General features: G+C 55.8%; 59 protein-coding genes and 1 pseudogene. 36 read left to right on the top strand and 24 right to left on the bottom strand.

Annotated features, from left to right (window positions below):
- Positions 1-66: 66 nt before the first annotated feature.
- Positions 67-1302: an MFS transporter gene (locus ACR0IY_RS12280; RefSeq protein WP_480673652.1), complete on the top strand. Its 1236-nt coding sequence runs from the start codon at positions 67-69 to the stop codon at positions 1300-1302.
- Between the two features lie 45 nt (positions 1303-1347).
- Here ACR0IY_RS12280 and ACR0IY_RS12275 read toward each other — a convergent pair whose 3' ends face one another.
- From ACR0IY_RS12275 to ACR0IY_RS12250, 6 genes are all read right to left on the bottom strand, one after another.
- Entirely contained in the window at positions 1348-3384 is a 2037-nt protein-coding gene (locus ACR0IY_RS12275) for a bifunctional aldolase/short-chain dehydrogenase (RefSeq protein WP_480673650.1), read from the bottom strand.
- A gap of 78 nt (positions 3385-3462) precedes the next feature.
- Positions 3463-4557, bottom strand: a complete 1095-nt coding sequence (gene mtnA / locus ACR0IY_RS12270; RefSeq protein ID WP_480673648.1) for an S-methyl-5-thioribose-1-phosphate isomerase — start codon at positions 4555-4557, stop codon at positions 3463-3465.
- Between the two features lie 122 nt (positions 4558-4679).
- The gene (locus ACR0IY_RS12265; protein ID WP_480673646.1) at positions 4680-5135 is read right to left on the bottom strand and encodes a YaiI/YqxD family protein; all 456 of its coding nucleotides are present in this window, start codon (positions 5133-5135) and stop codon (positions 4680-4682) included.
- Positions 5132-6589: a Si-specific NAD(P)(+) transhydrogenase gene (sthA, locus tag ACR0IY_RS12260; protein WP_480673645.1), complete on the bottom strand. Its 1458-nt coding sequence runs from the start codon at positions 6587-6589 to the stop codon at positions 5132-5134. Before sthA ends, ACR0IY_RS12265 begins: the two co-directional genes overlap by 4 nt.
- A gap of 3 nt (positions 6590-6592) precedes the next feature.
- Positions 6593-7426 carry an S-formylglutathione hydrolase gene (fghA, locus tag ACR0IY_RS12255; protein WP_480673643.1) on the bottom strand — a complete coding sequence of 278 codons (834 nt, stop codon included), beginning with the start codon at positions 7424-7426 and terminating at the stop codon, positions 6593-6595.
- 102 nt (positions 7427-7528) lie between these two features.
- Positions 7529-8458 carry an AEC family transporter gene (locus ACR0IY_RS12250; RefSeq protein ID WP_480673641.1) on the bottom strand — a complete coding sequence of 310 codons (930 nt, stop codon included), beginning with the start codon at positions 8456-8458 and terminating at the stop codon, positions 7529-7531.
- 183 nt (positions 8459-8641) lie between these two features.
- Here ACR0IY_RS12250 and ACR0IY_RS12245 point away from each other — a divergent pair, with 183 nt between their 5' ends.
- The 7 genes from ACR0IY_RS12245 (at position 8642) to ACR0IY_RS12215 (ending at position 16178) form a co-directional block, all read left to right on the top strand.
- Entirely contained in the window at positions 8642-9259 is a 618-nt protein-coding gene (locus ACR0IY_RS12245) for a TetR/AcrR family transcriptional regulator (RefSeq protein WP_480673639.1), read from the top strand.
- A gap of 328 nt (positions 9260-9587) precedes the next feature.
- Positions 9588-11171: an ABC transporter substrate-binding protein gene (locus tag ACR0IY_RS12240; RefSeq protein ID WP_480673637.1), complete on the top strand. Its 1584-nt coding sequence runs from the start codon at positions 9588-9590 to the stop codon at positions 11169-11171.
- A 68-nt stretch (positions 11172-11239) separates the two neighbouring features.
- Positions 11240-12334, top strand: coding sequence for a M24 family metallopeptidase (locus ACR0IY_RS12235; RefSeq protein ID WP_480673635.1), 1095 nt, complete (start codon positions 11240-11242; stop codon positions 12332-12334).
- On the top strand, positions 12334-13341 hold the full coding sequence (locus ACR0IY_RS12230) for an ABC transporter permease subunit (protein ID WP_480673633.1): 1008 nt from the start codon (positions 12334-12336) through the stop codon (positions 13339-13341). The genes ACR0IY_RS12235 and ACR0IY_RS12230 overlap by 1 nt, the downstream gene beginning before the upstream one ends.
- Positions 13341-14243 (top strand): ABC transporter permease subunit, encoded by a 903-nt coding sequence (locus tag ACR0IY_RS12225; protein ID WP_480673631.1) that lies wholly within the window; start codon positions 13341-13343, stop codon positions 14241-14243. The genes ACR0IY_RS12230 and ACR0IY_RS12225 overlap by 1 nt, the downstream gene beginning before the upstream one ends.
- A gap of 4 nt (positions 14244-14247) precedes the next feature.
- A complete protein-coding gene (locus ACR0IY_RS12220; RefSeq protein WP_480673629.1) occupies positions 14248-15225 on the top strand; it encodes an ABC transporter ATP-binding protein in 978 nt (325 codons plus the stop codon).
- Entirely contained in the window at positions 15222-16178 is a 957-nt protein-coding gene (locus tag ACR0IY_RS12215) for an ABC transporter ATP-binding protein (RefSeq protein ID WP_480673627.1), read from the top strand. Before ACR0IY_RS12220 ends, ACR0IY_RS12215 begins: the two co-directional genes overlap by 4 nt.
- A gap of 6 nt (positions 16179-16184) precedes the next feature.
- Here the strand turns inward: ACR0IY_RS12215 and ACR0IY_RS12210 are convergent, their stop codons facing one another.
- A complete protein-coding gene (locus ACR0IY_RS12210; RefSeq protein WP_480673625.1) occupies positions 16185-16859 on the bottom strand; it encodes a GntR family transcriptional regulator in 675 nt (224 codons plus the stop codon).
- Positions 16860-17237: 378 nt separating this feature from the next.
- Here ACR0IY_RS12210 and ACR0IY_RS12205 point away from each other — a divergent pair, with 378 nt between their 5' ends.
- From ACR0IY_RS12205 to ACR0IY_RS12170, 8 genes are all read left to right on the top strand, one after another.
- Complete coding sequence (locus ACR0IY_RS12205) at positions 17238-17630, top strand: iron-containing alcohol dehydrogenase (RefSeq protein WP_480674041.1); 393 nt, start codon at positions 17238-17240, stop codon at positions 17628-17630.
- Positions 17631-17800: 170 nt separating this feature from the next.
- The gene (locus tag ACR0IY_RS12200) at positions 17801-17968 is read left to right on the top strand and encodes a hypothetical protein (RefSeq protein ID WP_480673623.1); all 168 of its coding nucleotides are present in this window, start codon (positions 17801-17803) and stop codon (positions 17966-17968) included.
- A gap of 305 nt (positions 17969-18273) precedes the next feature.
- On the top strand, positions 18274-18516 hold the full coding sequence (locus ACR0IY_RS12195; RefSeq protein WP_480673621.1) for an alkaline phosphatase family protein: 243 nt from the start codon (positions 18274-18276) through the stop codon (positions 18514-18516).
- Positions 18517-18537: 21 nt separating this feature from the next.
- A complete protein-coding gene (locus tag ACR0IY_RS12190) occupies positions 18538-18969 on the top strand; it encodes an alkaline phosphatase family protein (protein WP_480673619.1) in 432 nt (143 codons plus the stop codon).
- A gap of 6 nt (positions 18970-18975) precedes the next feature.
- Complete coding sequence (locus ACR0IY_RS12185) at positions 18976-19443, top strand: hypothetical protein (RefSeq protein WP_480673617.1); 468 nt, start codon at positions 18976-18978, stop codon at positions 19441-19443.
- A complete protein-coding gene (locus ACR0IY_RS12180; protein ID WP_480673615.1) occupies positions 19430-19708 on the top strand; it encodes an aldehyde dehydrogenase family protein in 279 nt (92 codons plus the stop codon). The genes ACR0IY_RS12185 and ACR0IY_RS12180 overlap by 14 nt, the downstream gene beginning before the upstream one ends.
- Before the next feature lie 649 nt (positions 19709-20357).
- Positions 20358-21002: a GNAT family N-acetyltransferase gene (locus ACR0IY_RS12175; protein WP_480673613.1), complete on the top strand. Its 645-nt coding sequence runs from the start codon at positions 20358-20360 to the stop codon at positions 21000-21002.
- A 90-nt stretch (positions 21003-21092) separates the two neighbouring features.
- Positions 21093-22862, top strand: a complete 1770-nt coding sequence (locus ACR0IY_RS12170; protein ID WP_480673611.1) for a tetratricopeptide repeat protein — start codon at positions 21093-21095, stop codon at positions 22860-22862.
- A 60-nt stretch (positions 22863-22922) separates the two neighbouring features.
- Here ACR0IY_RS12170 and ACR0IY_RS12165 read toward each other — a convergent pair whose 3' ends face one another.
- The 4 genes from ACR0IY_RS12165 to ACR0IY_RS12150 form a co-directional block, all read right to left on the bottom strand.
- On the bottom strand, positions 22923-23495 hold the full coding sequence (locus ACR0IY_RS12165; RefSeq protein ID WP_480673609.1) for a hypothetical protein: 573 nt from the start codon (positions 23493-23495) through the stop codon (positions 22923-22925).
- Positions 23496-23640: 145 nt separating this feature from the next.
- Complete coding sequence (locus tag ACR0IY_RS12160) at positions 23641-24936, bottom strand: gluzincin family metallopeptidase (protein ID WP_480673607.1); 1296 nt, start codon at positions 24934-24936, stop codon at positions 23641-23643.
- Positions 24937-24975: 39 nt separating this feature from the next.
- Positions 24976-26289, bottom strand: a complete 1314-nt coding sequence (locus ACR0IY_RS12155) for a TfuA-like protein (RefSeq protein WP_480673605.1) — start codon at positions 26287-26289, stop codon at positions 24976-24978.
- Positions 26286-27491, bottom strand: a complete 1206-nt coding sequence (locus ACR0IY_RS12150; protein WP_480673603.1) for a YcaO-like family protein — start codon at positions 27489-27491, stop codon at positions 26286-26288. The genes ACR0IY_RS12155 and ACR0IY_RS12150 overlap by 4 nt, the downstream gene beginning before the upstream one ends.
- Before the next feature lie 193 nt (positions 27492-27684).
- Here ACR0IY_RS12150 and ACR0IY_RS12145 point away from each other — a divergent pair, with 193 nt between their 5' ends.
- The 5 genes from ACR0IY_RS12145 to ACR0IY_RS12125 all read left to right on the top strand — a co-directional run bounded on the left by ACR0IY_RS12145 (position 27685) and on the right by ACR0IY_RS12125 (position 31536).
- Complete coding sequence (locus tag ACR0IY_RS12145; protein ID WP_480673601.1) at positions 27685-28299, top strand: DUF4178 domain-containing protein; 615 nt, start codon at positions 27685-27687, stop codon at positions 28297-28299.
- Positions 28296-28610 carry a hypothetical protein gene (locus ACR0IY_RS12140; protein WP_480673599.1) on the top strand — a complete coding sequence of 105 codons (315 nt, stop codon included), beginning with the start codon at positions 28296-28298 and terminating at the stop codon, positions 28608-28610. Before ACR0IY_RS12145 ends, ACR0IY_RS12140 begins: the two co-directional genes overlap by 4 nt.
- Positions 28611-28835: 225 nt before the next feature.
- Complete coding sequence (locus tag ACR0IY_RS12135) at positions 28836-29597, top strand: hypothetical protein (protein WP_480673597.1); 762 nt, start codon at positions 28836-28838, stop codon at positions 29595-29597.
- A 176-nt stretch (positions 29598-29773) separates the two neighbouring features.
- Positions 29774-29998: a DUF350 domain-containing protein gene (locus tag ACR0IY_RS12130; RefSeq protein ID WP_480673595.1), complete on the top strand. Its 225-nt coding sequence runs from the start codon at positions 29774-29776 to the stop codon at positions 29996-29998.
- A complete protein-coding gene (locus ACR0IY_RS12125) occupies positions 29995-31536 on the top strand; it encodes a polyamine aminopropyltransferase (protein ID WP_480673593.1) in 1542 nt (513 codons plus the stop codon). Before ACR0IY_RS12130 ends, ACR0IY_RS12125 begins: the two co-directional genes overlap by 4 nt.
- Here the strand turns inward: ACR0IY_RS12125 and speD are convergent.
- The gene (speD, locus tag ACR0IY_RS12120) at positions 31507-31884 is read right to left on the bottom strand and encodes an adenosylmethionine decarboxylase (protein ID WP_480673591.1); all 378 of its coding nucleotides are present in this window, start codon (positions 31882-31884) and stop codon (positions 31507-31509) included. The two genes, ACR0IY_RS12125 and speD, sit on opposite strands and share 30 nt — an antisense overlap.
- 177 nt (positions 31885-32061) lie before the next feature.
- Here speD and ACR0IY_RS12115 point away from each other — a divergent pair, with 177 nt between their 5' ends.
- A complete protein-coding gene (locus tag ACR0IY_RS12115; protein ID WP_480673589.1) occupies positions 32062-34851 on the top strand; it encodes a bifunctional aconitate hydratase 2/2-methylisocitrate dehydratase in 2790 nt (929 codons plus the stop codon).
- 75 nt (positions 34852-34926) lie between these two features.
- Here ACR0IY_RS12115 and ACR0IY_RS12110 read toward each other — a convergent pair whose 3' ends face one another.
- The 5 genes from ACR0IY_RS12110 to ACR0IY_RS12090 all read right to left on the bottom strand — a co-directional run bounded on the left by ACR0IY_RS12110 (position 34927) and on the right by ACR0IY_RS12090 (position 39038).
- Positions 34927-36312: an aldehyde dehydrogenase family protein gene (locus ACR0IY_RS12110; protein WP_480673587.1), complete on the bottom strand. Its 1386-nt coding sequence runs from the start codon at positions 36310-36312 to the stop codon at positions 34927-34929.
- Positions 36309-37982, bottom strand: coding sequence for an acetolactate synthase large subunit (locus ACR0IY_RS12105; RefSeq protein ID WP_480673585.1), 1674 nt, complete (start codon positions 37980-37982; stop codon positions 36309-36311). Before ACR0IY_RS12105 ends, ACR0IY_RS12110 begins: the two co-directional genes overlap by 4 nt.
- Positions 37983-38152: 170 nt before the next feature.
- On the bottom strand, positions 38153-38302 hold the full coding sequence (locus ACR0IY_RS12100) for a hypothetical protein (RefSeq protein WP_480673584.1): 150 nt from the start codon (positions 38300-38302) through the stop codon (positions 38153-38155).
- Between the two features lie 49 nt (positions 38303-38351).
- Positions 38352-38813, bottom strand: a complete 462-nt coding sequence (locus ACR0IY_RS12095) for a hypothetical protein (protein WP_480673582.1) — start codon at positions 38811-38813, stop codon at positions 38352-38354.
- A gap of 15 nt (positions 38814-38828) precedes the next feature.
- On the bottom strand, positions 38829-39038 hold the full coding sequence (locus tag ACR0IY_RS12090; protein ID WP_480673580.1) for a Rieske (2Fe-2S) protein: 210 nt from the start codon (positions 39036-39038) through the stop codon (positions 38829-38831).
- Positions 39039-39479: 441 nt separating this feature from the next.
- On the opposite strand from ACR0IY_RS12090, the gene ACR0IY_RS12085 reads away from it, so the two are divergent.
- The 3 genes from ACR0IY_RS12085 to ACR0IY_RS12075 all read left to right on the top strand — a co-directional run bounded on the left by ACR0IY_RS12085 (position 39480) and on the right by ACR0IY_RS12075 (position 40178).
- Positions 39480-39740, top strand: a complete 261-nt coding sequence (locus ACR0IY_RS12085; protein WP_480674039.1) for an RNA polymerase sigma factor — start codon at positions 39480-39482, stop codon at positions 39738-39740.
- A gap of 62 nt (positions 39741-39802) precedes the next feature.
- A complete protein-coding gene (locus ACR0IY_RS12080; RefSeq protein WP_480674038.1) occupies positions 39803-39961 on the top strand; it encodes a sigma factor-like helix-turn-helix DNA-binding protein in 159 nt (52 codons plus the stop codon).
- A gap of 25 nt (positions 39962-39986) precedes the next feature.
- Positions 39987-40178 carry an anti-sigma factor family protein gene (locus ACR0IY_RS12075; protein ID WP_480673578.1) on the top strand — a complete coding sequence of 64 codons (192 nt, stop codon included), beginning with the start codon at positions 39987-39989 and terminating at the stop codon, positions 40176-40178.
- A 303-nt stretch (positions 40179-40481) separates the two neighbouring features.
- Here the strand turns inward: ACR0IY_RS12075 and ACR0IY_RS12070 are convergent, their stop codons facing one another.
- Positions 40482-42551 (bottom strand): oxidoreductase, encoded by a 2070-nt coding sequence (locus tag ACR0IY_RS12070; RefSeq protein WP_480673576.1) that lies wholly within the window; start codon positions 42549-42551, stop codon positions 40482-40484.
- A 164-nt stretch (positions 42552-42715) separates the two neighbouring features.
- Here ACR0IY_RS12070 and ACR0IY_RS12065 point away from each other — a divergent pair, with 164 nt between their 5' ends.
- From ACR0IY_RS12065 to ACR0IY_RS12030, 8 genes are all read left to right on the top strand, one after another.
- Entirely contained in the window at positions 42716-43510 is a 795-nt protein-coding gene (locus tag ACR0IY_RS12065) for a helix-turn-helix domain-containing protein (RefSeq protein ID WP_480673574.1), read from the top strand.
- 230 nt (positions 43511-43740) lie between these two features.
- Positions 43741-45018, top strand: a complete 1278-nt coding sequence (locus tag ACR0IY_RS12060; RefSeq protein WP_480673572.1) for a flavin-containing monooxygenase — start codon at positions 43741-43743, stop codon at positions 45016-45018.
- A gap of 24 nt (positions 45019-45042) precedes the next feature.
- Positions 45043-45459: a RidA family protein gene (locus ACR0IY_RS12055; protein ID WP_480673570.1), complete on the top strand. Its 417-nt coding sequence runs from the start codon at positions 45043-45045 to the stop codon at positions 45457-45459.
- Between the two features lie 93 nt (positions 45460-45552).
- Positions 45553-46227, top strand: coding sequence for a DUF1028 domain-containing protein (locus ACR0IY_RS12050; protein WP_480673568.1), 675 nt, complete (start codon positions 45553-45555; stop codon positions 46225-46227).
- A gap of 15 nt (positions 46228-46242) precedes the next feature.
- Positions 46243-47739 (top strand): aldehyde dehydrogenase, encoded by a 1497-nt coding sequence (locus ACR0IY_RS12045; protein WP_480673566.1) that lies wholly within the window; start codon positions 46243-46245, stop codon positions 47737-47739.
- Between the two features lie 25 nt (positions 47740-47764).
- Positions 47765-48703: a LysR family transcriptional regulator gene (locus tag ACR0IY_RS12040; protein ID WP_480673564.1), complete on the top strand. Its 939-nt coding sequence runs from the start codon at positions 47765-47767 to the stop codon at positions 48701-48703.
- Positions 48704-48890: 187 nt separating this feature from the next.
- On the top strand, positions 48891-50039 hold the full coding sequence (gene argE, locus ACR0IY_RS12035) for an acetylornithine deacetylase (protein WP_480673562.1): 1149 nt from the start codon (positions 48891-48893) through the stop codon (positions 50037-50039).
- 28 nt (positions 50040-50067) lie between these two features.
- Positions 50068-50295, top strand: coding sequence for a CBU_0592 family membrane protein (locus ACR0IY_RS12030; RefSeq protein WP_480673560.1), 228 nt, complete (start codon positions 50068-50070; stop codon positions 50293-50295).
- A 16-nt stretch (positions 50296-50311) separates the two neighbouring features.
- On the opposite strand, the gene ACR0IY_RS12025 is transcribed toward ACR0IY_RS12030, so the two are convergent.
- From ACR0IY_RS12025 to ACR0IY_RS12000, 6 genes are all read right to left on the bottom strand, one after another.
- On the bottom strand, positions 50312-50674 hold the full coding sequence (locus tag ACR0IY_RS12025) for a cupin domain-containing protein (RefSeq protein WP_480673558.1): 363 nt from the start codon (positions 50672-50674) through the stop codon (positions 50312-50314).
- 45 nt (positions 50675-50719) lie between these two features.
- The gene (locus ACR0IY_RS12020) at positions 50720-50932 is read right to left on the bottom strand and encodes a hypothetical protein (protein ID WP_480673556.1); all 213 of its coding nucleotides are present in this window, start codon (positions 50930-50932) and stop codon (positions 50720-50722) included.
- A 122-nt stretch (positions 50933-51054) separates the two neighbouring features.
- On the bottom strand, positions 51055-52092 hold the full coding sequence (locus ACR0IY_RS12015; RefSeq protein ID WP_480673554.1) for an extracellular solute-binding protein: 1038 nt from the start codon (positions 52090-52092) through the stop codon (positions 51055-51057).
- Positions 52093-52111: 19 nt separating this feature from the next.
- On the bottom strand, positions 52112-52927 hold the full coding sequence (locus ACR0IY_RS12010; RefSeq protein ID WP_480673552.1) for an ABC transporter permease: 816 nt from the start codon (positions 52925-52927) through the stop codon (positions 52112-52114).
- Positions 52928-53857: an ABC transporter permease gene (locus ACR0IY_RS12005; protein WP_480673550.1), complete on the bottom strand. Its 930-nt coding sequence runs from the start codon at positions 53855-53857 to the stop codon at positions 52928-52930.
- Complete coding sequence (locus ACR0IY_RS12000) at positions 53857-54948, bottom strand: ABC transporter ATP-binding protein (RefSeq protein WP_480673548.1); 1092 nt, start codon at positions 54946-54948, stop codon at positions 53857-53859. The genes ACR0IY_RS12005 and ACR0IY_RS12000 overlap by 1 nt, the downstream gene beginning before the upstream one ends.
- 309 nt (positions 54949-55257) lie before the next feature.
- On the opposite strand from ACR0IY_RS12000, the gene ACR0IY_RS11995 reads away from it, so the two are divergent.
- The 3 genes and pseudogenes from ACR0IY_RS11995 to ACR0IY_RS11985 form a co-directional block, all read left to right on the top strand.
- Positions 55258-56661: an aspartate ammonia-lyase gene (locus ACR0IY_RS11995; RefSeq protein WP_480673546.1), complete on the top strand. Its 1404-nt coding sequence runs from the start codon at positions 55258-55260 to the stop codon at positions 56659-56661.
- Positions 56658-57269 (top strand): glutathione S-transferase family protein, encoded by a 612-nt coding sequence (locus tag ACR0IY_RS11990; RefSeq protein ID WP_480673544.1) that lies wholly within the window; start codon positions 56658-56660, stop codon positions 57267-57269. Before ACR0IY_RS11995 ends, ACR0IY_RS11990 begins: the two co-directional genes overlap by 4 nt.
- 15 nt (positions 57270-57284) lie before the next feature.
- Positions 57285-57375: pseudogene (locus tag ACR0IY_RS11985) on the top strand (electron transfer flavoprotein subunit beta/FixA family protein); the annotation flags it as partial.

The following is a 57375-nucleotide window of genomic DNA, read 5'->3' as shown; positions in this document are numbered from 1 at the left end:
AATCTGCTGATTTGACGCGGGATGCAGATTCGCTACCGTCCACCGAAATAAAACCCCGAGGTTTCCATGTCGCAATCGGCCCGCCTGCTGAATCCGATCCTGATCGTGGGATGTATCGTCATCACGGTCAGCTTTGCCGTGCGTGCGTCGTTCGGTGTGTTTCAAATCCCGATTGCGGACGAGTTCGGCTGGCTGCGCACCGATTTCTCGATGGCGATTGCGATACAAAACCTGGCGTGGGGTGTTGGTCAGCCGATCTTTGGAGCGATTGCTGAAAAGATCGGCGATCGGAAGGCGATCATCCTTGGGGCACTGACCTATGCGGCTGGTATGGTGTTGTCGGCCTGGTCCGTCACGCCATTCGAACATCAGATGTATGCCTGGCTGGTTGGTTTTGGCATCGCCGGAACCGGGTTTGGCGTGGTTCTTGCCGTCGTTGGACGCGCCTCTTCGGATGAAAACCGCTCAATGTCACTGGCTGTGGTGACCGCCGCAGGCAGTTTCGGGCAGATTCTTGGCGCTCCCACTGCCGAATGGCTGCTGACGTTCATGCCCTGGCAGCAGGTTTTTATCATCTTTGCTCTGGCAATACTTGCACTGATCCTGACATTGCCATTCATGCGCGCGCCGCAACCGGCTAGTAAGGCCGTGCTGGAAGAAAGCATGAGCCACATTCTTGGCAAAGCCTTCCGTGATCCATCTTATGCGCTGATCTTCCTTGGGTTTTTTAGCTGCGGTTACCAGCTGGGTTTCATCACCGCCCATTTCCCGGCCTTCGTGACCGAGATGTGCGGCCCGATCCAGCCGGGCGGCGTGTTGCACTCGATCGGCATTCAGACGACCTCTGCGCTTGGTGCGGTGTCTATCTCTCTGATCGGTTTGGCCAATATAGGGGGAACGCTTCTGGCTGGATGGGCGGGGAACCACTTTCCCAAGAAATATCTGCTGGCGACTGTCTACACCGGACGTACTCTGGCGGCCGCAGCGTTTATCATGTTTCCGATCACTCCGGTGTCTGTGATAGTATTCTCGCTCGTAATGGGGTCGCTGTGGCTGGCCACAATACCATTGACGTCGGGGCTGGTCGCACATCTTTACGGCCTACGTTACATGGGCACGCTCTACGGCATCATCTTCTTCAGTCACCAGGTCGGCAGTTTTCTCGGCGTTTGGCTAGGTGGACGCATGTATGACCAATTTGGGGACTACACAATGGTATGGTGGATCGGAGTTGGCATCGGAGCCTTCAGTGCTATCGTCCACCTGCCCATTCGCGAGAACAGGTCAGCAGTCCCAGCCTAAGGCATGAAAAAACGCCTCATTCATAGCGTAATCCGGTAAAGATGATTACCGCAGTTCGGCTTCGGTATTGCCACCATCCACTGTCACGACATGCCCGGTTGTGCGCTCCATCAAAGCCAGCGCAACAAACGCATTTGCGACGTGTTCGGCTTCGACTTCGCGACCCAATAAGTTGCCCGCCATATAGGTCTCCTCGGAAACCCCACGCGCGGCGGCCCTTTCCTGAATGAAATCGTCGGTCAGCAAACCAGATCGAATGCGGTCTGCGTTCACCCCATTCACACGGATGCCATGCTCGGCCAGTTCAAGCGTGAGTTGGCGTAACAGGAACAAAGTGGCGGCTTTGGGAGTGCCATAAGCACCCATATTTCGCCCAGGGTTGATAGCCTGCTTTGAGATGTTGAACAGAATTTGTCCGCCTCGGCCTTGAGTTTGCATCACCTGCGCGGCACGGGTTGCAAAAGCCTTGTGCGCGAAGAAATTCAACTCGAAAGCAGACCGGAATTCGTCCTCTCCAAGCTCCAGCAATGCGCCAGAGGTGGCTGATCCGGCATTGGACACCAGAATATCCAGACCGCCAAACCGATGTATAGCTGCGGCAACCGCAGCATCTGCGGCACCATCCTCGGTCACATCGCACGCAAATGTCGAATGCCACGCCCCAAGGGTCGACTTGGCCTCGACCAAGGCCGCCTCATCCCTGTCCACCAGCATGATGTTTGCCCCGGCATCTGCAAATGCCTTGGCGGTTGCGAGACCAATCGCGCCCGCACCTCCGGTAACCATCGCAATTTTCCCCTGAAGTGGCGGAGGAGAGCTTTTGCCGAGTTTCGCCTGCTCGAGTGACCAGTACTCGCAATCGAAACGATCTTTTTCGCTGGTTGGAAAGAAACCGCCCGCATCTTCGCCAACCGAGCGAACCCGCAGGTTTTGCTCGGCCAGGTCCGCCGCAATTGAGGCCGCTTTGGCATTCGGTCCGATACCGATGATCCCGACACCTTCGATCCAGGCGTGTTTGGGGTCTGGCGGTAACTGTTTCTTGGGCTCATCAGCTTGCGGTGCTTGCCGATCAAAATAGGCGCGATAGGCATCGGCGAATTCCTCGACTTTGGCCCTTAGCTGAGCTCTGCCACCCGAAAGATCCGATGCACGCAGGACAAGCGGGCATCCCTTTGTCCGCAGAACGTGGTCAGGCGAAGCCATGCCACGCTGGGCCAGGGCATCAACGTCTGATCGGTCAAAGAACCGCATGACCTCAGGCCCGTTTCTAAGATCGAAGACTGGCATCGGATCGTCTTGCCCGGCTGCAACGTCGGCGATGGCTCCGCGCAGGATTGGCAATACGTCGAGATTTTCCGCAGGATCACGACGCCCGATCGTCGTGAGGTCTTTCAATCCAAAATAGGCTGCGACCTCGTTAGTATGCGACACGATCCGGTCATAACTTTCCTGCGCCGTCGCGCCGAATGTAAAGTGCCCGTGCTGCAATAGCAGAAGCCCTTCGACATTCGGGTTTTCGTCGAACACCTCGGCCGCCTTTTTGGCCAGCCCGAAGCCTGGCATGATATAGGGCACAATACCCAACCGGTCTCCGAATATCTCGCGGCAGACATCTGCGGCGTTGGGCAGATTGGCCAATACCAGAAAAGGGGTCGCATGCGTGTGATCAACATATTTGTGTGGCAGAAACGCATGCAGGAGCGTTTCAACAGAAGGGTTAGGTGAGCCTGAATCCAACAAGTTGGCGCGCTGCACATTGACCATCTGAAAGTCCGACAATTGTTCCAAAGCGCGCAGTTTCATCAAAGGGTCCAGCCATACGCCCGGTAGGCCCGGCGCCTCGATACTGTCCAGATCCCATCCCGACCCTTTGACATGAAGAACACGCTGTGGATTGCCAAAAAGGTCAGGGCGTTCAAGTTTGACTGACGTGTTGCCGCCCCCATGCATCAAAAGATCGGGGTTCTGACCGATCAGGCGCGACGTATAAACACGTTCACCCAGTTCCTGATCTGCCGGATTAGCTCCGGCATGATCGCGCCATTGCTGCGCTTCATCAGGTTTATACCAGTTTTCAATCATCGTTCATACTCAGCAAGTTAAGCGCGTCCAAGCCCCGCAAGGTCAGTCGCACAATCGTGGAGGGTGTTAAACAAAGTTTTAACCAGCCCGGTCCGGAAACAGTTGGGCCAGGCCTTCGGCAGAGGCTTCGCAAACGCCGCGCTCGGTGATTAATCCCGATACCAGCCGGTTTGGTGTGACATCAAAGGCTGGATTGCCGCCTTCGGTACCATGTGGCGTCACGCGAACCTCTGAGATCTCGTCCTGATCATCGACACCCATGACATGGGTAACCTCTTTTGTATCGCGTTCTTCGATCGGGATTTCCGCCACGCCATCGCGAACCGTCCAGTCGATCGTAGGCGAGGGCAGGGCGACATAAAACGGGACACCGTTATCTTGGGCGGCCAAAGCCTTTAGGTAAGTGCCGATTTTGTTGCAGACGTCACCGTGCGCCGTGGTTCGGTCCGTTCCGGTTATTACCGCGTCAACCAACCCGTGTTGCATGAGGTGCCCCCCCGCATTGTCCACGATGTAACGATGGGGAATACCCTGTTCACCCAACTCCCACGATGTCAGCGCGCCCTGGTTCCGTGGTCTGGTTTCATCCACCCAAATATGGAGAGGAATGCCCGCATCATGCGCGTGATACATGGGGCTTGTTGCAGTGCCCCAATCCACCGTCGCCAACCAGCCTGCATTGCAGTGGGTCAACAGGCGAACCGGCTCGCCCGTTGGCTTTTGTTCGGCTATTTTCCTGATCAGTTCCAGCCCATGGCGGCCAATCGAGGCGTTGATCTCGACATCTTCATCCGCGATCTCTTGCGCAAGCGCCCAAGCACGGTCCGCGCGATCTCTGGCGGCTAGCGGCATCAGTGCCTCACGGCATCTGTCCAATGCCCATCGCAGGTTAATTGCGGTGGGCCGGGTCGCGTGTAAAACCTCATATGCGGCGTCAAACGAGGCTTCGGTGCTGTCACGTGACATCTGTTCGGCAATTCCAAACGCCGCAGTCGCGCCAATCAGGGGCGCTCCTCTGACCCACATGTCCCGTATCGCAGCGGCAAACTCATCCAGCGTTTTCAGTGTCACCACCCGAAAGTCATGTGGCAACCATCGTTGATCGATAATCCGAACCTCACCTGCCGATTTGTCCCACCAGATAGACCTGTAATGAGTGCCTTGTACTTTCATGGTGCAGTCTCCGCTTTCGAAAAGCCTTACTGGATTTCAAACACAGGGTGCGTTCTTACGAGAGACTTGTAAACGGGCGTTTCCGATTTCGCGTCAGTATTTTAGTCCGGCATTGCGTGCGGCTATTCCCGGCTTGCTGCTCGAATTTCCCGTTCCAGAGCGTCCAAAAATCTAGAGCGATCTGCTTTACTGAAAGGACGACCACCACCGCCAGCCCCAAGTGGGTTGGCGGAGCGCAGATCGGCCATCAGGTCGCGCATTGCCAGTTGTTGGCCGATATTGGCGGCCGTGAACGCCTCGCCGTTGGGGCGCAAAACCCGCGCCCCGGCTTCAACGCATTTCGCTGCAAGGGGGATGTCAGAGGTCACCACCACATCCCCTCTGCCACATCGTTCAGCGATCCACTTGTCTGCCTCATCCGCACCTTCCGCGACAATCACGACTTGCACCAATGGGTTCGCCGAGGGCCGCAGCCCACCATTCGAGACCAACGCCATCGGCACTTTGTGCCGTGTCGCCACCCGCTCGGCCTCGGCCTTCACGGGGCAGGCGTCGCCATCTATATAGAGCGTGGTCACGCCTTTTTGGCCGGTTTTTTAGCAGATTCCGCGGGCGATTTGCGAACCTTGAACTCTTCAGGGATCGGCATGCGGTTGAACGCGTCCAGACCGGCGATCTTGTAGGCTTCGGCCAAGGTCGGATAGTTGAACGTATTCTGCACGAAATAATCCACGGTGCCTTTCAGGTTCAGAACCGCCTGCGCGATGTGGATCAACTCGGTCGCGCCTTCGCCTACGATCTGTACGCCCAGCACCCGGCGAGTTTTAAGCGAGAACAGCATCTTCAGCATGCCGTGTTCCAGCCCCATGATGTGCCCGCGTGAGGTTTCGCGGAACCGCGCCACGCCGACCTCGTACGGAATGCCGCGCTCCTGCAATTCCTCTTCGGACATGCCACAAGTAGAAATCTCGGGTACAGAATAGATGCCATAAGGATACCACGGGCTTTCCGCCAGCGTATGCGTATCTAACGCGTGACAGGCAGCGACCCGACCCTGTTGCAACGAGGTCGAAGCCAGCGACGGATGCCCAATCACGTCGCCGGTCGCGTAGATATGCGGCACGGCGGTCTGATAAGATTTGCGATCCACACTAATCCGGTTGCGATGGTCCGTTTTCAGCCCTACCGCATCCAGATTCAATGCCGAAGTGGCCCCCATGCGGCCAGCGGCAAACAGCAGCATCTCGGCCCGGACGTGACGCCCGTTTTCAAGAGTAATTTCGACATGACCGCCCGCGTCTTCGATCTTTTCGACGGCTGACCCCAACCGCAGATCTACGCCGTTTTCGCGGATCTGATGGGTAAAATCATGGATCAGGCGGCTGTCGATGAAGTCCAAAAACGTGTCGCGGGGCTCGATCAGTGTGACCCGCACATCCAGTGCTGAAAACATAGTAGCGTATTCGACACCGATGACGCCCGCGCCGATAACGCAGAGCGATCGGGGAATCTCAGCCATCTCCAGAAACTCATCTCCATCGACGATGGTCTTGCCGTTGAACGGCACGTAATCCGGGCGATAGGTCTTGGTTCCGGTGGCGATCAGGAACTTGGCCGCGGTAAGGCGCGTCTTTTCACCGGCATCGGTGGCCACTTCTACCTCGTGGGGGCCAATGAACTTGGCCAACCCGTTCAGTGTTTCCACGTGGTTGCGGTTGAACTGGTGTTCCAGCACATCGACCTCGTGATCAAGGGTCATGTGTAGACGCGCCTTGAGGTCCTCGGCCCGGATCTGATCCTTGACCCGGTATGAGCGCCCGTAAAAGCTGCGCTCGCGCCAGCCCGACAGGTTCAGTACGGTTTCGCGCAGAGTCTTGGAGGGAATGGTTCCCGTGTGAACAGACACTCCCCCCAGCCGATCCTTGCGGTCGATCACCAGAACCCGACGCTTCAGTTTCCCCGCCTGAATCGCTGCGGCCCGGCCCGAAGGACCAGAGCCGATGATGATCAGGTCATAATCATATTTGCTCATCCCTCAGTCTCCGTACAACGCCTCGGCGTGGAAGGTAATGTGGTCTTCCATGAAGGTGGACACGAAGAAGTAGGAATGATCATAGCCCGGTTGCAGCCGATATGTTGCCTGTTGGCGGCGTTCGGCAATGGCTGTTGCCAGCGCTTCGGGGCGCAGCAGGTCGATGAATTGGTCATTCGCGCCGGTGTCGATCAGAATAGGGCCGTCAAATCCGGTTTTCTTCATCATCAACGATGCGTCGTGTTTGGCCCAGGCGCTTTCTTCATCGCCAAGATAGGCGCTCAGCTGCTTGCGACCCCAATCGGCTCCGGTTGGGTTCGAGATCGGAGCGAAGGCCGAGACCGAGCGGTACCGCCCCGGCAAGTTCATCGCCAGCGTCAGCGCTCCGTGGCCGCCCATCGAATGGCCGGTGATCGCCTGACGGTCCATGTCGATGGCAAAATTTTCGGCCAGCAGGGCGGGCAGTTCTTCGGCCACGTAATCCCACATGTTGAAATGTGGTTCCCAAGGGGTCTGCGTTGCGTTCACATAAAATCCGGCCCCCTGACCCAGATCGTAATCCTCGTGATCAGCCACACCCTCGCCCCGTGGCGAGGTGTCAGGAAACACAACGGCGATGCCTTGTTCAGCAGCCCAGGCTTGCGCGCCAGCCTTTGTCATTGCGTTTTCGTGGGTGCAGGTGAGGCCGGACAGATACCAGAGAATTGGAACCGGGCCGTCCTTGGCTTCGGCGGGCAGAAACAGACCAAAGGTCATATCGCATTGGCAGGCTGAAGAGGCATGGCGGTATACGCCCTGCACGCCACCGAAACAGGCGTTTTCGGAAAGGGTTTCCATCTGGCAGTGTCCTTAACATTAGGTCGCGATATGGCTAACGATCCAAAGACACAACGTAAAGCCCGAGCGCCTGAGGCAAGTGTACTTTTTAGAAGATGAGGCTTAGGGCGTGGCGAGCCAGGCAACCACTAAGGGCAAGGTCAGAATGCTGGCCGCCGTGGACAACAGGATCGCGGCTGATGCGCGATGCGGGGCCACGCCGAAATGAGCCGCAAGCATATAGACGTTGCCGGCAACCGGCAGCGCCGCAGCTGCAATGGCAACCGACGCTGGAAACTCCGCAATTGGGATCACCCACAACAGCGCTATGGCAACGCAGAATGGGTGGATGATCAGCTTGCAAAAAGTCAGCCAAGCGGCGATCTGAACGCGTTCAGCTGATTTCGAGGCTAGCGATGCTCCGATCGCGAACAAAGCGCACGGTGTTGCCGCGCCACCCAAAATGGTCAGAAAGTCATTTAAAACGTCAGGAACCGGCACCTGTAATGCCGACCACACCAACCCCGCTATTATCGAAACAATCATCGGATTTTTCGCGAGCCCCAGCGCGATAAGCCGCAAAGTTCCCGGCGTCAGTTGTCCATCGCGCCCCGCGTGGATCAATATTACGATAAGCGATGAAAACACCACCAGATCGACGGTCAGAACCAGCATCACCGGACCGATGGCCGCCTCTGAGAACAGTAAGGCCAGCATCGGCAGGCCCAGAAATCCGACATTGCCTATGGCAGCGCATTGAGCTTCGACCGCGGCCGTCGGAATGTCGAGCCCGCGCAGCCTCGCCACGAGAGTCGCCAGTAAATAGACCGCCATGGTGCCCAGCAGGTAGCCGATGACCAACCGTCCGTTGAAAATCTCGGCAAAGGGCAGGGTGGCGGCAAAGCGGAACAACATTGCCGACAATGCAAAATAGAACACAAATTTGGTCAGATAGGCCGTCGCTGCTGCGGTGAAAAACCTGCTGCGCCCGGCCCAATACCCAAGGCCGATGATCGCGAAAAAAGGAAGCGTGCGCAGAAAGATATCGACCATGGCCAGAGTGTTAGCATTGTTTGGCCAACCAGCAAGCCCCGAGCGGCCGCGAACGTAAGCAGCGGGTCTCTGACAGATAAAAGAGCGAAGTTCACGTTCTGCTACGCAAGGGAGTTTCGCGAATCGTTGTATCTGAACTAAACGGTTTATAGTTTCAGGGGATCAGCTAACCAAGGAGAGCCCATGACCGAGACAGCCGCCATCCTGCGTACGGGCCGCAAATTCGATCAGGTATTAAGCGGTGCCCGAGAGGTGTTCATGGCGGATGGGTTCGAAGGCGCAAGCGTTGACGACATCGCGCGGGCTGCGGGGGTATCTAAAGCGACGCTCTACAGTTATTTTCCTGACAAACGGCTGTTGTTCATGGAAGTTGCGCAGACCGAATGCAAACGCATGGCGGAAAGCGTCCTGGCGATGATCGACGATTCCAAGCCAGTGCGCGAGGTTCTGACAATCACGGCAACTCAGCTTACCGCCTTTCTGGTTTCGGAGTTTGCGCAACAGGTTTTTCGGATTTGCGTGGCTGAACGGGATAGATTCCCCGAGCTTGGCAAGGCGTTTTATGAAGCCGGTCCAAAAAACGGCAAGCAGCAGATGGCCGAATATCTGGAAAAGGCTGTCCAAAAAGGTGAATTGGCTATCGAAGATGTTCTGATCGCAGCGGAACAGTTTTCCGAGCTGTGCAAAGTCCGTATCTGGACCCGCGCAGCTTTTGGAATTCAAACCAGCTTCACCAAGTCCGAGATTGATGAAATCGCGCTACAGGCCGTTGATATGTTCATGGCCCGGTACGGGGTTTGATCGCGCCAATGCGCTGCGCGTTGTTTTATGCACACCATAACCAAGGGTCGGCGATAACAGGCTGATCTTTGCAGGCAATGGACCTTTTTTCCCAGTCTAACTGATCATAGCCATCACACCCTTGCCGAAACGCCTCAAAAGGGTGAACGTATCGGTGTGTCCAAGCCGTCTGCTGGTTGTCGGGTATAGGCCGTGTAAGCCAGTTGACAATGGATTTTGTATTTTGGATACATTGGGCCGAGATGTCGCGGTGATACGAGTCGCCTATCAAAGCTCTGGCCATAAAGAGCAATGCGAATGTCTGAAAACACATTTCTGGGAGAAACACATGAAACTGAAATTAATGGCCGCAACTGCCGCCATCGCGTTGTCCGGTGCAGCGGCACAGGCAAATACTCTGGTCTATTGTTCCGAAGGCTCGCCCGAAGGGTTCGACCCGGCGCTGTTCACAGCCGGCACGACCTTTGATGCCTCGTCTCACCCGATTTACAACCGCCTGCTCGAGTTCGAAACCGGCACAACCAATGTAGTTCCCGGACTGGCGGAAAGCGTCGAAGCCAGCGATGACGGTCTGGAATACACTTTCAAGCTGCGTCAGGGCGTCAAATTCCACTCGAACGACGAATTTACTCCGACCCGCGATTTCAATGCGGATGATGTGATCTTTTCGTTCATGCGTCAGAAGGACGAAAACCACCCGTACAATCAGGTATCCGGCGGCACCTGGGAATACTTCCAGGGCATGGGCATGCCTGATCTGGTCGAATCCATCGAAAAGATCGACGACTACACAGTCAAATTCACTCTGACTAAGCCCGAAGCACCGTTTGTTGCCAACATGGCGATGGATTTCGCATCAATCCTGTCGGCTGAATACGCGGACGCGATGATGGAAGCGGGTACGCCTGAAAAGCTGAACACTGCGCCGATCGGCACCGGTCCGTTCTCTTTCGTAAACTACCAAAAGGACGCCGTGATCCGTTACGCCCAGAACGGCGACTATTGGAAGGCGCCGGCAGACGTGGAAAACCTGATCTTTGCGATCACCCCGGATGCATCGGTTCGCTATCAGAAACTTAAGGCTGGCGAGTGCCACATCATGCCTTATCCGAACCCCGCCGACATTCAGGCGATGAAGGATGACGCGGACATCAACATGATGGAGCAGGAAGGCCTGAACGTTGGTTATCTGGCCTATAACACCACCATGGAACCCTTCGACAATCCGAAGGTCCGCAAGGCGCTGAACATGGCGATCGACAAGAACGCCATCATTGATGTGGTGTTCCAGGGCTCGGGCCAGGTTGCCAAGAACCCGATCCCACCAACCATGTGGGGCTACAACGACGCCATTACCGACGACGCATATGATCCCGAAGCGGCCAAGGCGATGCTGGAAGAGGCGGGCGTGTCCGACCTGTCGATGAAAATCTGGGCAATGCCGGTGCAGCGTCCATACAACCCGAATGCCCGTCGTATGGCCGAACTGATCCAAGCGGATTTCGCCAAGGTTGGTGTGGACGTCGAGATCGTCTCGTACGAATGGGGCGAGTATCTGTCGCGGTCGAAAGAACTGAACCGTGACGGCGCGGTGCTGCTGGGTTGGACCGGTGACAATGGTGATCCGGACAACTTCCTGGCGGTTCTGCTGGGTTGTGACGGCCGCGAAGCATCGAACCGCGCCCAGTGGTGCAACGATGAGTTCGAAGCGCTGATCCAGAAGGCCAAACAGACCACCGATCAAGCCGAGCGCGCGAAGTTGTATGAAGAGGCACAGGCCGTCTTCAAAGATCAGGCGCCTTGGGCAACGATTGCACATTCGGTTGTTTACATGCCGATGCGCAATGAGGTGCAGGGGTACAAAGTACACCCGCTGGGTGGCCACATCTTCTACGGTGTAGGCGTCGAATAAAACACCACTTACGAACCGGAGCCACCCCAGCGGTGGCTCCGGTTTCTTTTTTCTGGAGGTCGGCAAGAATGCCGGATTTGTCCGAGTACCGCCAACTGGCAAAGGACATGTCAGTGGATGCCGTGGCGCTGGTGCCCGGCCCAAATTTCACCCGCGCATTGGGTAAACCCTTCATGAGCCACGAGCGGCCCTTTGTGGTCGTAATCCCGGCGACAGGGACCCCGGCCGCGATTGTTCCGAACTTGGAACTGGGCTCTTGGGCGCTGGTCGGGTTTGAAGGCGCCGTGTTCGATTGGCGAGATCAGACAGGCTATGATGATGCCTTTGCTGCGCTTGCCACGCACATGCCATTACAGTCGCTGGCTGTCGAAGGGCAGGTGATGCGGGTTTTTGTGTCCAAGGCCCTTTCCCGGGCAATGCCTGACCTACAGATTGTGGACGGCGAACGGGAAATCTCGGGCTTGCGTGCCGTCAAAACCGAAGAAGACATTGCCGCGCTGCAAGCGGCAATTGATATCTCGGAACGCGCGCTAGAGCGGGTCATCGAAGACGTGCGTGTCGGACAGACCGAAGTGCAAATTGAACAGGCCCTGATACAAGCGCTGTTCGCCGAAGGCGCGGCTTCACTGGCTTTTGCGCCCATTGTCGCGGCTGGCGAAAACTCGGCGCAACCGCATGGCAAGGCGCGGGCGGATTATCGGATCAAATCAGGTGACGCGCTTTTGTTTGACTTTGGGGCCCGCAAACATGGGTTTGCCGCTGATATCACCCGAACCTTCTTTGTTCAGGACGTTTCGGACGAGGGCAGGGCGGTCTATGATACTGTTTTGCGCGCCAATCAGGCGGGATTTGACGCCTGCCGCCCCGGTGTAACTGCGCATGACATCGACGATGCGGTGATCAGCGTGCTTGAGGCGTCGCCCTATGCCGACCGAATACGTACCAAAACCGGTCACGGTCTGGGCCGTGACGTGCACGAGGCTCCGTATATCATGCGCGGAAACGACCAGAAAATTCTGGCAGGTATGGTCTGGACCAACGAACCGGGCCTTTATCAACTGGACAATTTCGGCGTTCGCATCGAAGATGACGTACTGGTGACCGAAAACGGCTGCCGGTCACTGACCAGCTTTCCCAAAGATCTCACAATCATAGGTCGCTGATGTTTGGCTATTTTTTGACCCGCCTTGGCATGTTCATCCCGACCTTTTTGGGTGTGACGCTAATTTCCTTCATGTTCATCCGGGTTCTGCCCGGCGATCCGATCATCGTCATGGCTGGCGAGCGCGGCATGACCGAAGAACGCTATCAGGAGATGGTGGAAAAACTGGGTTTCGACAAACCGGTGCTTCAACAGTATTGGGATTACCTTGTCGGCGTTTTGCATGGTGATCTGGGCGAGAGCTTTGTCACCAAAAAGCCAGTCTGGGATGAGTTTTTTGCCCTTTTCCCAGCGACGTTGGAATTGTCCCTCTGCGCCATGTTCTTTGCTGTGGCGTTGGGTCTGCCTGCGGGTGTGATTGCAGCCGTGAACAGGGGCAAGTTCTTTGACCGCGCGCTGATGTCATCGGCGTTGGTCGGATATTCGATGCCAATCTTCTGGTGGGCGCTGCTGCTGATCATCGTGTTTTCCGGCAATCTGGGCTGGACGCCGGTCTCAGGCCGGATCGATCTGCTCTATTACTTCCCCAGTGTCACGGGTTTTATGTTGATCGACAGTCTGTTGTCAGGACAGGCGGGCGCGTTCCAGTCCGCAGTGCGGCACCTGATCCTGCCGACAATTGTTCTGGGCACCATCCCGCTGGCGGTTATCGCCCGCCAAACACGTTCGGCCATGCTTGAGGTTTTAGGTGAGGATTACATTCGCACTGCACGCGCCAAGGGCCTGGCTCCGACGCGGATCAACGGCCTGCATGCGTTGCGAAACGCGCTGATCCCGGTGATCACGGTGATCGGCCTTTCGGTTGGCACGCTTTTGGCCGGTGCCATTCTGACCGAGACGATTTTTAGCTGGCCGGGTATCGGCAAGTGGATGGTCGACAGCATCTTTCGCCGTGACTATCCGGTGGTGCAGGGCGGCCTGCTGATGATCGCTGTGATCGTGATGTTGGTGAACCTTCTGGTCGATGTCCTCTACGGCATCATCAACCCCAAAATCCGGAGGCGGTGATGGCTGAACTATCCGCAATCCCTACAAAAACTGAAGACCGCCCCAGCGCTTTGCGCGAATTCTGGTACTATTTTAGTGAAAACCGCGGTGCGGTTATGGGCCTTTGGGTTTTTGCCGCTTTCGTTTTGTGCGCAGCCTTTGCACCTTTGTTGGCGCCGTATGATCCGACCGAGCAATTCCGCAATCACATTCTGCAACCCCCCGCGTGGCAAGAGGGCGGCAGTTGGGCGTTTCCGCTGGGCACCGATCCGCTGGGCCGGGATATGCTGTCCCGGCTGATCATGGGGTCGCGGTATTCCTTCTTTGTCGGCATCGTCGTGGTCTGTGTTGCTGTAACGGGCGGCGTGATCATCGGGTTGCTATCCGGGTTTGCACCCAAATGGGTTGATACGCTGATCATGCGGGTTATGGATATTATCCTGTCCTTCCCGTCGCTTCTATTGGCGCTGGTTCTGGTGGCCATCCTTGGCCCGTCATTGACCAACGCAATGATCGCCATCGCCATCGTGTTCCAGCCACATTACGTGCGCCTGACCCGTGCTTCGGTGCTGTCTGAGCGTCAGAAAGACTATGTGACCTCGGCTCGTGTGGCCGGGGCTGGAAAAGCCCGGTTGATGTTCAAGACCGTTCTGCCCAATTGTCTGGCTCCGATCATCGTGCAGGCGGCGCTATCGTTTTCGACCGCAATTCTGGACGCCGCCGCGCTTGGCTTTCTGGGCATGGGGGCGCAGCCGCCCACACCAGAATGGGGCACCATGCTGGCCGAAGCGCGTGAGTTTATCCTGCGCGCCTGGTGGGTCGTGACATTCCCCGGCCTCGCCATCCTCATTACGGTACTCGCCATCAACCTGATGGGCGACGGTCTGCGCGATGCGCTGGATCCGAAACTGAAGCGGAGCTGACGACATGAGCCTGTTGGACATCCGAAACCTCACCGTCGAATTCGCTACTGCCTCGGGGCAGTTCCGCGCCGTGGATGGCGTCGATCTTTCCGTCGACAAGGGCGAGCTTATGGCCATTGTGGGTGAAAGTGGCTCGGGCAAGTCCGTGTCGATGCTGGCGCTGATGGGGCTGTTGCCGTGGACAGCCACGATCACCGCGGATCAGCTGAGTTTCGAGGGCATTGACCTGACCAAAATCTCGGCCCGCGACCGCCGCAAGATCATCGGCAAGGACATCGCCATGATCTTTCAGGAGCCGATGTCGTCACTGAACCCCTGTTTCACTGTTGGTTTCCAGATCAAGGAAGCACTGCGAATCCACCTGGGCCTGAACCGCAAGGAGCGCCACCAACGGGCGATAGAGTTGTTCGATCAGGTTGGCATCCCGGCGCCGGAAAGTCGTCTGAACACCTTTCCGCACCAGATGTCGGGCGGGATGAACCAGCGCGTCATGATCGCGATGGCCATTGCCTGCACCCCCAAGTTACTGATTGCGGATGAGCCGACAACCGCCTTGGATGTGACCATTCAGGCGCAGATTTTGGACCTGCTGGTGCGGCTGCGTGACGAACAGGGGATGGGTCTTGTCCTAATCACCCACGACATGGGTGTGGTTGCGGAAACTGCGGAACGGGTGCAAGTTCAATATGCAGGCCAAAAGGTCGAGGAACAGCCGGTCAAAGACCTGTTCCGAACTCCACGCCACCCGTACACGTCCGCGTTGCTCAGCGCGCTTCCGGAACGGGCGACATCCAAAATGTTGCCCACTATTCCCGGTGTCGTACCAGGGCAGTTCGATCGGCCCAAAGGCTGCCTGTTCAGCCCCAGATGTCAATATGCGGACGACCTTTGCCGTTCTCTGCCACCAACGCCGCATAGCGCCGATTTTGGCAAAGCCCGCTGCCACTACGTTGAAAAGATAACCGCCGGAGAACTGGCATGACCGCCCCAATCGTTCAGGCCAACGCGCTGGCCAGATTCTATTCTGTCAAAGGCGGGTTGCTGTCGAAGCCGGCGACGGTCAAAGCTCTGTCCGGTGTGGATTTTGATCTGCAACCCGGCAAGACCTTGGCCATCGTTGGTGAGTCCGGCTGCGGAAAGTCGACGCTGGCCCGCGTCGTGACCATGATCGAGGAACCGACCTCGGGCAGCCTGACCATTGACGGGGTAGACATCACCCCGTCGAAATGGGCGCAAATGCGCGAGACGGTTCAGATCGTTTTTCAGGACCCTTACGGCTCGCTCAATCCACGCCAGCGGATCGGGCAGATTCTGCAAGAGCCGCTGATCATCAACCGCCCCAAGATGTCGGCAGCTGATCGCGAAGCCCGCGCACGTGAAATGATCGACCTTGTCGGCCTGCGTCCCGAACATTACGACCGCTATCCGCATATGTTTTCGGGGGGGCAACGTCAGCGGATCGCTATCGCCCGCGCGCTGATGTTGAACCCTAAGGTTCTTGTGCTGGACGAGCCGGTCTCGGCGCTGGATGTTTCGATCCAGTCGCAGATTCTAAACCTGCTTGTCGAGCTGCAGGAACGTCTGAACCTGGCCTACCTGTTCATTTCCCACGATTTGTCCGTGGTGAAGCACTTTGCCGATGACGTGATCGTTATGTATCTGGGCCGGGCAGTTGAAAAAGCGCCCAAGGAATTGCTGTTCGACGCACCCAGGCATCCCTATTCCAAAGCACTGTTGTCCACGACACCCCGCGCCGATCCAGAAGCCCGGAAAGAGCGGATCAAGCTGGAAGGCGAATTGCCATCACCGATGAACATTCCCAAAGGCTGCGCCTTTGCACAACGGTGCTGGCTGGCGACCGAGGAGTGCCGGGCCGCGCCTCCGGAATTGACTGGCGACCCCCATCAGGTTGCCTGTCTGCACCCGCTGGATTAACCTGGCCTAGTCCACTTTTCGGGTGGAGATGATCATCTCCAACAGCTGCTGCTTGGTGCGCTGGATATGCTTGGTCAGCAGGTCGCAGGCGTCCTTGGCGCGACCCGCGCGGGCCAGGGACAACAGTTCTCGGTGATCCTTCTTGGCGGGGTCGCGTTGCTCCATCACGCTTAGATGCATGCGGACATAGCGGTCGGATTGCACATTGACGCGCTGTAGAATTTCATTGGTCAATCCGCGGCCAGCCGCGGCGTACAGCGCCATGTGATATGCATTGTTCAGACTGCCCCAACGACCCACATCATAGGCGTCATAGGACTTTTCCATCTCGACCAGAATGCGTTCACATTCGGTATAGTTGGTTGTTGTCATCTGTGGGATCGCACGTTGAAACAGGTCCACTTCCAACAGAACACGTAAGTCAAAAATCTCGCCGATCTCGGACAGGGAATGCGTGGTGACGGCGGCGCCGCGATTGTTGGTCAGTTGCACTAACCCTTCTGCATCCAACCGTTTTAACGCTTCGCGGATCGGCATGCGTGACACGTCATAATCCTCGGCCAAGGCCTCCTGACGGATGGTCTCGCCTTCGGCCATTTCACCACTCAGAATCCGCTCGCGTAGATCGTTGGTGATAACATCCGGCAGGCTTTGTCGGGGGATCGCGCGGGTTCTGGGCATTCAGATGGTCTCGGGTGCTGGAAACTTGTATCCAAAATACAAAATGAGTGGCGGATTTCCAAGCCCTTTACCAGCAATGTTGTCATGAAGATTTTGATCAAGGGCCGTGAATTTACTTCGACCACACTATTGGTTACTTCAATAGTTTTTATGCAATCAATCTATTGGACCGATGAATAAATATTCGGCGGATTGCAGGCAATCATGTGCCTCTGCCACTCTAGTAAGACTACTTATGTGGGCATATTCCAATCCGGTCAGCACTCTACTTGGATCCGGGACCGTTCGCGAATTGCCACGGTTGATCGCTGACCGATCCTATACATTGGTGACCTACCGCTATGCGCGGTCTGAGGCGCTAACAGACAAGCTGGCTGAATAGCCGGACCTGCCTCGCTGATCATCGGTGATGTCGCGCCCAACCCGGATGTACATGCCGCCGCTGGAGGGGGTGTCGATAAAGTAGCTCTGTTTCTTGAGACCAAGTCAGGTGCCGAAACGCTATCATCCATTCCTATAATTGCTTTCCCTACAACGGCGGGTATAGGCAGCGAAGTGACCTGTTGGGCGACGGTCTGGCATGAGGAAAAGGGGCGGAAATACTCTCTGGCACGCCCCAGCCTCTACCCGGAAGCGGCGGTTTTTGATCCCGAGCTCATGGTGAACAAACCCTATGGGCTGACGCTGGCCACAGGGCTCGATACGCTTTCGCATGCACTGGAGAGTATCCGGAACATTAATGCCAATCCGATTTCGCCTGGCACGCAGTAGCTACCGCCAAACAGGTTTTGTACACGCTTCCCGTATTGCTCGGCGATCCGGGTAATCTGGATCTGCGCACCCGGATAGCAGAAGCGGCGCTAAGCGCGGGTTTGGCGTGTTCCAACAAATAGACCGCGATAGCGCATAACCTGTCCTACCCCATCACGCTGAAATGGGGTGTGCAGCACGGTATCGCGTGCCTATTCTCCCTGCCGGTCATCCTGCGGACTGTGGTCGGAATCGGCGGGTTTCGACAGAACGCGCTGCAAGACATATTTGGGCCGGAACTAATGGTGGGCTCGGAAGGTCTGGACAAGTTCCTAACCGACCTACGGGTCGCCACCTGATTTTCCGATTATGGGATATTTGACAGCTAGCGCCTAGACATCATCAATGAGGCCTTCGTCGGAGAGCGAGGCCAGAACTTTGCGGGAACGAAAGAGGCATTTCTGACCACTTTGGATAACACGCGAGCCTCATCTCCGAAAGTGGCTTGAATTCAACCCAACCTGACCTTTGGCACAGACATCATAACCAAGGGCCAAAAGATGACATTGCACGCCCCAATCACTGCAAATGAACGGGTTTACCTGCAACCCAAGGTTCTGCCATTGCGATTTATCTGGACGGGTGTGAGCCGGAGTATCTGGACGTGGCCATCGCCAAGAGGCTGATGCCGAGGTTTAAGCGAATACGGGAAACCGGAACCGACCGTCTGGCCTACTCGGTCATCCCGTCCTTTACCAACCCCAACAACTTGTCGATTGCGACCGATCACCCACCGATTGTGCGCGGAATTTGCGGCAACTACCTGATCGACCCGGACAGTGGTGAAGAAGGGATAGTGATTGACGTTCGCTTCCTGCGCGCGCCAACTTTTTTCTCTCAGTTTTAGGATGCAGGGTACCGCGTTGCCGTGGTCACGGCGAAAGACAAGCTGCGGGCCTTGCTGGGTGCGGGCCTGAAGTTTGACGAAGATCGCGCGGTTGCGTTTTCGTCTGAGCGGTCCGGTGAAACAACCAAAGCCGTACATGGCATCGACAACGCCAGCGAGTGGCTGGGCATGCCGGTCCCCGAGGTTTATTCGGCAGACCTTTCCGAGTTTGTATTCGCCGCCGGTGTCAAACTGCCGAGAGAATTCAAGCCGGATATCATGTATCTGTCGATCACCGACTACATCCAGCACACCTTCGCCCCTGATCAGCAGGGTGCGCTAGACTTTTATGCTATGTTCGAACGGAATCTTGCGCAACTGGATGAAATGGGCGCGGCCATTTTTGTCACGGCAGATCACGGTATGAAACCTAAACACCGTGCCGATGGATCGCCGAACGTGATCTATGTCTAGAATCTAGTGGATGACTGGCTGGGCAAAGGCGCTGCCCGCGTGATCCCGCCGATCACCGACCCCTGCGTGGTACATCACGGGGCGGTCGGTTCGTTTGCCACGGCTTGCCTGCCCGAAGGCGCGAACAAGGCTGACATCATGGCCAAATTGGATGCAATCGGCGACATGATACTTGTGGTCGACATGGAAGGGGCGATCCGGCGCTTTGAGTTGCCCGCCGACCGGATCGGGGACATCGCCATGATCTCGGGTGAGAACATGACCATCGGCACTTCGGCGGACCGGCATGATCTGGTGGCGCTGATAGAACCCCTGCGCAGCCATGGCGGCCTTACCGAACACAGGAAGTGCCCTTTTTCGTCAACCGCGTCGTCGACCTGGGCAATACGTCCGATCTGCGTAACTTTGCCTCCTTTTTCTATGCCACCACAGCGGCGGTGCAGTAACAATGGACGGGATCATGAGCACAACTGAAATTCGCAACGAAGGCATGCGCATTGGGGGCAGGTGGTTTCCACTGAAAAAGCTGTGCCCGTGCATTACCCCTATACCAATGAGGTCGTCGGAACGGTTCCCGCTGACGGCGCTGACGCTGGCAGATATTCTCTACGAAGCCTGGCTGCCGCCCGAGATGTTTCAGGTCGTCACCGGCTGGCGGCATGACATCGGCGATGAGATGATTTCGAACGAAAACATAGACATCATTGCCTTCACCGGCGGTGTTCCTGTGGGTAACTGATGGCCTCGAAGGCCGGGTAAAAGCGTCAAGCGCTGGAATTGGGTGGCAATGACCCCCTGATCATTTTGAATGAACTAAGCGATGACGATCTGGACAAGGCCGCTTCATTGATATCAGTGGCGATAACCCGAGCACCAAACTGGACCTCATCGGCGCTTTTAGAGCAAATGAAGGTTCCGCTATAGGTGTGGTGAAAGGGGTGCAGAATTTGGATGCAAATGGTCTGGTTATCGTCGATGACGACAGCGGAAATACACAGAAAGACGCAATCAACAACGGGTTGAGGGCAGGGCACCATCCAAGATTCTGTCGATATCGGTTATGAAACGGTCAAAGCGACTTTCGTCGCAATGAAAGACGAGGATGCCCCGGCACTGACCGACACCGGGGTCTACAATTTTGACACCGCAAACATAGATGACCCGAAAACCTTCGGCGACCCTTTACGGCTAAAGCACAATCCACTTACGGTTGTCTGGATGGACCAATTCCGGTGGGTCAGTCGCTGTTCCCGGTAGCTGTTTCTCCACCCGGCATGGGTGGTAGAATCGCCCTGCAAAGTCCGGTATTCCCGTTTCGTAATTTTGATGAATTTATGTTATCGTCCGAAAAGCATAATTTTTACCATTGATTGAAGGTAGTTTTTCCATTGCCAGACAAACCTCCCATCGTATTCAAGCTGCGACCCCTGGAAAAAGCGGATATTGAGGTTGTAACGCCTTGGTTTCAGGACATTGACGATCTGGCCCGCTTTGACCGAACGTCCCGGATGCCGTTTAATCTGGCCCAGACAGAAGACGTCTGGCGAGATGCTTTTGAGGCCAATGACAACAAGTGCAAGCACTGGTTCGTCGTCGAATCCGAAGACGGGCAAATTCTAGGGCTATCTGGCCTGGAGGCGATTTCACCGATAAACAGAGACGCGATTATCGCGATGTTCGTTGAGAAGTCAGCCCGACGCCTTGGTCTTGCCATTAGGGCGACCGCTTTGGTTGTCGATTTCGCCTTTCGCCAGCTGGGCCTGAACCGGCTGACATCCTATTACCGTGCCGACAACAACATCAGCCGCGACCTTGTGGCCCGGTTGGGATGTAAGGTCGAAGGAAACATGCGACAGGCCTGGTTCGCTGACGGTGCGTTTTACGACATGGTCGTCGTAGGTGTTCTCAAACAGGACTGGATGGAACTACGACAGGATCTAGCGAACGAGCTCGACCCCGGAACTATTGTTACATTTGGGCCGAATAGTTCCCCTGGCTGGTCTTGGCCACCGCAGGTTGATAAGTGTGACTAATGGGGATGGTTTTGCTTCCTAACTGCAAAAGCAAATTTTGCTGTAAGGTGACATCGGGTTCTTAGATAACCCGCTAGACGAGTAACGAATGTGAGCACCACGAGTTCAAATCTTTCGATAACGCAGAGGCTGGGCGCGGTTTTGTTTGCCGACGTCGTGGGCTATTCGCGTTTGATGAGCGAGAATGAGCTCGACACGTATAACGCACTGAAATCATTGCTATCTCAGCTTGAAGAAACGTGTGCCCGCTTCAATGGTCGGGTTGTCGAGGTTCGGGGTGACGGTATTCTGGCGCTGTTTGAAACCGCCACCAGCGCGGTGGAGTTTGGGGTGGAACTGCACCGTATCGCCAGCCAGCACAATCAGACGCGCAGTGACAACCAGCGAATCAACTTTCGCGCCGGCGTCCATCTGGGTGAAATTCTGATCGACGATCGCGGCATTCACGGCGACAACGTCAATATCGCAGCCCGGCTTCAGGAAATCGCTGAACCTGAAAGGGTTTACGTCAGCTCGGCCGTTTACGACCAGGTCTGCAACCGTCTGAGGTATGGCTATGAGTTTCTTGGGCCAAAGCACCTCAAGAACATTCTTTCCCCCGTGTCGATCTATTGTGTGCGCAGCGAGGTTGCGGGCGCTACTATGGCAGGGACAATGCGCCCGGACTTGCCCGGAGATATATTAGAGCGCCCGGACACACCTTCGGTGGCAGTTCTTCCTTTTAGCAGCCACGGAGGTGACGAGTCGGACAGCTGGATTGCCGAAGGCATGACAGACGACATCATCATGAACCTGTCCAAGTTCCGCAATCTGTTCGTTATCGCCCGGAACTCGTCCTTTTTCTTCAAGACGCAGACTATGCCTCCGAAAGAGGCCGCTCAAAAGCTGAACGTGCGCTATGTTGCTCGCGGCAGTGTGCGCCGGTCGGCAAGCCGTATTCGGATTACGGCGGAACTGATTGATGCAACCACAGAACGCACCATTTGGGGCGAACGGTTTGATCGCAAAATTGATGACATATTCGACATTCTGGACGAAGTGACGGAATGCATTGTGGCCGCAACTGCGGTGATGATCGAGTCACATGAAAAACAACGCATGATTCAAGCCATTCCGGCCGACCTTGAGGCGTATGGCTCGGTTCTTCAGGGCCAGTATCATATCTTCAAATACACACGGAACGATAATCGCAAAGCGCAGAACTTCTACCAAACTGCGCTAGAGCGAGACGAGCGCTATGCCCGTGCGGCGGCGGCGCTGTCGCGCACGTTGAATATCGATTGGCGCTATTCGTGGTCGGAAAACCCCACCGATGCGCTGGATCGGGCCTTGTCCTTTGCGCAACGCGCTATCGATCTGGATCCGACGGATGCGCGTGGATTCGGCGAATTGGGCTATGTGCATTTGTATCGCAAAGAACATGATGCAGCCTTGCAATCCTATAAGCGCGCGCTGGCGTTGAACCCAAATGATGCAGACATGCATTCGGATTTCGCTGACGCGTTGGCCCATTCCGGCGATAACGAAACGGCAATTACGCACCTTCAGCAAGCGATGCGCCTGAACCCCTATTTCCCGGATCAGTATTTGTGGCATCTGGGCGGGGCGTATTTCAATCTCAGGCGCTATGAGGACTCAATTGAGGCCGTCAACAAGATGAACAACCCGACGGAGGGGCAACGTTTGTTGGCGGCAAGCTATGCGCAGCTTGGCCAAACAGACCTTGCCCGTCAAATAGCGGACAAGCATCGGGTCGCACACCCGAACTTTTCTCTGGCACGTTGGGAAACTGTTCAACCGGACAAGCTGGAAGAAGACACACAGCATTTTGTTGAAGGTTTGAAAAAGGCAGGGTTCTGAAAGAAGCAGGCCCTGCTGAGACAGGGCCTGTTGCGAACTTATCCTGGTATAAATCCAGCGTCAGTCTTCTGAGCCCCGCGCACGAGCACCGCTGACTCTGGCTCCGCTGACACGGGCACCACTCACGCGGGCCCCGCTGACGCGGGCACCACTTACGCGTGCGCCACTGACACGGGCACCGCTTACGCCCGGGCCATCGCCCAGACAGACATCCAACAACACTTGTTCGAACTGGCCGGTCATAACGTCCATACGCATGGTTTGATCGGCTTTGTCATACCGCCAGACCCTGATATCGTCGGCCATTTGATAGTCCGCGGCGGCCACACCGCCCAAGCTGGGCTCTTGCGGTGCTCTGGATGCATGGTTGGGTGGTTCATTTGTTTTGGCAACTTCTTCACCTTTGCCATGCACCATAAAAATCACTGGCTCAGGAAGGTCATAGTAGGCGCCCTCAAAGGCGAAGCCGTAAATCTTTGCGAACACCGGTTTTTCGTTACCCGGAACCGCAAATTGTTTGTCCAAATGTTTGTTGTCACCCTTACCGCCTTTTGGAACGCGGGTGTAACTCAAATCCGATAATTCACGTCCGTAAATCAGCACTTCAGAAAAACTGAGCAATGTCTCTGCCATAAACTCATCTCCCAACTGCGGGTCCAGCAGCCTGGCAACCGAACCCCCCTCAATACAACCCGGTTGAATGCCGGGTCAGGAAATCCAAAAAATCATCCCGTTTCTAGATGCCATAAAACCACTTCAAAATAAAGGATTTTACACGTTACCCGGGCACCTGTGTCCGAACTGAATGCGAATGGCTGTCCCCTTCGGGATCGGGCAGGCGCGGCCCTGCGGTCGTTAGGCCAATGTCCCGCATGCGAAAGTTGCCCTCGATTATATTGATAAATGCGCCACCGGTGATTTCCTGGTCCACCGCAAGCAGGGCCTTTTCCACCCCGAAATAGCTCAGCATGTCGGCGTCCAGCATTTCCCACGCATCGGCCAGATAGGTGCCCAGAAAATCACGCGCCTCAAGCAGTGCGATGCGGAAACCTTCGGGGTTTTCAGCATATCGATTGTCGAATATGCGCTGCATCACCTCGCTGTACTCCGGCGAGTCTTCCAGTTTGTCCGACAGGTCCTCTTCCTCTGGTGAGATAAGCCCGTGCACCAGAAGGCGCTCGTGATAGATATCGATAAAAATGTCGAACATAGCACCAGTCAATGGTTCCGACAGGGCGTGTTCACTGGACCATCCAGCAGCGAATTCTGATAGGGTTCGATTGTTTGTCGCAATCCGGATCTGCGCATTTTCCGACAATTCGGCAAACCGGCTGAGGCGGTTGAACGTGTAAAGATTACCGCGAGTGTTCTCGAGCAGATCCTCAACAACCGATCCGAAATGTAACGAGGCAAGCAAGGCCACCAGATCAGCGGCCGATTCATGAAACCCGTAGTATTCGCCCGACGCATCCCCATCCGAGGGTATGCCGATCACGCTGTAGATTATGGCATGTCCGATCTCATGCGCGACCACGTCGAAGTTCAGGCTGTAGGGGCGATATTCATTGCCGTGTTCATGTGTGCCGCCGGTTTCCAGGAACCCCCAGCCGATATGCGCGTTATCAAGGCTGGGCAGCAAGGACAGCTCCAGCCGGTCAAAATCACGAGCAAAATGCCAGGGGATCGGGCGGTCGAAATAGCCCTGCCAGACGTCCATAGTGAAGTGGGCCGAGCCAAACAGATGGGCCGCTTCAAATGCGGGATCGGTCGGGTCGATATGGATGAAATTACCAAACTCGTCCGGAACGGCGGGTGGCTGAACGTAACCGTCCCATGGGGGTAGGTACATTCCCGGCCCGTCTGGCCCCGGCACAATGGCCCCGTACGGGGTGGTTTTTCCGACCGGATTGACGGTGTACATGCGCGGCCCGGATGGACCCGGTCCGATGCTACCTTGTGGTGCAGAAACCTCGACCAATTCAAGTTGTGCATTAGGTTCGAGAAACGGAGATTGCGGATACAGCAGGAAACGGGTGCCCGGTTCCTCTTCTTCGATCTGTTCGGATACATTCATAAAACGCCCTCCCGTACCGCGCCCGAAGAACCTTTCCAGCTAGCTGGAGGGGTCTTCCGGGTCGGCGCCCCTATGGCAAAATAAAAACTCGGCTTCTATCAGTTCATTAAACGCGTCCCGCCCGGTCAGACCAAGCGACACTGCGTAAGAGTCAAGATCATCAGGCACCCCCTGGTCAAGGCGAGTTTCAAAATACCACAACAGCGCCCTAAGACGATCAACTCCGGTCGTGAACTTGGGCATCGCGTGTTTTGCCTTGCTGGATGCTCGGCTTCGCAAGTCCGCGTACAGGTCCAAACGACGCAATTCCGACACCAATTGTGCCTCCAGTCGATCCGCGCGGGCCGTGACGGCCGCATCAACATGAGCGGCGTCCGTTAGCATTGCCTCATAGGTTTCTGCAGTTAGGTCATTCGCGTCGATCCATTCCATCAGTTCCGACCGCAGCGTCAAACCAGAATTGGTCCGGTGATCCTCCATCTGCCTGACCAGTTCGGCTCGCTCAGGGGTTCGCCCCTGCCTCATGGCGTCTTCCTGCGACAACAGGGCGAGAGCGGCGCGATCTCGTATTTCGCTGAACAACGTCGGGTTCAAACGCAATTCATCAACAACGGCGCGATCTGCGGCGGGTTTTTGACCATCGACACGCGCGCATAGGGCTTTCCACATCAACGTGGGTTCGGTGCGCACGGCTTCCAACGGGGGCAGGGGGGCACAACCGAGGTGTTCGGCCATACGTGTCAACATGGCGCGGGCGTCTTCGGCCTTGGCGTCGATGCGCTCATTGGGCAACCATTCCTCAAACTCTGAAATTTCCGGCAACGCCTGCATCGCGCCCACAATATCTGGCCAGACACGCTGACGGTAGTTTATCGCCTTAGCGTGTTGCAGCAGACGAGCGGCTGAATCAGCAGAAAGGACGCCCACTTTCTCGGCTTTGTCCACAGTCGCCCGAACCGACACCATTGGTTCGCTCAGCGGCTGAAACCCCAACTCGGCGGGGCTGTGCAACACTGCGACTTCATCGTCGTCGTGTAGAACGCCGTTTAGGTAGTCTTCGAAGATACGCCCAACACCGATCATGCCAAAATCGGCCAGTTCAGCCGCACGCAGAGCGCCCATACTGGCACTGCCAAACACCGGAATTCCCTGTTCCATCGCCCACAGAATTTCTTTGTGCCAGACCGAGGGTACCCCTTCGAAAAACCCGTCAATAATCCCAATCGCATCGGGTTGGTCACGCGCAACGCGATAGACGTCACCTTGCTGTACGGGTGGCAGGATCGTGGCATTCAGGCAGGCCGAGACTGCATCCGGCGCAAGGGTTGGCCCCACAAAAATCACTGCCGTCATGAGAGCCCTTCCGCAATCGACTGAGCCCGTGGGCCGGGAATAAAATCCGGTTCATCATGTGGCGCCTCAAGCCCGGGAATAACCGCGCGGACCACTGCAATGTCAAACCGGGGACGGGACAGGTCGACTGTTACAACCTGAGGGACGCCCATGGCCGCAAGCCGCTGCATGAGCAAGGACAAATCGTCTTCGAATGACGCGGTCACATATGAAGGGCAATCACCGAACTTCTGATCTGCCGCGGTGCCGTCGATCAGATCACGCACAAAGCGGCCCCTTTCCGACTTGGCCGCATCGGTGAACTCGGCTGGGTCGAGGTCGTCCCGCGCGCCCGAGATATAGGTCAGACGCGTCTGGGCCGCCTCGGTCAGCGCCCGCAACAGAGCAATAGCGCGATCAGGGTGGCACCCGTCCCCGATACCGATATGGCCGGGTTGCCCGCCAGCCTCGCAGATCACGCAGCGAAAACTGGCAATTCCGACATCCGAGGTTGTATTCCACAGCCCGATCTCAAGCCCGGCAGACTCAATCATCTCGATGGCCTGACGGCACCGGGTATCGTCGACGCTATCGGGATCAAGGCGTGGGCTTCCGGGTCGATGATGCCAAAGGGTTGTGGCGTCTCGTTCGATCAGTTCACAGATCGCGTGACAGCTCGCCTCGGACAGGTTGTTGCCCGACGCAAGCCCATTCGTAGTGCGGGGAAAAGCCGCCTGCCCACCCACGGGGGCCGAAGTGTAATCGGTATCGACCATCTCTAACGGAACCCAGCACGCTTGCCCCGCAGCCAGATCGTGCCCCTGGACCCACAGCATATTGGCATGCGGATCAAAGCGCCCGCCGGTTACCTGCGGCAACCGCATGACATCCACAACAGCGGCCTCCTCGGCGAGCTCGGCATATCTGGCCAGCCGCTGCGGCAACTGTACCCGCTCTGAATGCCAGGACTCGATCGCTTCCATCACACCAGACGCCTCTGCCGCTGGCAGTGACAACCCTTTCCCAAGCGATACTGCCACCGAGCGAGAATTGGGGCGTGCCACCATAACCGTCGGTAGTCCGACACGGTCCAGCCCGGTCAGATTGGCAATCCGAGTTATACCCATCTCCTTCAAAAACGGCTTTACGATCTTGAGGGTCTGTTCAGGATCACGCAGTCTGTGCGTATCCAGCACATATTGCTTCTGCGATACATCGGACATAATGCGGGCCTTGCCAATCATTCAAGCAAATGACCGCGACGTGAAAATAAATGCGCCGGGTCAGTCTGTTACAGGGCAGGATGATGGATCAAACCCTTTCGGTCAACCTCGCGACTGAAGGCCGTCTGGGATAAATTTGGCGATCCGCTCAATCACAGCTTGAATTTTGCACGGCTATGGGTGACCTGAAGGCATGAAGGAATTTAATTGCCCAAATTGCGGGTCTTTATGCCCTCTTACGTTGAACTCAGCCAAGGTGGTAGCCTGCGCCTCGTGCGATACCACGCTGTTTCTGAAGGACGATCACGTCACACACGCTGGAAAACAGGGTGTGATGCATGACGCGCCGCTGCTTTTTGGTCTTGGTGACTCCGTTGAATTGCGATCGAGAACCTTCCTAATCGTCGGGCATGCGCGCTTTTCCTATGGCCGAGGGTTCTGGGATGAGTTTTGCGGAGTGTCCCCGCACGGGGCAATCTCATGGATATCTGTCGATGAAGGCGATGTGGTCGAACAAAACCGCATCTCGACTGATCAGATGCCGCAGGTCAAACCCCCGTTCAAACCCGGAGAGACGCTGGACTTTGCCGGCACCACCTATACCGTCACCGAAGTGGAACAAGCCGAATGCATCGCTCTGCGCGGCCAGTTCGACGAAGAGTTGAACGTCGGCGAGACCTATGAGTTCATGAACGCTTCGGCACAAGGAAACGTTCTGTTGTCCGGCGAGTTTTGGGGCGAAAACACGTCCTGGTACGAGGGACGCTGGAACGACCCGTTCAGCGTAAAAGTCCACCAGCCCGCATGACACGAACACCCGAGCTTTCATCGATCAACTGTACGTCCTGCGGCGCCGGGCTTGATGTTCTGGGCGGGGGTCGTGTCGTGGTGCAGATCTGCCCTTATTGCGGGTCCGAGTTAGATGCGCAGGACAACTATAAGGTCTTGCGCACATTCACCGATCAAAAGCGGCCCCAGACGCCTCTGTCGATCGGCATGCGCGGGGTGTTGTATGATGTCGAATTCGTCATCATCGGCTTGATTGAACACACCGAACGATGGGCGGGTCGCAATTTTACCTGGATTGATCATCAACTCTATTCCCCGACCCATGGCTAAGCGTGGCTGACGCTGGAAAACGGTCATCTGGTATTTTCCCGGCGCTACCGCGGCGAGGGCTGGATATCCGAACGCTGGGTCGAAACAGCGGATAATCCGCCTTCTGTCAGGACAAGCAATGGCACGTACCGCTATTACGAGACGACCACCAGCACGATCACCTATGTCGAAGGCGAGTTTACCTGGAGCCCGAAAAAGGGTGAACGAACGGTAACGGTGTCTGCGATGTCCGACACGGCAATGCTCGGGTTTTCACAAACAGGAACCGAGCGCGAGGCTTATCGCTCGATCTATGTAACCTCAAAAGAGGCCGAGGTTGCTTTTGGGGCAAAGCTGGACCTCAGACCCCATCGCGTTCATCCGTTGCAGCCGTTTGTGGCGGGGCGGAATTACAAATTTTTGCAATTCAGCTCTCTGGCGTTTGCCGTCCTGTGTCTGCTCATGGCCGCCATATTCTCTTCGCGGCCAGGTCACGAGGTGCTGCGCAATCAAAAAATCGGCGCGGTTGATTTGCCAGTAGAATTGGCCATCCCGCTGCAGGCCGACAGCAACCTGACGGCGATCTCTCTGCGCGGAGATGTGAACAACAGCTGGGTCTACCTGGATATAGAGCTGACAGACCCCGACGATCAACCAGTGTTCGAGGCCGGGCGTACGATCGAGGTTTATTCCGGCCGCGATTCAGACGGCAGCTGGCGCGAGGGGTCATCGCTGACCCGTATAGTCTTCCGCTCCGAGAGTACCGGATCGTATACGCTGACAATCACAGCCCCCGAACAAGGCCTGTGGCGTGGAAAAGGGGTCGGGGTCGTGCCGGATCAACCCTTCTCGCGCCTGACGGTCGACGTGAAGTCTGGTCTGTCCAGTGGCAAATGGCTGGTTTTTCTGGGCGTCGCATTCGGAGTGTTGTTCGGGATTCAGTTCGGACGTAAAGCACTGCATCAAAAGGCGCGCTGGTCCGGGTCTGACTGGGTAGACGAGGATTAACGTGACAGCCTTCAGAATCGCCTTCCTTCTCATCTCAACGGCCGCCGTAGCTGCCACAGGGTACGTATCTTATCACGGATACGGCTCGGAGAGCGACGATCTGGACAGGTCCGTTCGCGTCGGCAGTGACGGCGGCGGGTATTATCGATCAAATCGCGTAAAATAGCGGGGAACCTATGGACTATCTGGCAGCAATTCAGATCGCGGAAATCATCAGCACCATTTTCTACACTTTCCTCGGCGTTTCGCTGATGTGGATAGTCTGGAAGGTCATCGACTGGTTGACGCCATTTTCGATTGTCCGGGAAATCGAGCATGATCAGAACATCGCACTGGCCATCCTGATCGGGCTGCTCTTTGTATCTGTATCGATCATCATTGCGGCAGTCATCTTGTCATGACCCCATCAAGCGCGGTTGAGGCACGCTCGGCGTGGTTGCTGGCCGCGACATTTCTGGTCGCCATCGCAGGGCTGATCTACGAATTGATCGCGGCGACTCTGTCTAGCTATCTGCTGGGCGACTCGGTGCGCCAGTTTTCGTTGGTCATAGGGATATTTCTGTCGGCCATGGGAGTTGGGGCGTGGATGTCGCGCTTTGTCACACAGGCCTTTTCCGGATTTGTGTGGGCACAAATCCTGCTGGGCATCATTGGCGGCTTCATGGCTCCGGTGCTGTTTCTGAACTACGCGTGGATGGGTCATGTCGCGACCCCGCTCTACGCCGCGCTGATCACCGTCGGTGTGCTGTCCGGGATGGAAATCCCTCTTATTGCCCGGGTTCTGGAACAGATCGGAGCATCGAAGTTTCGCTTTGAAAATGTGTTGAGCGTTGATTATGTGGGCGCTCTTGTGGCCTCGCTAGCCTTTCCTTTGCTGGTGATCCCACATCTGGGGTTGATGTCGGCCAGCCTAGCTTTCGGAGGGTTGAATCTGGCAGTGGCCGGAATGTCGCTGCTGTTGTTTCGGCACTGGGCCACCCGCTTGCAGGTCGTGATCTGGGCACTGGCCTTTGCAGCGACCATGGTGGCGTTGTGGCACTCAGAAAAGCTGGTCTCGGTGACCGAAGCTGAACTGTTCGAGGATGACGTAATCCTCTCGGAGGCGACGCCGTATCAGCAGATCACGGTTACCCGCTATCGCGACCGGGTGCGTCTCTTTCTGGATCATTCGATACAGTTCGACACTCTGGATGAGCACCGCTATCACGAACCGCTGGTGCACCCGGCAATGGCGCTGGCACCTCGGCGCGCCAACATTTTGGTTCTGGGTGGGGGCGACGGCATGGCTGTACGTGAAGTGCTGCGCTATCCCGAGGTCGAAATCGTGATGCTGGTAGATCTTGACCCGCGTGTTACCGAAATTTTCCGCGATCACCCGAACCTTTCGGCGCTGAACGGATACGCTCTATCCGATCCGCGTGTCACCGTAATCAATGATGACGCCTGGAAGTTTCTGGAAGGCGATAACCAGATATATGACCTTGTTATTATCGATCTGCCGGATCCCAAATCCATTGCGCTGTCTCGGCTCTACACCCGGCAGTTTTATGGTCTGGTTGCCGAGCGTCTGAGCGGGCAGGGGCTGTTGGTGACTCAAGCTGGTTCGCCTTTTTTCGCGCGTCAGGCCTATTGGTCAGTGGTCAAAACGTTAGAGAGCAGCCGAAACCCGCAAAATCCGGGGCAGGGGATGCAAACGGTGCCTTATCACAGTTATGTACCCAGCTTTGGGGAATGGGGTTTCGTGCTGGCATCGCCCGAGCCGCTGCAGGGCCGGGCGTTAAGGTTGCCGGAAACACTAAGCTATCTGACGAACGAAGTCTGGCAGGCGGCACAGGTGTTTGGCGCGGACATGGATCGCGTTGCGGCGCGGCCAAATACACTACAAACACATGTATTGGCAGGGTACTACCTAGACGGGTGGGATTATTGGTTCCGTTGACCCCCGGCTGACGCGCGTGACCGCGACCCGATCTGGGCGCAGGTCCTGTTTCAGCGCCGCTGCGGCCTTGTCGGGCCGGGCGCTACCGCACATGAATATGTCGATGGCTGCATAGCCTTTCTCGGGCCATGTGTGGATCGAGATATGCGACTCGGCCAGCAGCAGAACCCCGGTCACCCCGCCGTGGCCGCCGAACTTATGCAGGTTACACATCAGTACAGTTGCCCCGGCGGCCTTGGCGGCGCGTCTCAGGGCGGTTTCGATCCGCGCCGCGTTATCAAGCGCTTCACCGCCAAAATGATCTACAAGTAAATGAGTACCCATTGCAGGGGTGGTGCTGATGTCCATGTTTTGCACTTACCGGCAATCCAAAGGAATGAAAAGTCGCCGGACAGGTGCGCGCAGATGGTCTATTGAAACTCTCGCAGAATTAGTATACCGCCGCATACAAATGGTTGCCGGGGTTGGTCAGACTGCCGCATACCCGGCGCGAAACATCACACAACGCAAACAGCCGGAACAGCCATGAGCCTTTATACAGACTACCTCAGCGAGATCGAGACACGTAAAGAACAGGGCCTGCACCCCAAGCCCATCGATGATGGTGCCCTTGTGAAAGAGATTGTTGCCCAGATCAAGGATTCCGAGAGCGAGCACCGGGCCGAGTCGCTGAACTTTTTCATCTACAACACGCTTCCCGGCACAACCAGCGCTGCGGGTGAAAAGGCCCAGTTCCTGAAAGAAATCATTCTTGGCGAAGCAGAAGTCGAGGAGATCTCAGTTTCCTTCGCGTTTGAATTACTGTCGCACATGAAGGGCGGCCCGTCGGTTGAAGTTCTGCTGGACCTGGCATTGGGTGGAGATGCCGCGATCGCCGAGCAAGCGGCCGAGGTACTGAAGTCCCAGGTGTTCCTGTATGATGCCGATACCGACCGACTAAAGGCGGCCTTTGAGGCCGGCAGCGCAGTTGCGAAAGATATTCTGGAAAGCTACGCCAAGGCCGAGTTCTTCACCAAATTGCCCGAGATCGAAGACGAGATCAAAGTTGTGACCTACGTTGCAGCCGAAGGCGACATTTCGACCGACCTGCTGTCACCGGGCAATCAGGCGCACTCGCGCTCTGACCGGGAACTGCACGGCAAGTGCTTTATCTCGGACAAGGCTCAGCAGGAAATTCAGGAACTGCAAACCCAGCACCCCGACAAGCGCGTGATGCTGATCGCCGAGAAGGGCACTATGGGCGTGGGTTCGTCGCGGATGTCGGGCGTGAACAACGTTGCCCTGTGGACCGGTAAGCAGGCCAGCCCCTATGTGCCTTTCGTCAATATCGCCCCGATCGTTGCAGGTACAAATGGTATTTCGCCGATCTTTCTTACTACCGTCGGAGTGACCGGCGGCATAGGTATCGACCTCAAAAACTGGGTTAAGAAGGTGGATTCCGAAGGCAATCCGATCCTGAACAATGATGACAGCCCAATTCTGGAGCAGAAATACTCGGTCGAAACAGGCACCGTTCTGACCATCAACACCAAGGATAAAACGCTCTGCGATGCCGATGGCAAAAAAGAGCTGGTGGATGTGTCGGCGTCCTTTACTCCGCAAAAGCTGGAATTCATGAAGGCTGGCGGATCTTACGCGATCGTTTTTGGCAAAAAGCTTCAGACATTTGCGGCGCAGACGCTGGGGCAAGACGTGAAGTCCGCATTTGCGCCGTCGAAGGAAATATCGAATGAAGGGCAGGGCCTGACCGCGGTCGAGAAGATCTTTAACCGCAACTCCGTTGGCGTGCCCGAGGGCACGGTGCTTCACGCGGGTTCGGACGCGCGGGTCAAAGTGAACATCGTCGGTTCACAAGACACCACGGGTCTGATGACCTCGCAGGAACTGGAAGCGATGGCCGCCACTGTCATCTCGCCCACCGTGGACGGTGCCTATCAGTCGGGCTGTCACACCGCGTCAGTCTGGGATAAGAAAGCGCAAGCCAACATTCCGAAACTGATGTCATTCATGAACAATTTCGGCCTGATCACCGCGCGTGACCCCAAGGGCGAATACCATGCGATGACCGACGTGATTCACAAGGTACTGAACAACATCACTGTCGATGACCGTGCGATCATCATCGGTGGCGACTCGCATACTCGGATGTCGAAGGGCGTCGCCTTCGGTGCGGACTCGGGCACCGTCGCGCTGGCGTTGGCCACGGGTGAGGCAACCATGCCGATCCCGGAATCTGTCAAGGTGACGTTCAAGGGCAAAATGGCCGAACACATGGATTTCCGTGATGTGGTACACGCAACTCAGGCGCAGATGCTCAAGCAGTTTGGCGACAACGTCTTTCAGGGTCGCGTGATCGAAGTTCACATCGGCACCTTGTTGGCGGACCAGGCGTTCACCTTTACGGATTGGACGGCTGAGATGAAGGCCAAGGCGTCAATCTGCATTTCGCAGGATGAGACCCTTGTGGAATCTTTGGAAATTGCGAAAAGCCGCATTCAGGTGATGATTGACAAAGGCATGGAGAACGAGGCCGGCACATTGCAGGGTCTGCTCGACAGAGCAGAAAAGCGGATCGCCGAAATCCGTTCCGGCGAAGTGCCCGCGCTGACCCCGGACGACAGTGCCAAGTACTTTGCCGAGGTTATCGTTGATCTGGACGAGATCAATGAACCCATGATCGCGGACCCTGACGTCAACAATGCGGATGTGTCCAAACGTTATACCCACGATACGATCCGACCGGTGTCTTACTATGGCGGAGAGAAGAAGGTCGATCTTGGCTTTGTCGGATCGTGCATGGTCCACAAGGGCGATCTGATCATCGTATCCCAAATGCTGAAGAACCTGGAAAAGCAAACGGGAAAGGTCGAGTTCAAGGCACCTCTGGTCGTGGCGGCCCCGACCTACAACATCATCGACGAGCTTAAAGAAGAGGGTGAGTGGAACATTCTCCAGAAGTACTCGGGCTTTGAATTCGACGATCTGTTCCCGAAAACAGCCGCCCGAACCGAGTACGAGAACATCCTGTACCTCGAACGCCCGGGGTGTAACCTGTGCATGGGCAACCAGGAAAAGGCAGCAAAAGGTGATACCGTTCTGGCGACATCAACACGCCTGTTCCAGGGACGTGTTGTTGAGGACTCCGCCGAGAAGAAAGGTGAATCCCTGCTGGCGTCCACACCAGTTGTGGTGCTGTCAGCAATCCTTGGTCGGACGCCAAACATCGAAGAGTACAGAACCGCAGTCGAAGGTATTGACCTGACCAGATTTGCCCCGCCTGCGACGCCGGAAAACACCAAGTCGGCACATTTCTAAAAACTCCCGGGCCGGTTCTCCTATGTAAGGGAACTGGCCCGTACGCAACTTCGATTCCGCGTAACAGTAGTTATGTTAAATTTTGATCACCGCCATCTTGTCCTGCGTCATATCGTGCATCGTGTATTCGATGCCACCTGTGTTGTACCCTGACTGACGTCGTCCGGCGAACGGCATCCAGTCCACCCGAAATGCCGTATGATCATTGACCATTATAGCTGTCGCATCCAGACGGCGGACTGCGTTTATCGCTGTGTCCAGCGCATTGGTGAAAACGGCCGCCTGAAACGCAAACGGAAGACCGTTTGCTGTTTGTATGGCTGCATCAAGATCATCGTATTCGTAAACGCAAATAACCGGGCCGAAAATCTCCATGGTCGATACGCGCGCGTCTGCTGGTGGATTCAGCAAAACCGTGGGCGCATAGGTTGTCTCACCCAATCGCCGACCGCCGGTCAAAACTTCCGCACCACCCTGAACAGCTTCGTCAACCCAGGTTTCAATTCGGTCTACCTCTTTCGGCCTGATCAGAGGCCCGCATTCGACCTGTGGGTCAATGGCGTTGCCCACTTTCAATGAGCCAGCCAGTGCAGCCAGTTTCTCGGCTATGCCTCGCGCTGATGTTCTGGGTGCAAAAACCCGCTGGACCGAAACACAGACCTGACCCGAGTGGTAAAAACCGCCCTTTGCCAGCAAAGGCAACATCGATTCAATATCGGCTGAATCCTCGATAATGACCGGTGCAGCACCACCGTGTTCCAACGCGCAACGTGTGCCCGCCGCAAGTTTGGACCGCAGCATCCAACCAACCCGCGCGGACCCAATGAACGAAAAAAACCCTACGCGAGGGTCGGTGATCATTTTCTCGGCCAATTCGTTGCCACAGGCCACAAAACGACACCAATCCTTGGGCAACCCGGCCTCGTGCAGAATTTCCACGAAGGTCAGGCAAGACAGCGGTGTATCCATCGCGGGTTTGACCAAAACCGGACAGCCCGTTGCCACCGCTGGGGCGACCTGATGCACGATCAAATTTAGGGGGTGGTTGAAAGCGCTGGCTGCAACCACAACCCCAATCGGCTCGCGCTGGGTAAAGGCAATCCGGCCAGCGCCTGCTGCCGTCAGGTCCATCGGTATCTCACGCCCGGCCATTTGGCTAATCCCGTGTATGCACAGGTCAACGCCGTCTATGGCCCGCCGCACCTCGACGCGCGCGTCCATCAGTGGCTTTCCACCTTCATTGGCGATCAGCAAGGCCAGCTCCTCGAACCGGCCTTCCATGATCTTTCCGGTTCGCCTGAGGATTTCGATCCTCTGATAGGCAGGCAACCAGTTGTCGCGCTCACGGTGCAACGCGTGTGATGTCTCCAGCATGCCATCGATTTCAGGCCACGTAGAAAGCCCAACCGACCCAATGGTTTCAAGGCTGAACGGATTCACAACATCCACACGTTCCGTCATATCAGGCACACCTTTTCGGCCAGTTCATCAATCAGGACCCGTTGGTTTTCGCTGTAATCGACGGGCACATCGACAAGGTGCACGCCCCCGGCCTCGAACGCCTTGTCGAACACCGAAACAAGGTCTTCGGTCCGCTCAACACGATGCCCGGTGGCCCCGTAGCTGTTTGCATGTTGCACGAAGTCCGGATTGTTGAATTCTAGCCCCCAGTCCGAGAACCCAGCATGGACCTGCTTCCAGCGGATCATCCCGTAAGAGCTGTCATTCAGAATCGTGACAACCAGATTGAGACCCAGTCGAACAGCGGTCTCCAATTCCTGACTGTTCATCATGAACCCGCCATCCCCGCAGATAGCCATGATGCGGCGTTCGGGGTACATCATGGCTGCCATCATCGCTGACGGCAGCCCTGCCCCCATTGTAGCCAGAGCGTTGTCCAGCAAGACAGTATTGGGCTGATAGGCTTTGTAGTTTCTTGCGTACCAGATTTTGTAGATGCCATTGTCCAAAGCGATGATATCGCAATCTCGCATCACTTTTCGCGTGTCCGCAACAAAGCGCTGCGGGACGATGGGAAACCGCGTGTCATCCGACCCTTCGGAGGTGTGCAGTTCGGTTTCCTGTTTAATGCGCTTATAGTAGCTGCGGTCAAAATCAAGCGGGCCACCCAGAATTTCACCCAGTTTGGTAATGGACCTGGCCAAATCGCCAACAACCTCGACCTGAGGGAAATAGACCTGATCGACCTGCGCCGCCTTGTAGTTGACGTGAATGACCTTGGTGCCGTTCGGCTCCATAAAGAACGGGGGTTTTTCGACAACGTCATGACCCACGTTAATAATCAGGTCTGCGCGATCAATTGCACAGTGCAGGTAATCGCCATCCGACAAAGCCGCCGTTCCCAGAAACAATTCCGAGCGTTCATCGACCACACCCTTACCCATCTGCGTATTAAAGAACGGAATCTGTGTTTTATCGACAAATTCGCTAAGGGCACTGCGCGCGTATTTTCGATTGGCACCGGCCCCAAGCAATAACAAGGGCATCTTGGCCCCCCTTATCAATTCGGCAGCTTCATGCAGGACGGTATCGCCTGCGATTGCATAATGGCGGGGGTGTGGCTGTAACACGACCTCGTCCACTTCTTCCGCCGCAATATCTTCGGGCAGTTCCAGCAATACGGCGCCGGGGCGTTCTTCCTCGGCCATCCGAAATGCTTCGCGAACCAACGCTGGTATGGTGTTGCCATGAACAATCTGCTTGGACATTTTGCAGATCGGTTCAAACAGGTTGACGATATCGACAATCTGGAACTGGCCTTGTTTTGATTTTTTGATCGGTTTCTGACCGGTAATCATGATCAAGGGCATGCCGCCCAGATTCGCGTAAGCCGCCGGAGTGGCAAAGTTGGTGGCACCCGGGCCAAGTGTCGCCATGCAGACGCCTGCTTTGCCGGTCAGCCGGCCGTAAGTTGCGGCCATAAACGCCGCGCCCTGCTCGTGCCGGGTCAGAACCAGTTCGATCGACGAGGTGCGCAGGGATTCAACTACGTCCAGATTTTCTTCACCGGGAACAGCAAAGATATGTTTCACGCCTTCAGCCTCTAGCGCTGATACAAGCAGGTCTGAGGCTTTGGACGGACTTGTTGCCAGAGTGTCAGGGGCTGTCATGTTATCTCCTTAGTTTTCAGGAATGTGTGGGTTCGCTTCAGTAATGGGGTACGCTGTGTTTCTGGTTAGCTCTCTGATACTTTGAAATCGATTTGCCCATATTGCATTTTCGTGGTGCTCGAACGCTGAAAGAACTGCGCCAGAACCCGCCAAGGTTCATCCAACTGCTGCTAAGCCACCAGCGCTGCCGTCAGAGACCCCAGAGTGATATCGCCTTCGACAACAAGGATACCTCCAATCAGATAAAACAGAAACGGTGTGGCCTTGGCTAACATGTTGTTGGTGAACTTCAGCAGGTACTTTGCGCGGTACAAGAGCATCCTGTTGTCGAGAATGTTCTTGCAGTAAATCCTGTAAAATGTTTCCGCATCACTTTCCGCCTTCGTTTTCGCTGTGTGCACCAAAGCTCATGTCCGACACGAACAACGGGATATTCAGGGTCAGAGGTTTCTTGGCGTTCGGCCCGATGACAACTTCGGTGCCAACCGGATCTTCGTTCAGCAGCAGCAGCTTGGCCACCTGAGCCGCGAGAAATTGAATGTCATCCCAATCCGGCAACTGAGTACTGGGAACACCCATGGACTCCACCGCGCCTTGGTGACCCACCCGTTTCAAACCGTGCTTGGCGTAGTTCTGGATCAGTTGGTTGTAAGGCTCTTCCTCGGTTCCGTCCGATGTATCGGCATAGAGCCCAAGGTATTCATCACGATTGAACGGCTGGGGGTTTTCCTGCGCCCAGGCGGCAATCTCGTCCGCGTCGACCAGAATGGCACTGTCTTCCACCCAGCTTTGGAAGTTGTGCAAAGATTCGGAGTTGTTGTATTCGGACACGTCGCTATCGACACGCTAGTCCCAGTAGTGGACGCCACAAATCAGGTTGTCACCCCGAACAAAGCCGTCCGCCATCAGTGCACCACGACGGTGTGCGCAACGTCCGTACATGACCGAGACCTTGTCATTGAAACGAACGACGACAAGATCCACCTCTCCGACCAGTGCATATTCAGGATTGCGGTCTTTCAGGTCGTCGTAGCGGCAAACTTCAACTTTGTTCATTGAGGTTGCCTTCCTTGCTAAGCTGCCGTGCAGGCAACTTTGGCTGAGTGGGTTGATTTAACGAAAACAGTTTTTTCACCGCGGTAAATCCAAGCACATCAAAAGAAACGGGAATGTTACTTATTTTGAGGAACCATTCTGAAACTCACGGCAGGGAACACCCCGGTCTGTTGTGAATTCTGCGGGTTTTGGGCCGTATTCCGTAAGAAACATAAAGTTTGATCCCCAGCCATTGACGATACTGTGAAGCTTCTATGCGTCTTAGATGCATTGCCGTGGGGTCTGGTTACAAAATAAGTTTCGCGATTTTTTCTTCAGAAATCCGCGGGAGGCGGGACCGACAGCCAAATGGATTAGGATGTGACGCACAGGCATGGGGACTATGAAACCCGTGTACTTGTTACCGACAATATTGGTTGGATGCTGGCCGTTGCGTAAAGGATACTCAACGACCGGATGCACGCGGAAGACGCCGTGCAGAACGACTTTCAAAAGATAATTTCCGGCATCGACGGATTTGAAGGCGGGGTTTTTCTGAAAACCTGGATGCATCGGGTCGTCGTCAACGAAGCCTTGATGATATTGCGGCGTTCCAAAACGCGGAACAAGAACCCGATCGACCCGTTGCTTCCTCAACTTGACGATAGCGGTTGTCGCATCGACCAGTCGCTGATCGTGAATGAGACGCCGGATCCTTGCTGAGCGATTCAGAAATGGTTCTGTAAGTGCAGCAAACGATCATGAAACTTCCTGAATAGTACTGTATCGTTTTAATACTTCCTGACATCGAAGGATTATCGACCGCAGAAGTTGGTGACATTTTGAACATTAGTGAATTCAACGTAAAAATCAGGGTACTTCGTGCCAGAGCGGCCTTAAAAAAATTGCTGGAACCGGTTTTGGGTGATTTCAAAGTCAGCTAAGCAACCCATATCCCTCACGCGGCGCATGCACGCGGTGATGTTCAAGGCACCGATGATGATCTCGTGTGAAGAATTCGAAGACTTTATTTTCGAATACCTTGATGGCGGTCTGACACCGCGGCAAAGGTTTGTGTTCGAATTGCCCCTGAAGGTGTGCGCCGAATGCCGCGCCTATCTTAGGGAATACAGGCGCGCCCTAAGTTGCGCGAGTGCCTAGAAGAATATCGATGTGACAGACGTTCCCGAAGATTTGATCACTGGCGTTCTGGAGGCGCGTGAAAAATCGCGCCTCGCACGTGACCAAAGGACAGTTGATCTGCGCAGGGCGGGACGTACACAGTTTGGATATGGAAACCTAAACCGGCCTGAATCTGGCAGTGGAGCTGCTAGAACAAACCCGACGGTTCGTCGTCAGTAGTTGGTATTACGACCCTTGCCGCCATACTTGTCCGTCGATCGCTTCGGGTCGCTTTTCTTCAAATATTTTGGGGCGAATGCGCTGCACTCGCCCCTGTCTTGTTTAATCGGGAGCCAGTTCCGTGATCTCTCGGCGGAATGGCAGGGCATCACCGATGCCAGGCTCGTCCAGTTCACGCGCGTATCTGTGACCCGCATAGGTCGCCCAGGCAATCGGCCCGGCCGCATTGGCGTCGCCGATCAACTTGACGGACTTGATACCGGCATCGGCCCAATCCGCCTCCTTCTCCTTCAGAGCATTGAAAACACCGTCATTACCGATACGTGAGGCCACCATCACAACCGCGTCGGCCTCGATCTTCCAGGTTCTGTCGGTATAGGTGCAGTTCGACACCACGTGATCCGCGTGAATCTCGGTCACACCCTGGTTTAGGACGATCTCAACACCAGCCTCGACAAGACGTGGGTGGATTGCGATCTGTTCCAACGTATTCTGCGTCCAGTCACTGACTAAGGGCGACGGAGTGACCAAAGTAACCTGAGCCCCGTTTTTGGCCAGCAGTTCAGCCAGCACACCGCCCATGTAATAGTGGTCGTCGTCATACACCACGACACGGCCCGACGGGATGGTCCCATCCATCAGATCGTCCGGGGTATAGATTTTGGCCCCATCGGCGATGGGCATCGGCACCACGTGTTGACGCGACACGCCGTCGCGACGCCAAGTGGACCCGGTTGCGATACACACGTTCTCGAACCCGAACTCAAGAATGCTGTCGGCGTCCAATTCGCTTTCGCGATAAATCTCGACGTTTGGGCGCTGGCTCAATTGATAGTCGCGGTAATCTACAACCCGGCCCCAGGCGCTGAGGCCCGGAAGCAAGCGTTCACGCGCCACGCGGCCACCGATCACGTCCTTGGCCTCCGCCACGGCAACGTCGTATCCGCGGCGGCACAGAGCCCACGCAGCCTCAAGACCCGCTGGGCCCGACCCGACAACCAGAACGTTTGAGCTGTCGCCCTTTTCGTTCATCTTCTCGGGGTGCCAACCCTTGCGCCATTCCTCCATGAAGGTTGGGTTTTGGGTGCAACGGCTGATCGACATGGTCATGTCGCCGGTGATGCAGATGTTGCAGCCGATGCATTCGCGGATATCGTCGATGCGGCCTTCCTCGATCTTCTTGGGCAGGAAAGGGTCAGCGATCGACGGGCGGGCGCAACCGATCATGTTCAGCGTGCCGGACTTGATCATTTTAACCATCACATCGGGCGAGGTAAACCTACCAACACCAACGATGGGCTTGTCGGTCAGATCATGAATGCCGCGCACCAGTTCCTCTTGCGCAGCTTCGTCCTTGAAACGCGACGGTCCCGAGCAATCTTCCCACGTGCCCTGCGCCAGATCCCAGATATCCGGGAGGTTGCGGTTCATTTCGACGAATTCACGCACCTCGGCATTCGAAAAGCCCAGATCGCCGATGGTTTCGTCCAGCGACACGCGCAGGGCGATGGCAATTGTGTCACCAACCGCGTCACGCATATCTGCGATCACCTCGTTGGCAAACCGTGACCGGTTTTCCAAGGAACCGCCGTATTCATCGGTCCGCTGGTTGGTTGCACGGCTCAGGAAGTGCTGGAAGATGCCGAAACCATGCGCGCCGTATAGGTTGATCAGGTCAAACCCCGCCTCTTTCGATCGCTTGGCCGCGTTCACGAACCAGCGGCGAAGATCTTTGATGTCGGATTTATCCAGCGCGCGAGCCTGTACCGGGTCATTGGTAAAGGTGCGGATCGGTAGCGCCGTCGGGGCAAGCGGTACCTCTTTGGAATACATATTCGGCCCATTGATACCGGAATAGGCCAATTGGATACCGGCCAGCGCGCCATGGGTCTTCATTTTTTCGGACATCTTGCGCAATTGCGGGATGTCCTTGTCTTCCCACAGACGCAGTTCGATGAATGGTGTGATTTCAGAGGTGTGGTGCATCTCGCACTGTTCGGTGAAAATAACACCCCAGCCCCCTTCGGCCTTGATCCCGCGCATTTCTGCCGCGGCAGAGGGATCCCGATAACCGCCCCCGTTACAGTGCGGCACCTGATAGAACCGGTTCTTTGCTGTATGAGGACCAATTTTGATAGGCTCGAACAGTATATCGTAGCGTGGATCACGCATGCTGGATCTCCCTTGGACATCTGGCGGGGCGGCTCCAATCAGCTTGGATTTGATTTCGGGCCTTGCTGCCTTTGGCGCATTAGACTGGAAACATACCCCCAAATTATGCAATCAATCTTATGTCAGCTCAGGATAAGGGGTATATACCCCCAGAGAGGTACGAATTGACCAAACTCGACCCAGCACCCGACATGTTGGCAGCTGCAATTCTTGCAATCGAAACAGAGACCTTCCCACAAGAACTGGAGCGCTGGCTGCGGAAGTCCTGCCGTTTTGACAACATCACGATCCTGGCCTTCTTCGAGAATCGGGAACCCGAAGTGTTTCTGACCAGTGCGATCGAACGGCGCGTTTTTGAAAGGATGGACAGCCATTATGTGAACGGTGCCTACCTGCTGGATCCTTTGTATGGATTGTTCCGCAAAGGTGCGCGGGACGGTGTTTATCGTCTGACCGAAGTGGCACCCGACCAGTTTCAACGCAACGAATACTACAAATCCTATTATCAACGTACCACGCTGGTCGATGAGTTGGCATTCTTAAGCAACCCAGCCTCGGGCATCGGCATCACCGTCAGTATCGGTCGGGATGCGACAACCAAATCAAAATTCTCATCCCGCGATATCGCTGCGGCCCGCCAAATCGCGCCAGTCGTCAATGCGCTGGCCATTCGGAACTGGCGGACACTTAAATCCGGGCCAGAATCTTCGACCGAAAACGTCGCTGAGCTATTGCGCGACAGAATGTTTGCCGAAAAAGACATCAAACTCAGTGCGCGGCAATCAGAGATAGCCCTTCTCATCCTACAGGGGCATTCCTCGATCTCTATCGGTCTGACGCTGGGGATCAGCCCGCAAACCGTGAAGGTCATTCGCAAGCAGCTATACAGGAAATGCCAGATATCTTCTCAGGGCGAGCTATATTATCTGATCGCGCCTTTCCTGTCTCAGATCCGGTAAGCATGCGGAAAACAAACGGGGTAACTGCCAGATTAGCCAAAGCCTAATTAGGGGTAAGTTAGACAGTAATTTCGCCATTTTTGAAGATGTGGAACTTTGTCCGAGAAACGCACAAGGCGTGCCGGATCGGCGCAACGGCTATTGCCCGGCAGCCTATTCGGGCTGGTCTGACGCCCGTGCTGTCGACGGTCAATAAGACCGGTTCAATACATTACTAAGGGAACCTGACTATGACTTTGGAGAAAACGGACACGCTGGTTGTCGGTGGTGGACAGGCAGGTATCGCGCTCAGCGAGCATCTGGGGAACAATGATGTTCCTCATATCATTCTGGAAAAAAACCGGACGGCCGAAGCCTGGCGGACCGGTCGCTGGGATGCGCTGGTCGCCAATGGACCGGCCTGGCACGACCGTTTCCCAAGCCTGCTGTTCAAGGGAGACGACCCCGATGCCTTCGTTACGAAGGATCGCGTCGCTGAATACCTGGTTGAATACGCTCAGATGGTAAACGCCCCCATTCGCGAAGGTGTCGAAGCGCTCAAGGCCGAGCGCCTGCCCGGTGAAGGCGGCTTCCGTGTCGAAACCTCGGAAGGTGTGATCCAGGCAAAACGCATCGTCGCGGCCACCGGCGCGTTCCAGCACCCTGTCATCCCCCCGATCGTTCCCGATACTGCAGGTGTCGAGCAACTGCACTCGTTCTATTACAAGAACCCCGACCAGCTGCCCGAAGGCGCGGTTATGGTGGTGGGTGCCGGCTCCTCGGGTGCGCAGATCGCGGATGAGCTGAACCGCGCTGGCCGCAAAGTGTTCCTGTCGGTTGGCCCGCATGACCGCCCGCCGCGCCGGTACCGTGGTCGCGATTTTGTTTGGTGGCTGGGTGTACTGGGTCTGTGGGACGTTGCCGCAATGAAACCGGGAACTGAGCACGTGACTATCTCGGTCAGTGGTGCCTATGGCGGCCACACCATGGATTTCCGGCGTCTGGGCAACGAAGGTGTCACACTCGTCGGGCTAACCCGGAAATTCGAGAATGGTGTACTGAGCTTTGCAGACGACCTGCAACGCAACGTGGCCGCAGGCGATGCCAACTATCTTGAGATGCTGGATCTGGCTGACGCTTATGTAGAACGTAACGGCCTGAATCTGCCGAAAGAACCCGAAGCGCGGCAGGCGTATGCCGACCCCGATAGCTTGGTTAACCCGCTGGAATCAATCGACTTTGCCAAAGAAGGCATTAGCACGATTATCTGGGCCACCGGTTTCCGCCAAGACTTCAGCTGGATTAAGGCTGACGCCTTTAACGAAAAAGGCGCACCCATTCACCAGCGCGGCGTATCGGTCGAACCGGATATCTACTTTTTGGGCCTGCCATGGCAATCACGCCGTGGCTCGACCTTCCTGTGGGGTGTCTGGCACGACGCCAAATACATCGCCGACCAGATCGCAATCCAACGTGCATACGCCGAATATGAAGGCGAAGCGGCAATCATTACGTCAGCCGCAGAATAAACAAACAGTATCAGGATACCGAAAATGGCGCATACTCGTATTCGCAAATTCAACACCAAAGACACCTATCCGGAACAGAACCTGGACAACGACCTGTGTCAGGCCGTTGTGACCCATGGGGGCAAAACCGTCTATTTGCGCGGCCAATGCCCGCAGAACCTGGACGATGCAGTCAATATCGAAAGCCACGATCCGGTCGAACAGACCCATAAGGTCATGCAGAACATCAAGCAGCTGATCGAAGAGGCCGGCGGATCGATGGAGCATCTGGTCAAGGTCGTCGTCTACATCACAGACGTGCGCCACCGCGAAGCCGTCTATCGCACCATGGGCGAATACATCAAAGGTGTTCACCCCTGCTCGACCGGGTTGGTGGTTCAGGCGCTGGCACGCCCCGACTGGCTGGTCGAAATCGACGGCACCGCTGTCATTCCCGATTGATCGGCCTTCCCCGATAACCACACTGGCCGGGTCGCGCCCCTCTCCCCTTTTGCGCGGCTCGGTCCTTAGTTTTGTATTTTGCAGGAGGCACGCATGACGTTTTCTCTGGTCGCTCGCTGCCCGGACACCGGCATGTTCGGATTGGCAATCTCTTCGTCTTCACCGGCCGTTGCCGCGCGCTGTTCCTTTGCCCGCGCCGGCGTTGGTGCGGTAGCATCCCAGAATGTGACAGACCCTAGTTTGGGCCCGCTTGCGTTAGACCTGTTGGAACAGGGGCTGTCGGCGCAACAGGCCGTGGATGAGGTGAAGAAGCAAGGAAATTTCATCGAATACCGGCAGGTGCTGGCCGTGGATATCCAAGGGCGAACCGCGATCCATTCGGGCCCGAACTCTCTGGGTATTTGGACGCAGGCGCAGGGTGAAAACGTCGCCTCGGGCGGTAATCTTTTGGACAACGACGGCGTTCCGCAGGCCATCGTTGACGGCTTTCTGGCCGCTTCTGGCCACATCGGGGATCGCCTGATTGCGGCTTTGCGGGCGGCTCTGAAGGCTGGTGGCGAGGCCGGGCCCGTCCATTCCGCCGGCATGAAGATCGTCGACAAAGTCAGCTGGCCTGTCGCCGATCTGCGCTGTGACTGGACCGAGGATTGCCCGATCGAAAATATCGCAACCGCCTGGGACATCTATAAACCGCAACTTGATGCCTACATTCAGCGGGCGCTCGACCCTCGCGAAGCGCCCTCATACGGCGTGCCCGGCGACGAATAATCAGGGAGAAACACCATGTTGGACTACTCACATGAAGACTGGAAAAGCCGTGCCGCCGGGCTGTCATTCCGGGGACAGGCCTTCATCGACGGTAAATTTGTTGACGCTGCGTCGGGCCAGACCTTTGACAGCATCAATCCCGCCACGGGCGCAGTTCTGACATCGGTCGCGGAATGTGACGAAGAAGACGTCAACCGCGCGGTCGCCGCCGCACGTACAGCCTTTGAGGATGGCCGCTGGTCGCGCATGGCGCCGGGTGATCGCAAGGCGGTTATGCTGAAACTGGCCGATCTAATCCGCGACAACCTGGAAGAGATGGCGCTGCTGGACAGTCTCGACATGGGTAAGCTGGTCAAAGACGCCGTGACCATCGACGCCCCTGGCTCGGCGCATTTCTTCCAGTGGTATGCTGAAGCAATAGACAAGGTCTATGACGAGGTCGCCCCCACCGGCCCCGGCGATCTGGCACTGGTCGCACGGGTTCCGCTGGGTGTTGTCGGTGCGGTGACCCCGTGGAACTTCCCGCTGGATATGGCAACCTGGAAAGGTGCGGCGGCGTTGGCGGCTGGCAACTCGGTCGTTCTGAAACCCGCCGAACAATCGCCCCTGTCTGCCCTGCGTCTGGCCGAACTGGCCGCTGAGGCCGGTATTCCCGACGGTGTTTTTAATGTAGTTCCCGGATATGGCGTTACCGCGGGCAAAGCGCTGGGTCTGCACATGGATGTGGATTGCCTGGCCTTCACCGGCTCAACCGGAATCGGCAAAATGTTCATGCGGTATTCCGGACAGTCAAACCTGAAACAGGTCTGGCCCGAAACCGGTGGCAAGAGCCCCAATCTGGTCTTTGCCGATTGCGAGGATTTGGACGCCGCCGCCGACATGGCCGCCTTTGGTATCTTTTTCAATCAGGGCGAGGTCTGCTCGGCCAACTCGCGATTGTATGTTGAACGATCAATCAAGGACGCCTTCGTTGAGAAACTCATTACCCGTGCGCAGGCAACCCAGCCCGGCGATCCGCTGGATCCGGCTTCGAAAATGGGTGCGATCGTTGATGAAAAACAGACGCAGGGCGTCATGCGTTTTGTTGAGGAAGGCAAGAAATCGGCAAATCTGGTTGCAGGCGGCGAGCGCGTGAGCGTCGATGGCAAAGGCTGCTTTGTTCAGCCCACCATCTTTGACGATGTCAGCCACGACAACCCGCTGGCGCGTGACGAAATCTTTGGCCCTGTTCTTTCGGTTATTCCATTCGACAGCGAGGATGAAGCGGTGGCGATGGCCAATGACTCGATCTACGGCCTGGCGGCATCCGTCTGGACCGGCAACCTCAGCCGCGCCTGCCGGGTGGCGGACAGGCTGATGGTCGGAACGGTTTCGGTCAACACGGTAGACGCGCTGTCAGCTCAGACCCCGTTTGGTGGTATGAAACAGTCCGGCTTCGGACGAGATTTGTCTTTGCACTCGCTTGAAAAGTATACTGCTTTGAAAACAACGTGGATTAAGTACCGGTCTTGATTCACATTAACTTAGGGGTACGCCTTTGCCTTTCAGATACACGCTGCGCCAGCTTGAGTATTTTGTCGCTGTGGGAAAGGCAGGCAGTATCTCGGCTGCAAGCGAAGTGCTGAATGTGTCGTCGCCGTCCATTTCGGCGGCTATCAACCAGTTGGAAGCCGAGTTTGGCCTGAACCTGTTTGTCCGCGAACACGCTCGGGGCTTGTCTCTGACCAAGGCCGGTCACAAATTTATGGAGCGGACCGAATTCGTTTTACGAGAGGCTGAACTTTTGGCGACACTTGCCGGAGAGATCACCGGTAAAGTTCAGGGCCTTTTGTCTGTCGGATGCCTAGTCACTTTTGCTCAGATCGTCCTACCCGGCCTTCGCCGTAGTTTCGAGGATCACTATCCAGCCGTCCGGATTGAGCAGCGCGAGCTCAACCAGGCGGATATCTTCAGCCAGTTGCGGCGCGCGGAATTGGATGTTGCGCTGACCTATGACCTCGATATTCCTGCGGACCTCACTTTTCTGCCCTTGCTCGACCTGCCTCCGTACATCGTTTTGCACGCGGGGCATCCTTTGGCGCAACGTGACCAGCTTTCGATGGCCGACTTGAAGGACCTGCCAATGGTTCTGCTGGACCTGCCCTATAGCAGTGAATATTTCCTGTCATTCTTCCGCGAAGCCGGTATCAAACCGAATGTCACTGAACGCACCAAAGACATGTCCGTGATGCGCAGCCTGGTGGCCAACGGGTTCGGGTTTTCGATTGCCAATGTCCGGCCCATTAACAATTTGTCACCGGACGGGAAAAAGCTGATCTTTATACCATTTTCCGATGAAATGAGGCCGATGAGGTTTGGTCTGCTGAAAGCACGGATCGAAAACGAAACCAATACGGTGAGCGCTTTTGTTGAGCATTGCCGGCAATCGGTCGAAGGTGGCAACGTTCCCTTTTTGCAAACCGCGCCCGATAATTGACACACAGAAAAAAGGTTCGCTTTTTCCTAATCAGTGGTTTGAGTAATCGAGATTTAAGTCTGTTCTTCAAGCCTTAAACTGATAGCCGAAAACTGTGTCAAAGCACACAATTCACCAACGAGTGCGAAAACCCCCTGACGATGTATCAGGCAAGTGAACTATTGGATTGGAAGCTGGTCGTATTCTCATGACAACATCATTGGATTTACTCGACAAGCTGATCTCATTTAACACGGTCAGTAAGAATTCGAACCTCGAACTGGCGACCTTTGTCGAGGATTTTCTGAAACAGTGCGGGTTTGCCGTGCATCGCATCACCGACCCATCCGGTGACAAAACAGGGCTGTACGCGGAAAAAGGCCCTGATGGAGACGGGGTCTTGTTATCAGCGCACACCGATGTTGTACCGGTTGAAGGACAGAGTTGGACAAAAGACCCTTTCCAGCTAACCCGCGAAGGCAATCGCCTATACGGGCGTGGCACGACGGACATGAAAGGCTACGTGGCATCTGTTCTGGCGCTGGCCGACCGGGCAGCAACCGCCGATTTGCGCGAACCGCTCAAGATTGCGTTGTCGTATGACGAAGAGGTGGGCTGCGTTGGAATTCAACAAATGCTGGACCGCCTCGCGCCAATGCTGGGCCAGCCCCGCGCCTGTTTCGTGGGTGAGCCAACCGAAATGCAAGTGGCTGTTGGCCACAAAGGCAAAGCGGCGCTCAGGGCTGTCTGTTATGGTCAAAGCGGCCATTCGGCACTGGCCCCAAACTTTGTAAATGCTCTGCATTTGGCGACTGACTTCATGACCGAGTTGCGCAACCTGCAAAAGGCGTTTGCTGAGAATGGCAACACCGATCCCGCCTATTCCGTGCCCTACACAACACTACATGTAGGCATGCTGACAGGCGGCAAAGCGCTCAATATCGTTCCTGATCGGGCCGAGCTTACGTTGGAATACCGACATTTAGCATCGGATCGGGGCAAGGACATTTTGGATCAGATTCAAGCAGCCGCGGACAGGGTGACGACGACCTATCAGCCATTGTTCGAAGAAGCGCGAATTGAAGTTGAACAATACAACGCGTATCCCGGCCTTGACGTCGCCCAGACAGAAGCGGTCATTACGTATGCCCAGAAGCTGGCGCAAAGCAATGCGATCACAAAGGTTGCCTTCGGTACCGAGGCCGGGTTTTTCAGCGAATTAGGTATTCCAACGATCGTTTGCGGCCCCGGCTCGATGGAGGGTCAGGGACACAAACCGGATGAATATCTTGAGATGAGCCAATTGAAAGCCTGTGACGACATGATGGACCGGATTCTAAAGGACCTGAGCCATTGAACATGCTTGCGGACCTGACTCTGGCGGATTGTGTCGGATTGCTGGGTCGGTCATCATCGTGTGTGTCTATTACCTTGCCACCCGCGATATCCTGTCGGCGAACCGGATACCATTCATTGTCTGCAATATCGTCGGCGGGGTGTTGGTAGCTGTCCCACTGATATATCGCCCCAACCAAGGCGCAATTGTTATTGAGGTCATGTTTCTGCTGATGGCAGCATTGACGATCCTGCGCAACTTGCGTGGCGCGGAATAATCCGCGCCGGGCTGTTTCAGGAAACGATCATATAGTGTTTCCGTAGTGTCTGCGTAATTTCCCACGTGCAAGGTGTTCCCTTGGCGATAAAAAAGGTATCGCCTGCAGTAAACTTCTGTTCGGTTCCGTCCGCGCCGGTCAGGGTCAGGGACCCAGAAATGACAGTCATCATTTCATCAACGGGATAGGCCTCGATCTTTTCCAGACACGGTGCACATTCCCACACACCAACAGAAATCTTGCCATCTGCGCTTTCGAAAAAGCTGCTGATGATCTCCGACGTGTCGCCGGTGGTGAAACAGTCTTTTTCGACCGCGGTCGAGGGCACAAAGCCTGTTTCAGGGTGTCCTTCAGGCAAAAGACGAATAGGTGTAAGCATGATTTCGTTTCCTTTCTGCCGGATGTAGCCGTCCGGCCTTTTCCGTCAGGCGCGGTTTTCCGCGACCACACAGACCATATCAAACAACAGAGATGCCCCTGCAATAGCAGCAACTTCGGCATGATCAAAGCGCAGCGATACTTCGACCAGATCTGAACCGCTATACGTGGGCTTATTACCCAATGCGTATTTGCGATTTTCAGTTAAAGCGCGATCCGCTGCGCGGATAAAATGAACCTTTGCCTCTGACAGTGGCAAATCAAAAATCCATAACTTCTGATTAGGACCAGCTTTGCCCGCAGGAATCGCGGATTTAGGTCTAAATGAAACCCGCCCAAGTCATGGGCGGGCAGTTTTTTCACTAAGCTATAGTCAGGCGATCACTTTTTAAGATTGGTCCAGATCTGATCGTAGACCGCCTGAGTTTCCTCATCGCAAACTTCGATAAAGACACCCGGACCCGCATTGTCATGCGGGTTTTTTTCGGGCTGAGTTGCCAGTTCCGGGTCCAGGAAGTCTTCCACACCGGAAACGCCTGCATTGTAGCGCGCGTAGTTAGTAACAGCCGCGATGTTCTCAGGCTCAAGCAAGAAGTCCATGAACTTTAGCGCGCTGTCGCGGTTCGGGGCGTCTTTCAACAGAACCACATTGTCCATCCAAGCAATGTAGCCTTGGGTCGGATAAGAATATTCCACATTGGCCCCTTCTTCGCGTGCCTTGGCAGAGAAGCCATCGTAAATCTGACCCACTGCAGCGTCACCCGATACCAGAACTTCCTTGGCAGTATCCGAGTTGAACGACGCCCAGTGTTGTTTGGCCTCTTGTAGCATGGCGTTCAGTGCTTTCAGTTGCTCGCGATCTGTCGAGCATTGCGGAATGCCCATGTGCAAGGCTGCCATCGCCATCACTTCACCCTGACTGTCCAGCATGTTGATCCGGCCCTGCAATTCGGCAGGCGGGTTAAACAGGATATCGGTGGTGTTGATATCGCCGTCATAGGAATCGCGGTTGACGGCAAAGCTGGTCGAACCCCACTGATACGGGATCGAGGACTGACGACCAGGATCAAAACCAGGATCGGCCCATTCGGGTTCGATGTTTCCTTTGTTCTTCAGCTCGCCATCGGCGATTGTGTCCAGCATCCCTTCGCCAGCCATGATCGCGACCATATAGTCGCCGGGAACAGAAACATCGTAGGTTCCGATACCACCGGCCTTGAGCGAGGCCAGCATGGCTTCGTTCGAGTCATAGGTGTCCATGGTGACATTGATACCGGTTTCTTCTGTGAATTTATCCAGCAGCTCCTGCGGGATATACTCGAACCAGTGGTACAGAACCAGCTCGCCCTCAGCGGCGGCTGCGTTGGCGCCAAGGGCCAGAGCAAGCGCGGCGACACTGCTTTTCAAAAAAGTGTTCATCGTGATCTCCATCTGTTGGTTACTTGGTATTATCTGATTTGCTGACGAAATAACTGATCGTGACCATGATGATGGACACACTCAGCAGCATGGTCGAAATCGCCATGATATTGGGTTTGATGCCTTGCTTGACCGACCCGAAGATCGCAGTCGGCAGTGTTTCGACACCGGCACCTTTCACGAAGTTGGTAATGATGAAGTCATCCAGGCTGACGATGAAGGCCAGCAGGAAGCCAGAGATGATACCGGGCATCATCAGTGGCAGCAGAATCTTGGTGAACGCCTGTCGTTTAGTGGCGTACAGATCCAGTGCCGCCTGCTCATAGCTATCCTCAATCCCCTGCATCCGTGCTGAGATTGGCAGGTACGCAAAGGGGATGCAGAAGGCGATATGCGCCAGCAGGATCGTCAGCAGCCCGCGCTCGAACCCGACCGAGTTGAAGAAGATCAGGGTTGCAACCGCAAGAACGATCTCGGGCACCATCAACGGCAGGCTGATCAGCCCGAAGGACAGGGTGCGAAAGCGGAACTTGCCGCCGCGTACCATACCGGTTGCCGCCAGCGTCGCGATCGAGGTCGCAACCGTGGCCGCAACGATGGCAATGATAAAGCTGTTCTTTGCCGCCGTCTTGAACTTGCCGCTTTCCGGTCCGGTAAAGACATCCGCATACCAGCGCAGCGACAGGCCTTCCCAATTGGTCAAGGATTGCGAGGCGTTGAAGCTGTAGATCGTCACAACAACCAGCGGTGCATAAAGGATAACAAGACACAGCAGGGTAATCCCCTTAAAGCCAGTATAGGACTTGATGTTGAATTGCTTACTCGTCGCCATCATTCAGCCCTCCCCTTTGTTGGCTTTCGCCTGTTGCCGCGCAGAGATTATGAGAATGATCAGCACCATGGTCAGCAGGATCATCGACGCCGCGGCACCAAAGGGCCAGTTGCCGGCGTTGCCTTTGAACTGCTCTTCAATCAGCGAACCGATCATAAAGTTCTTGGCACCACCCAGAAGATCGGGTGCAAGGAACGACCCCATCGACGGCACGAACACCAGAATACAACCCGCGAATACACCCGGTTTGACCGCCGGCAGCAGAACGCGCCGCAAGGTGGTCCACTTTGAGGCATAAAGATCTGCCGCCGCCTCTGAGAGCGCGAAGTTATACCGCTCGACCGCTGCATAGATCGGCAGAACCATGAAGGGCAGGTAGGAATAGAACAGGCCCAGCTGCACCGCGAAGTTGGTGTTGACGATATGCAAGGGACTGTCGATCAGGCCGATGTTCATCAGGAAATCGTTCAGTGGCCCCTGGTCGCGCAGCAGGAACTTCATCGAAACGGTACGGATCAGCAGGTTGACCCAATATGGGATAGTAATCAGAAACACCCAGATCGGGCGCATCTTTTCGGGTTGTGTGGCAATGAAGTAGGCTGTCGGAAACCCTATCACCAGGCTCAGCAGTGTCGCCGCCCCTGCTTGCCAGATCGACCGCCAAAAGATCGTGATATAGGTCCATTCAATTTTCGGAGGATCGTCCCCGAACAGGCCGCGATCGAAGAAGAACTGATCATAGGCCGCCAGGCTGAATTCCCAGATCACGCCGCCGCGGAACTCTTTTGTCAGGAAAGAGTAGATCAACATCATGATGACCGGTGCCAGAACAAGGATACTGAGCGTCACCCATGCGGGCAATAACAGCCATGTGCGGGCCTCTTTATAGGTGTCTGTGGTTGCGCTGCCGCCGCTTGCTGCACCTGCTGCCATCAGTCCACCAGGAGGCGCGCGGCCCCCAGCTCCATATTGACGAACATCTCGGTGCCGGGCTCGAATATCCGCTTGTTACCGCGATCCGAGTTGGATGTGCGCACCACGAAATCCGGGCCATCCTGAAGGTCGACAATCGTGGTGATGTCGGTGCCGACAAAGATGTTCTCTTTTACCCGCCCTTTCAGGCTTTCACCTTCGGCAGGCTGATCCGACATGAACAGACGTTCGGGACGGATCGACAAATGCACTTTGGAACCGACGCCGATGCCTTCGACCTGATTGCAGGTCAGTTCGTGTCCGCCGCCCAGATGGCAAACGGCACGCCCATCATTGACTTCGTCCACCGACACCTCCAGCAGGTTCGTTTCGCCGATGAAATCAGCCACGAACATATTGTGGGGACGTTCATAGATGTCGGTTGGCGAACCCAGTTGTTGCAATTCACCTGCCGACATCACCGCGATCCGGTCGGACATAGTCAGGGCTTCTTCCTGATCGTGCGTCACGAAGATAAAGGTGATCCCTGTCTCGCGCTGGAGGTGCTTGAGCTCCAACTGCATTGCCTTGCGCAACTTCAAATCCAGCGCTGACAGCGGTTCGTCCAGCAACAGAACCTTGGGCTTTGGTGCCAACGCACGGGCCAGAGCCACACGTTGCTGCTGACCGCCGGACAACTGGCTGGGCTTACGCGTCGAGAACTGGCCCAGTTGCACCAATTCCAGCATTTCGCCTGCACGTTTACGGGCATCGGATTTTGAACTTCCCCGCATCTCGAGGCCAAAGGCAACGTTGTCCAAAATCGTCATATGCGGGAACAGCGCATAGTTCTGGAAAACAGTGTTCACCGGTCGCTTGTTGGGCGGGAGGTTCTCAATCTCGTCACCGTAAAGGTATATCGCGCCCTCTGTTACGTTCTCGAACCCAGCGATCATCCGCAGCAGAGTGGTCTTGCCGCAGCCCGACGGGCCTAACAGAGTGAAAAACTCATTATCCATGATTGACAGCGAGATGGTCTTAAGCGCCGTGAAGTCGCCATAGCGTTTAACCGCATCTCGTACATCAATCGCGATCTGTTCATTGCCAGACAAGCGCGCCTCCCTCCGTGTCGCAAAGTTTCGATCATTTATATCGCGGGGGAGTGTTGCTCTGAATAATTGTGTTCCTCACTAAACATTAGGTTTAGCCTAATCATTTAGTTAAGACTAAGAAATCGCACTGCTTTTCAATTTAGCACACCTAAAAGCCATTGTGTTTTTCAATTTTCGAATGCGCTTCGGGAACCCATCAATTCTGGGTTCGGACCGGCCTAATCAGTGCAAAGGAAAGACTGTCTTTAGGTCAAACTGCCGGTCTTGTAAGCCTCATTCCATAGTTAACTTTGAACTGAACCCGGACCAATGCCCCAGTACCGAACCGAAACGGACTCCATTGGCAATGTGGAGTTGCCCGCGAACTGCCTTTACGGCATTCAGACAGAAAGGGCCCGTCAGAATTTCCCCATTACAAACGTAACTCTGTCGCAATTTCCTAGCCTGGTGACCGCGCTGGCCATGGTGAAAAGTGCCGCGGCGCAGGCCAATGGGGAAATCGGGGGCATCGCAGAGGTCAAGGCCCACGCCATTGTTGAAGTATGCGATGAGATCATCGAAGGCCGTCATCACGAACACTTTGTCATCGACATGATCCAGGGCGGTGCGGGTACATCCACCAATATGAATGCAAACGAGGTGATTGCGAATCTAGCCCTTGGAAAGCTGGGTCATCCGCCTGGCGCGTATACGCATCTGCACCCTAATGATGATGTAAATCACGGCCAGTCCACAAATGACGTTTACCCAACCGCTGTTCGACTGGCCGTGCTCTTTCAGGTGGCGCCACTGTGCCGGGCGCTCTCGCGCCTGCAAGCAGCGTTTGAGGACCGCGCAAGGGCTTTCGCAGACATCGCCAAGGTGGGTCGCACTCAGTTGCAGGATGCCGTCCCGATGACACTTGGTGCGGAATTCCGCTCCTTCGCCGTTACCGTCAGTGAAGACATTGATCGCATTCGCGAAATCGGCCGCCTTCTGGAAGAAATCAATCTGGGTGGCACCGCCATCGGCACTCGCGTCAACACCGAAGTCGGGTACGAAAAGCGCGCCGTGGGCAACCTGGCCCGGATATCCGGTTTCAACCTACGCCAAGCCAGCGACCTGATCGAGGCATCGTCGGACCTTGGCGGTTTTGTCACCTTCTCGGGCATTCTGAAACGCGTGGCGGTGAAACTATCCAAGATCTGCAACGATCTGCGTCTGCTGTCTTCTGGCCCCCGCGCCGGGCTAGGTGAGATCATTCTGCCCGCAGTGCAGGCGGGGTCGTCCATCATGCCCGGCAAAGTGAACCCGGTCATCCCCGAAGTGGTCAATCAAGTCTGTTATCAGGTGATAGGCAATGATCTGACCGTCACGATGGCGGCTGAAGCCGGGCAATTGCAGTTGAACGCGATGGAGCCTATCGTTGCCTATAACTTGTTAAATTCACTTGCGATTTTGACGAATGGCATAGATGCCCTGACGGATAAATGCGTGGCGGGGATTGAGGCGGACGCAGACCGTTGCGCCGCTTTGCTGGATAACAGTCTGGTGCTTGCCACAGCGTTGGCACCGCATCTTGGATATGATGCGGCCGCACGAATTGCCAAACAGGCGCTGTTGACCGGCAAGTCAATCCGAGAGGTGATGACTGAAAGTGGGCTGGTGCCCGCAAAAAAACTGGATAGCATCCTGTCATCGTCCAATATGGTTAATCAGGAAGCCTCTCCATGAATCGATTATTTTTTTCCTCCGCCTCGCCGTTTGCGCGCAAAGTTCGTGCCGCCGTCATCGAGAAGGGTGTTGAGAACCTCGTGGAGGAGGTTGAAGTCGCAACATCTCCGCTCGAAACTAACCCCGATCTTGCTGCACGAAACCCGCTGGGGAAACTACCGTGTTTGGAGCGTTCGGACGGTCGGGTTGTCTATGACAGCCGCGCAATCCTGCGTTTCATTGACAGTCTGAACGCCACCACCCGGCTGTATCCCGGTGATGATACAGAGTTTGATCGGCTGACCGTCGAAAGTCTGGCCGAAGGCGTCATAGAAGCAGCCTTGCTGTGTGTTTACGAGCGGCGCATCAGGCCAGAGGATCAGGTGTCGCAAGGCTGGCTCGACGGGCAATCGGACAAGATCAACCGCGCGCTCGATTGGTTCGAGGCGAACGTTCCCAGCGCCCTAGAGACCCAATTTGATGCCGCCAGCATTGGTCTGGCCTGTGCCTTGGGATACCTCGATTTCCGCCAGCCAATCGGTGACTGGCGTCCCGGTCGCCCCACCTTAACCGCCTGGTATCAAACCGTATCCGGGCGCCCATCCCTTGAGAATACCAAACCAAACTAACCAAAGGAGAACGCGATGAAGGTACTCGTGCCTGTCAAACGCGTGATTGACTATAATGTGAAGGTTCGCGTTAAGGCGGACGGTAGCGGAGTTGATCTCGCCAATG

The organism is Ruegeria sp. BC1 (assembly GCF_056539305.1).
The sequence above is the reverse complement of the archived record's forward strand: the minus strand, read 5'-3'. Positions and strand labels throughout refer to the sequence as shown.

Excerpts from the sequence above, each read along its gene's own strand:
- ACR0IY_RS12125 (WP_480673593.1), top strand. The coding sequence starts at position 29,995 with ATGACCCCATCAAGCGCGGTTGAGGCACGCTCGGCGTGGTTGCTGGCC.
- ACR0IY_RS12280 (WP_480673652.1), top strand. The coding sequence starts at position 67 with ATGTCGCAATCGGCCCGCCTGCTGAATCCGATCCTGATCGTGGGATGT.
- ACR0IY_RS12135 (WP_480673597.1), top strand. The coding sequence starts at position 28,836 with ATGTCCGACACGGCAATGCTCGGGTTTTCACAAACAGGAACCGAGCGC.
- ACR0IY_RS11995 (WP_480673546.1), top strand. The coding sequence starts at position 55,258 with ATGCCCCAGTACCGAACCGAAACGGACTCCATTGGCAATGTGGAGTTG.
- ACR0IY_RS12105 (WP_480673585.1), bottom strand. The coding sequence starts at position 37,982 with ATGACAGCCCCTGACACTCTGGCAACAAGTCCGTCCAAAGCCTCAGAC.
- ACR0IY_RS12225 (WP_480673631.1), top strand. The coding sequence starts at position 13,341 with ATGGCTGAACTATCCGCAATCCCTACAAAAACTGAAGACCGCCCCAGC.
- ACR0IY_RS12115 (WP_480673589.1), top strand. The coding sequence starts at position 32,062 with ATGAGCCTTTATACAGACTACCTCAGCGAGATCGAGACACGTAAAGAA.
- ACR0IY_RS12230 (WP_480673633.1), top strand. The coding sequence starts at position 12,334 with ATGTTTGGCTATTTTTTGACCCGCCTTGGCATGTTCATCCCGACCTTT.
- ACR0IY_RS12140 (WP_480673599.1), top strand. The coding sequence starts at position 28,296 with ATGACACGAACACCCGAGCTTTCATCGATCAACTGTACGTCCTGCGGC.
- ACR0IY_RS12250 (WP_480673641.1), bottom strand. The coding sequence starts at position 8,458 with ATGGTCGATATCTTTCTGCGCACGCTTCCTTTTTTCGCGATCATCGGC.
- ACR0IY_RS12215 (WP_480673627.1), top strand. The coding sequence starts at position 15,222 with ATGACCGCCCCAATCGTTCAGGCCAACGCGCTGGCCAGATTCTATTCT.
- ACR0IY_RS12110 (WP_480673587.1), bottom strand. The coding sequence starts at position 36,312 with ATGACGGAACGTGTGGATGTTGTGAATCCGTTCAGCCTTGAAACCATT.
- ACR0IY_RS12045 (WP_480673566.1), top strand. The coding sequence starts at position 46,243 with ATGTTGGACTACTCACATGAAGACTGGAAAAGCCGTGCCGCCGGGCTG.
- ACR0IY_RS12010 (WP_480673552.1), bottom strand. The coding sequence starts at position 52,927 with ATGATGGCGACGAGTAAGCAATTCAACATCAAGTCCTATACTGGCTTT.
- ACR0IY_RS12050 (WP_480673568.1), top strand. The coding sequence starts at position 45,553 with ATGACGTTTTCTCTGGTCGCTCGCTGCCCGGACACCGGCATGTTCGGA.
- ACR0IY_RS12025 (WP_480673558.1), bottom strand. The coding sequence starts at position 50,674 with ATGCTTACACCTATTCGTCTTTTGCCTGAAGGACACCCTGAAACAGGC.
- sthA (WP_480673645.1), bottom strand. The coding sequence starts at position 6,589 with ATGAGCAAATATGATTATGACCTGATCATCATCGGCTCTGGTCCTTCG.
- ACR0IY_RS12165 (WP_480673609.1), bottom strand. The coding sequence starts at position 23,495 with ATGGCAGAGACATTGCTCAGTTTTTCTGAAGTGCTGATTTACGGACGT.
- ACR0IY_RS12060 (WP_480673572.1), top strand. The coding sequence starts at position 43,741 with ATGACTTTGGAGAAAACGGACACGCTGGTTGTCGGTGGTGGACAGGCA.
- mtnA (WP_480673648.1), bottom strand. The coding sequence starts at position 4,557 with ATGAAAGTACAAGGCACTCATTACAGGTCTATCTGGTGGGACAAATCG.
- ACR0IY_RS12155 (WP_480673605.1), bottom strand. The coding sequence starts at position 26,289 with ATGACGGCAGTGATTTTTGTGGGGCCAACCCTTGCGCCGGATGCAGTC.
- ACR0IY_RS12220 (WP_480673629.1), top strand. The coding sequence starts at position 14,248 with ATGAGCCTGTTGGACATCCGAAACCTCACCGTCGAATTCGCTACTGCC.
- ACR0IY_RS12245 (WP_480673639.1), top strand. The coding sequence starts at position 8,642 with ATGACCGAGACAGCCGCCATCCTGCGTACGGGCCGCAAATTCGATCAG.
- ACR0IY_RS12090 (WP_480673580.1), bottom strand. The coding sequence starts at position 39,038 with ATGAACAAAGTTGAAGTTTGCCGCTACGACGACCTGAAAGACCGCAAT.
- ACR0IY_RS12150 (WP_480673603.1), bottom strand. The coding sequence starts at position 27,491 with ATGTCCGATGTATCGCAGAAGCAATATGTGCTGGATACGCACAGACTG.
- ACR0IY_RS12055 (WP_480673570.1), top strand. The coding sequence starts at position 45,043 with ATGGCGCATACTCGTATTCGCAAATTCAACACCAAAGACACCTATCCG.
- ACR0IY_RS12210 (WP_480673625.1), bottom strand. The coding sequence starts at position 16,859 with ATGCCCAGAACCCGCGCGATCCCCCGACAAAGCCTGCCGGATGTTATC.
- ACR0IY_RS12145 (WP_480673601.1), top strand. The coding sequence starts at position 27,685 with ATGAAGGAATTTAATTGCCCAAATTGCGGGTCTTTATGCCCTCTTACG.
- ACR0IY_RS12240 (WP_480673637.1), top strand. The coding sequence starts at position 9,588 with ATGAAACTGAAATTAATGGCCGCAACTGCCGCCATCGCGTTGTCCGGT.
- argE (WP_480673562.1), top strand. The coding sequence starts at position 48,891 with ATGACAACATCATTGGATTTACTCGACAAGCTGATCTCATTTAACACG.
- ACR0IY_RS12015 (WP_480673554.1), bottom strand. The coding sequence starts at position 52,092 with ATGAACACTTTTTTGAAAAGCAGTGTCGCCGCGCTTGCTCTGGCCCTT.
- ACR0IY_RS12160 (WP_480673607.1), bottom strand. The coding sequence starts at position 24,936 with ATGAATGTATCCGAACAGATCGAAGAAGAGGAACCGGGCACCCGTTTC.
- ACR0IY_RS12180 (WP_480673615.1), top strand. The coding sequence starts at position 19,430 with ATGAGCACAACTGAAATTCGCAACGAAGGCATGCGCATTGGGGGCAGG.
- ACR0IY_RS12130 (WP_480673595.1), top strand. The coding sequence starts at position 29,774 with ATGGACTATCTGGCAGCAATTCAGATCGCGGAAATCATCAGCACCATT.
- ACR0IY_RS12070 (WP_480673576.1), bottom strand. The coding sequence starts at position 42,551 with ATGCGTGATCCACGCTACGATATACTGTTCGAGCCTATCAAAATTGGT.
- speD (WP_480673591.1), bottom strand. The coding sequence starts at position 31,884 with ATGGACATCAGCACCACCCCTGCAATGGGTACTCATTTACTTGTAGAT.
- ACR0IY_RS12235 (WP_480673635.1), top strand. The coding sequence starts at position 11,240 with ATGCCGGATTTGTCCGAGTACCGCCAACTGGCAAAGGACATGTCAGTG.
- ACR0IY_RS12100 (WP_480673584.1), bottom strand. The coding sequence starts at position 38,302 with ATGCTCTTGTACCGCGCAAAGTACCTGCTGAAGTTCACCAACAACATG.
- ACR0IY_RS11990 (WP_480673544.1), top strand. The coding sequence starts at position 56,658 with ATGAATCGATTATTTTTTTCCTCCGCCTCGCCGTTTGCGCGCAAAGTT.
- ACR0IY_RS12275 (WP_480673650.1), bottom strand. The coding sequence starts at position 3,384 with ATGATTGAAAACTGGTATAAACCTGATGAAGCGCAGCAATGGCGCGAT.
- ACR0IY_RS12005 (WP_480673550.1), bottom strand. The coding sequence starts at position 53,857 with ATGGCAGCAGGTGCAGCAAGCGGCGGCAGCGCAACCACAGACACCTAT.
- fghA (WP_480673643.1), bottom strand. The coding sequence starts at position 7,426 with ATGGAAACCCTTTCCGAAAACGCCTGTTTCGGTGGCGTGCAGGGCGTA.
- ACR0IY_RS12075 (WP_480673578.1), top strand. The coding sequence starts at position 39,987 with ATGCACGCGGTGATGTTCAAGGCACCGATGATGATCTCGTGTGAAGAA.